Annotated in this window: 49 protein-coding genes (2 of these 49 cut by a window edge); 27 read left to right on the top strand and 22 right to left on the bottom strand. The window is 34.8% G+C overall.

The window, feature by feature from the left end:
- Nucleotides 1–768 carry the 5' portion of a formyltetrahydrofolate deformylase gene (gene purU, locus NO995_RS00505; RefSeq protein WP_258225836.1) on the bottom strand. The gene continues 87 nt to the left of window position 1, outside the view, so only the first 768 of its 855 coding nucleotides appear in the window; its start codon is at nt 766–768; its stop codon lies beyond the left edge, outside the window.
- 153 nt (nt 769–921) lie between these two features.
- On the opposite strand from purU, the gene NO995_RS00500 reads away from it, so the two are divergent.
- A complete protein-coding gene (locus NO995_RS00500; RefSeq protein ID WP_258225835.1) occupies nt 922–4,344 on the top strand; it encodes a methylmalonyl-CoA mutase family protein in 3,423 nt (1,140 codons plus the stop codon).
- 226 nt (nt 4,345–4,570) lie between these two features.
- Nucleotides 4,571–4,702 (top strand): hypothetical protein, encoded by a 132-nt coding sequence (locus NO995_RS00495; RefSeq protein WP_258225834.1) that lies wholly within the window; start codon nt 4,571–4,573, stop codon nt 4,700–4,702.
- Between the two features lie 246 nt (nt 4,703–4,948).
- On the opposite strand, the gene NO995_RS00490 is transcribed toward NO995_RS00495, so the two are convergent.
- Nucleotides 4,949–5,344: a hypothetical protein gene (locus tag NO995_RS00490; protein WP_240571178.1), complete on the bottom strand. Its 396-nt coding sequence runs from the start codon at nt 5,342–5,344 to the stop codon at nt 4,949–4,951.
- Nucleotides 5,345–5,468: 124 nt separating this feature from the next.
- Between NO995_RS00490 and NO995_RS00485 the strand changes: the two genes are divergently transcribed.
- The gene (locus NO995_RS00485; protein ID WP_240571175.1) at nt 5,469–5,912 is read left to right on the top strand and encodes an Lrp/AsnC family transcriptional regulator; all 444 of its coding nucleotides are present in this window, start codon (nt 5,469–5,471) and stop codon (nt 5,910–5,912) included.
- A 4-nt stretch (nt 5,913–5,916) separates the two neighbouring features.
- Here NO995_RS00485 and NO995_RS00480 read toward each other — a convergent pair whose 3' ends face one another.
- From NO995_RS00480 to NO995_RS00470, 3 genes are all read right to left on the bottom strand, one after another.
- The gene (locus tag NO995_RS00480) at nt 5,917–6,294 is read right to left on the bottom strand and encodes a VOC family protein (RefSeq protein WP_258225833.1); all 378 of its coding nucleotides are present in this window, start codon (nt 6,292–6,294) and stop codon (nt 5,917–5,919) included.
- Nucleotides 6,294–7,274 (bottom strand): YpdA family putative bacillithiol disulfide reductase, encoded by a 981-nt coding sequence (locus NO995_RS00475; protein WP_258225832.1) that lies wholly within the window; start codon nt 7,272–7,274, stop codon nt 6,294–6,296. Before NO995_RS00475 ends, NO995_RS00480 begins: the two co-directional genes overlap by 1 nt.
- A gap of 62 nt (nt 7,275–7,336) precedes the next feature.
- Nucleotides 7,337–8,557, bottom strand: coding sequence for an MFS transporter (locus tag NO995_RS00470; protein ID WP_258225831.1), 1,221 nt, complete (start codon nt 8,555–8,557; stop codon nt 7,337–7,339).
- A 241-nt stretch (nt 8,558–8,798) separates the two neighbouring features.
- On the opposite strand from NO995_RS00470, the gene NO995_RS00465 reads away from it, so the two are divergent.
- A complete protein-coding gene (locus NO995_RS00465) occupies nt 8,799–9,404 on the top strand; it encodes a DUF1684 domain-containing protein (RefSeq protein ID WP_258225830.1) in 606 nt (201 codons plus the stop codon).
- On the opposite strand, the gene NO995_RS00460 is transcribed toward NO995_RS00465, so the two are convergent.
- The gene (locus NO995_RS00460; protein ID WP_258225829.1) at nt 9,391–10,431 is read right to left on the bottom strand and encodes a GyrI-like domain-containing protein; all 1,041 of its coding nucleotides are present in this window, start codon (nt 10,429–10,431) and stop codon (nt 9,391–9,393) included. The genes NO995_RS00465 and NO995_RS00460 overlap by 14 nt on opposite strands.
- A 167-nt stretch (nt 10,432–10,598) precedes the next feature.
- On the opposite strand from NO995_RS00460, the gene NO995_RS00455 reads away from it, so the two are divergent.
- Together NO995_RS00455 and NO995_RS00445 are read left to right on the top strand one after the other, a co-directional pair.
- Entirely contained in the window at nt 10,599–12,644 is a 2,046-nt protein-coding gene (locus NO995_RS00455) for a dipeptidyl peptidase 3 (RefSeq protein WP_258225828.1), read from the top strand.
- Nucleotides 12,645–13,117: 473 nt separating this feature from the next.
- The gene (locus tag NO995_RS00445) at nt 13,118–13,504 is read left to right on the top strand and encodes a nucleoside triphosphate pyrophosphohydrolase family protein (RefSeq protein ID WP_258225826.1); all 387 of its coding nucleotides are present in this window, start codon (nt 13,118–13,120) and stop codon (nt 13,502–13,504) included.
- A 56-nt stretch (nt 13,505–13,560) separates the two neighbouring features.
- Here NO995_RS00445 and NO995_RS00440 read toward each other — a convergent pair whose 3' ends face one another.
- Nucleotides 13,561–14,628 carry a branched-chain amino acid aminotransferase gene (locus tag NO995_RS00440; RefSeq protein WP_258225825.1) on the bottom strand — a complete coding sequence of 356 codons (1,068 nt, stop codon included), beginning with the start codon at nt 14,626–14,628 and terminating at the stop codon, nt 13,561–13,563.
- A gap of 94 nt (nt 14,629–14,722) precedes the next feature.
- On the opposite strand from NO995_RS00440, the gene NO995_RS00435 reads away from it, so the two are divergent.
- From NO995_RS00435 to NO995_RS00395, 9 genes are all read left to right on the top strand, one after another.
- A complete protein-coding gene (locus NO995_RS00435) occupies nt 14,723–15,187 on the top strand; it encodes a DUF4920 domain-containing protein (RefSeq protein ID WP_258225824.1) in 465 nt (154 codons plus the stop codon).
- A gap of 1 nt (nt 15,188) precedes the next feature.
- Nucleotides 15,189–15,869 carry a tRNA (5-methylaminomethyl-2-thiouridine)(34)-methyltransferase MnmD gene (gene mnmD, locus NO995_RS00430; protein WP_258225823.1) on the top strand — a complete coding sequence of 227 codons (681 nt, stop codon included), beginning with the start codon at nt 15,189–15,191 and terminating at the stop codon, nt 15,867–15,869.
- A gap of 262 nt (nt 15,870–16,131) precedes the next feature.
- Nucleotides 16,132–17,037 carry a TIGR01777 family oxidoreductase gene (locus tag NO995_RS00425; RefSeq protein WP_258225822.1) on the top strand — a complete coding sequence of 302 codons (906 nt, stop codon included), beginning with the start codon at nt 16,132–16,134 and terminating at the stop codon, nt 17,035–17,037.
- A 138-nt stretch (nt 17,038–17,175) separates the two neighbouring features.
- Nucleotides 17,176–17,715: a nucleotide exchange factor GrpE gene (locus tag NO995_RS00420; RefSeq protein WP_258225821.1), complete on the top strand. Its 540-nt coding sequence runs from the start codon at nt 17,176–17,178 to the stop codon at nt 17,713–17,715.
- Nucleotides 17,716–17,724: 9 nt separating this feature from the next.
- Nucleotides 17,725–18,840, top strand: a complete 1,116-nt coding sequence (dnaJ, locus tag NO995_RS00415; RefSeq protein ID WP_240571126.1) for a molecular chaperone DnaJ — start codon at nt 17,725–17,727, stop codon at nt 18,838–18,840.
- A gap of 319 nt (nt 18,841–19,159) precedes the next feature.
- On the top strand, nt 19,160–20,089 hold the full coding sequence (locus NO995_RS00410) for an ABC transporter ATP-binding protein (protein WP_240571124.1): 930 nt from the start codon (nt 19,160–19,162) through the stop codon (nt 20,087–20,089).
- A gap of 5 nt (nt 20,090–20,094) precedes the next feature.
- Nucleotides 20,095–21,402, top strand: coding sequence for an ABC transporter permease (locus NO995_RS00405; protein WP_258225820.1), 1,308 nt, complete (start codon nt 20,095–20,097; stop codon nt 21,400–21,402).
- Nucleotide 21,403: 1 nt separating this feature from the next.
- Nucleotides 21,404–22,297: a mechanosensitive ion channel family protein gene (locus tag NO995_RS00400; protein WP_240571119.1), complete on the top strand. Its 894-nt coding sequence runs from the start codon at nt 21,404–21,406 to the stop codon at nt 22,295–22,297.
- 24 nt (nt 22,298–22,321) lie between these two features.
- Entirely contained in the window at nt 22,322–23,485 is a 1,164-nt protein-coding gene (locus tag NO995_RS00395; RefSeq protein ID WP_240571117.1) for a sigma-54 dependent transcriptional regulator, read from the top strand.
- Nucleotides 23,486–23,505: 20 nt separating this feature from the next.
- On the opposite strand, the gene NO995_RS00390 is transcribed toward NO995_RS00395, so the two are convergent.
- The gene (locus tag NO995_RS00390; RefSeq protein WP_258225819.1) at nt 23,506–24,270 is read right to left on the bottom strand and encodes a hypothetical protein; all 765 of its coding nucleotides are present in this window, start codon (nt 24,268–24,270) and stop codon (nt 23,506–23,508) included.
- A 148-nt stretch (nt 24,271–24,418) separates the two neighbouring features.
- On the opposite strand from NO995_RS00390, the gene NO995_RS00385 reads away from it, so the two are divergent.
- The 3 genes from NO995_RS00385 (at nt 24,419) to NO995_RS00375 (ending at nt 27,277) form a co-directional block, all read left to right on the top strand.
- Nucleotides 24,419–25,270, top strand: a complete 852-nt coding sequence (locus NO995_RS00385; protein WP_258225818.1) for a PPK2 family polyphosphate kinase — start codon at nt 24,419–24,421, stop codon at nt 25,268–25,270.
- A gap of 68 nt (nt 25,271–25,338) precedes the next feature.
- Entirely contained in the window at nt 25,339–26,721 is a 1,383-nt protein-coding gene (locus tag NO995_RS00380; protein ID WP_258225817.1) for a M20/M25/M40 family metallo-hydrolase, read from the top strand.
- Between the two features lie 4 nt (nt 26,722–26,725).
- Complete coding sequence (locus NO995_RS00375; protein ID WP_240571108.1) at nt 26,726–27,277, top strand: hypothetical protein; 552 nt, start codon at nt 26,726–26,728, stop codon at nt 27,275–27,277.
- On the opposite strand, the gene NO995_RS00370 is transcribed toward NO995_RS00375, so the two are convergent.
- The 4 genes from NO995_RS00370 to NO995_RS00355 are packed head-to-tail and all read right to left on the bottom strand — an operon-like array spanning nt 27,274 to nt 31,630.
- Nucleotides 27,274–28,221, bottom strand: coding sequence for a hypothetical protein (locus NO995_RS00370; RefSeq protein WP_258225816.1), 948 nt, complete (start codon nt 28,219–28,221; stop codon nt 27,274–27,276). The two genes, NO995_RS00375 and NO995_RS00370, sit on opposite strands and share 4 nt — an antisense overlap.
- 52 nt (nt 28,222–28,273) lie before the next feature.
- Nucleotides 28,274–29,695, bottom strand: coding sequence for an amidohydrolase family protein (locus tag NO995_RS00365; protein WP_258225815.1), 1,422 nt, complete (start codon nt 29,693–29,695; stop codon nt 28,274–28,276).
- Nucleotides 29,696–29,740: 45 nt separating this feature from the next.
- A complete protein-coding gene (locus NO995_RS00360) occupies nt 29,741–30,481 on the bottom strand; it encodes a LytTR family DNA-binding domain-containing protein (protein WP_258225814.1) in 741 nt (246 codons plus the stop codon).
- 27 nt (nt 30,482–30,508) lie between these two features.
- A complete protein-coding gene (locus NO995_RS00355) occupies nt 30,509–31,630 on the bottom strand; it encodes a sensor histidine kinase (RefSeq protein ID WP_258225813.1) in 1,122 nt (373 codons plus the stop codon).
- Between the two features lie 426 nt (nt 31,631–32,056).
- On the opposite strand from NO995_RS00355, the gene NO995_RS00350 reads away from it, so the two are divergent.
- From NO995_RS00350 to NO995_RS00325, 6 genes are all read left to right on the top strand, one after another.
- On the top strand, nt 32,057–33,589 hold the full coding sequence (locus NO995_RS00350) for a hypothetical protein (protein ID WP_258225812.1): 1,533 nt from the start codon (nt 32,057–32,059) through the stop codon (nt 33,587–33,589).
- A gap of 331 nt (nt 33,590–33,920) precedes the next feature.
- On the top strand, nt 33,921–34,718 hold the full coding sequence (locus NO995_RS00345) for a T9SS type A sorting domain-containing protein (RefSeq protein ID WP_258225811.1): 798 nt from the start codon (nt 33,921–33,923) through the stop codon (nt 34,716–34,718).
- Nucleotides 34,719–34,858: 140 nt separating this feature from the next.
- Nucleotides 34,859–36,274: a kelch repeat-containing protein gene (locus tag NO995_RS00340; RefSeq protein WP_258225810.1), complete on the top strand. Its 1,416-nt coding sequence runs from the start codon at nt 34,859–34,861 to the stop codon at nt 36,272–36,274.
- A 43-nt stretch (nt 36,275–36,317) separates the two neighbouring features.
- Entirely contained in the window at nt 36,318–37,397 is a 1,080-nt protein-coding gene (locus NO995_RS00335; protein ID WP_258225809.1) for a hypothetical protein, read from the top strand.
- Between the two features lie 27 nt (nt 37,398–37,424).
- On the top strand, nt 37,425–38,822 hold the full coding sequence (locus tag NO995_RS00330) for a vanadium-dependent haloperoxidase (protein ID WP_258225808.1): 1,398 nt from the start codon (nt 37,425–37,427) through the stop codon (nt 38,820–38,822).
- A 360-nt stretch (nt 38,823–39,182) separates the two neighbouring features.
- A complete protein-coding gene (locus tag NO995_RS00325) occupies nt 39,183–41,414 on the top strand; it encodes a TonB-dependent siderophore receptor (RefSeq protein WP_258225807.1) in 2,232 nt (743 codons plus the stop codon).
- Nucleotides 41,415–41,436: 22 nt separating this feature from the next.
- Here the strand turns inward: NO995_RS00325 and NO995_RS00320 are convergent, their stop codons facing one another.
- From NO995_RS00320 to lysA, 6 genes are all read right to left on the bottom strand, one after another.
- Nucleotides 41,437–42,744: an APC family permease gene (locus tag NO995_RS00320; RefSeq protein WP_258225806.1), complete on the bottom strand. Its 1,308-nt coding sequence runs from the start codon at nt 42,742–42,744 to the stop codon at nt 41,437–41,439.
- Between the two features lie 13 nt (nt 42,745–42,757).
- Nucleotides 42,758–43,933, bottom strand: coding sequence for a DUF1624 domain-containing protein (locus NO995_RS00315; RefSeq protein ID WP_258225805.1), 1,176 nt, complete (start codon nt 43,931–43,933; stop codon nt 42,758–42,760).
- Nucleotides 43,934–44,010: 77 nt separating this feature from the next.
- Complete coding sequence (locus NO995_RS00310; protein ID WP_258225804.1) at nt 44,011–44,868, bottom strand: ester cyclase; 858 nt, start codon at nt 44,866–44,868, stop codon at nt 44,011–44,013.
- 22 nt (nt 44,869–44,890) lie between these two features.
- On the bottom strand, nt 44,891–46,225 hold the full coding sequence (locus tag NO995_RS00305) for an MFS transporter (RefSeq protein WP_258225803.1): 1,335 nt from the start codon (nt 46,223–46,225) through the stop codon (nt 44,891–44,893).
- A gap of 142 nt (nt 46,226–46,367) precedes the next feature.
- Nucleotides 46,368–47,099 carry a hypothetical protein gene (locus NO995_RS00300; protein WP_258225802.1) on the bottom strand — a complete coding sequence of 244 codons (732 nt, stop codon included), beginning with the start codon at nt 47,097–47,099 and terminating at the stop codon, nt 46,368–46,370.
- Between the two features lie 300 nt (nt 47,100–47,399).
- Nucleotides 47,400–48,635 (bottom strand): diaminopimelate decarboxylase, encoded by a 1,236-nt coding sequence (lysA, locus tag NO995_RS00295; RefSeq protein ID WP_240571070.1) that lies wholly within the window; start codon nt 48,633–48,635, stop codon nt 47,400–47,402.
- 198 nt (nt 48,636–48,833) lie between these two features.
- Between lysA and sucC the strand changes: the two genes are divergently transcribed.
- Both sucC and NO995_RS00285 read left to right on the top strand, forming a co-directional pair.
- Nucleotides 48,834–50,024, top strand: coding sequence for an ADP-forming succinate--CoA ligase subunit beta (sucC, locus tag NO995_RS00290; protein WP_240571068.1), 1,191 nt, complete (start codon nt 48,834–48,836; stop codon nt 50,022–50,024).
- Between the two features lie 139 nt (nt 50,025–50,163).
- A complete protein-coding gene (locus NO995_RS00285; protein ID WP_240571065.1) occupies nt 50,164–50,508 on the top strand; it encodes a hypothetical protein in 345 nt (114 codons plus the stop codon).
- A 38-nt stretch (nt 50,509–50,546) separates the two neighbouring features.
- On the opposite strand, the gene NO995_RS00280 is transcribed toward NO995_RS00285, so the two are convergent.
- On the bottom strand, nt 50,547–50,798 hold the full coding sequence (locus NO995_RS00280; RefSeq protein WP_258225801.1) for a DUF1456 family protein: 252 nt from the start codon (nt 50,796–50,798) through the stop codon (nt 50,547–50,549).
- 375 nt (nt 50,799–51,173) lie between these two features.
- Between NO995_RS00280 and NO995_RS00275 the strand changes: the two genes are divergently transcribed.
- The gene (locus tag NO995_RS00275) at nt 51,174–51,578 is read left to right on the top strand and encodes a TerB family tellurite resistance protein (RefSeq protein WP_240571061.1); all 405 of its coding nucleotides are present in this window, start codon (nt 51,174–51,176) and stop codon (nt 51,576–51,578) included.
- Nucleotides 51,579–51,619: 41 nt separating this feature from the next.
- On the opposite strand, the gene uvrB is transcribed toward NO995_RS00275, so the two are convergent.
- The 3 genes in view from uvrB to NO995_RS00260 are tightly spaced (at most 34 nt apart) and all read right to left on the bottom strand, a layout consistent with a single transcriptional unit that may run on beyond the window.
- Nucleotides 51,620–53,623: an excinuclease ABC subunit UvrB gene (gene uvrB / locus NO995_RS00270; protein WP_258225800.1), complete on the bottom strand. Its 2,004-nt coding sequence runs from the start codon at nt 53,621–53,623 to the stop codon at nt 51,620–51,622.
- A gap of 27 nt (nt 53,624–53,650) precedes the next feature.
- Nucleotides 53,651–57,232 carry a T9SS type B sorting domain-containing protein gene (locus NO995_RS00265; protein WP_258225799.1) on the bottom strand — a complete coding sequence of 1,194 codons (3,582 nt, stop codon included), beginning with the start codon at nt 57,230–57,232 and terminating at the stop codon, nt 53,651–53,653.
- Nucleotides 57,233–57,266: 34 nt separating this feature from the next.
- On the bottom strand, nt 57,267–57,671 hold the 3' end of the coding sequence (locus NO995_RS00260) for a T9SS type B sorting domain-containing protein (protein ID WP_258225798.1). 1,920 nt of this gene lie beyond the right edge of the window; the window shows 405 of its 2,325 coding nt (coding positions 1,921–2,325); its start codon lies off the right edge, out of view — the gene reads right to left on this strand; it ends in the stop codon at nt 57,267–57,269.

Below are 57,671 nucleotides of genomic sequence, written 5' to 3'. Positions count from 1 at the left end.
CAAATCACGTCCTTTAGCAATTAAATCGGGAATGGAATGTGCATGAGTTACGCGCGTTACATCTTGTTCTATAATTGGTCCGCCATCTAATTCTTCCGTAACATAATGACTCGTAGCCCCAATAATTTTAACGCCGCGCTTAAAGGCCGAATGGTAAGGTTTAGCCCCAATAAATGCTGGTAAGAACGAGTGATGGATGTTAATGATTTTATTAGGGTATTTATCAATCATGGATTTTGGTATTATTTGCATATACCTCGCCAATACTATAAAATTAATACCATGTTCCTCAAGAAGTTCTAATTGTTTTTTGGCAGCGTCTTCTTTATTGTCTTTGGTGACAGGAATGTGATAAAACGGAATTTTAAAACTATCGGCAATGGGTTTTAAATCCTTGTGATTACTAATAATGAAAGGAATTTCTAAATTTAGCTCTCCCGAATTATATCGACCTAATAAATCGTAAAGACAATGGTCATATTTAGAAATGAACAAAGCCATTTTCGGTTTGCTTTCCGATGAGTAAATACGCCATTTCATTTTAAAGATATCAGCCAAAGTTGTTTTGAAAGATTCTTTAAAGGCTTCTGTACAAAAAGATTCATCAGAGAATTCACTTTCCAGTCGCATAAAAAATTCATTTTGCTCACGATCAACAAATTGGTCTATATAAACAATATTTCCTTCATTTTTCGCAATAAAATTGGTTACTGAAGCAATAATGTTAGGGCGGTCTTTACAATGTATAAGGATGGTAATTTTATTCATAATCATATATAAGTATCTCAAATTAACCTAAAAATCAGATAACTAGAAAGTGAGATTGTGAAATTTAGATAATCACCTGTAAATAGTTGGTTTTTTTGAATATTTCGTAAATTTGACACATATATAATAGTTTTATTTAATTATACTGAAAAGATGCATACAGCTCCTTATAAGCCAAAACATAAAGTAAGAATTGTTACCGCTGCCTCGTTATTCGATGGTCATGATGCAGCTATTAATATTATGCGCCGTATCATACAATCTACCGGTGTAGAAGTGATTCATCTTGGACACGATAGAAGTGTTGAAGAAGTAGTAAATACAGCCATTCAGGAAGATGCCAACGCCATCGCTATGACCTCATATCAAGGAGGACACAACGAGTATTTTAAATACATGTACGATTTGTTAAAGGAAAAAGGAGCATCGCATATCAAGATATTTGGTGGCGGTGGAGGCGTTATTCTTCCGGAAGAAATTAAAGAGTTGATGGATTATGGTATTACTCGTATTTATTCACCTGACGATGGTAGGGAGTTAGGATTACAGGGTATGATTAATGATTTGGTTGAACAATCTGATTTTGCGGTTGGCGATTCATTAAATGGTGAAGTTAATGATTTGGAAACTAAGAATCCAAAATCGATTGCTCGTGTTATTTCTTCGGCAGAAAACTTTCCGGAAGTAGCAAAAGAAACTTTGGAAACAATTCACGATAAAAATAAAACTTTAAATATTCCAGTTCTTGGAATTACAGGAACAGGAGGCGCAGGAAAGTCGTCGTTGGTTGATGAATTGGTTCGCAGATTTTTAATCGATTTTCCGGAAAAAACCATTGGAATCATTTCAGTAGATCCTTCTAAACGTAAAACGGGAGGTGCACTTTTGGGTGATCGTATTCGAATGAATGCCATTAATAATCCGAGAGTTTATATGCGTAGTTTGGCAACCCGTCAATCGAATCTAGCATTATCGAAACATGTAAATGAAGCGATTGAAGTTTTAAAGGCAGCTCACTACGATTTAATTATTTTAGAAACTTCAGGAATCGGGCAATCTGATACCGAAATTATAGAGCATAGTAATGTGTCTTTGTATGTGATGACTCCTGAATTTGGAGCCGCTACACAGCTGGAGAAAATAGATATGTTGGATTTCGCCGATTTGGTAGCCATCAATAAATTCGATAAACGCGGTGCTTTAGATGCTTTACGTGATGTGAAAAAACAATACATGCGTAACCACGAATTGTGGGAAGTGAATCAGGACGATTTACCGGTTTTCGGAACCATTGCTTCGCAGTTTAACGATCCGGGAATGAATTCGCTTTATAAAGCGGTGATGGATAAGATTGCTGAAAAATCCGGAGTCGATTTACAGTCTACTTTTGAAATTTCGAAAGAAATGAGCGAGAAGATTTTTGTCATTCCACCAAGTAGAACGCGTTATTTATCGGAGATTGCTGAAACCAATCGGGCTTATGATAAAACGGCTATTGAACAGGTTGAAGTGGCTCAAAAGTTATACGGTATTTATAAAACCATTGAATCTGTAGTTGAAGCAGTCCCGGAATTGGATAAAACAGGAATTAATTTTGAAGCTTTAACTATAACTGAAAATAATTCAGCTTTTGTAAAACTATTAATTGCTGAATTTGATAGAGTAAAAATGAATCTTGATCCTTACAACTGGGAAGTTATTACCGGCTGGGGCGAGAAAGTTGACAAATATAAAAACCCGATTTATTCATTTAAAGTTCGTGATAAGGAAATTAAAATAGAAACCCACACCGAATCTTTATCGCATACGCAAATACCAAAAGTAGCTCTGCCAAAATATCAGGCTTGGGGAGATATTCTTCGATGGACTTTACAGGAAAATGTGCCAGGAGAATTTCCGTATACTTCAGGATTGTATCCGTTTAAGCGCACAGGAGAAGATCCTACGCGTATGTTTGCCGGAGAAGGAGGTCCAGAGCGTACCAATCGTCGTTTCCATTACGTGAGTTTAGGTATGCCTGCAAAACGTTTGTCAACGGCTTTCGATAGTGTTACTTTGTATGGTAACGACCCTGATTATCGCCCGGATATTTATGGTAAAATTGGTAATGCCGGTGTGAGTATTTGTTGTTTAGACGATGCTAAAAAACTGTATTCCGGATTTAATTTAGCCGATGCCATGACTTCGGTGAGTATGACGATTAATGGTCCTGCACCTATGTTGTTAGGCTTTTTTATGAATGCCGCTATCGATCAGCAATGTGAGTTATATATTAAGGAGCAAGGTCTTGAAAAAGAGGTAGAAGATAAAATAGAAGCGATTTATAAAGAAAAAGGTGTCGAGCGTCCCATATATAATGGAGAATTACCTGAAGGAAACGACGGATTGGGGTTAATGCTTGTAGGCGTTACTGGAGATCAGGTGTTGCCAAAAGACGTATATGATAAAATTAAAACAGAAACCATTGCTCAGGTTAGAGGAACGGTACAAGCTGATATATTAAAAGAAGATCAGGCACAGAATACCTGTATTTTTTCAACGGAGTTTGCTCTGAGATTAATGGGCGATGTTCAGGAATATTTCATTGATAATAATGTGCGTAATTTTTATTCGGTGTCTATTTCCGGATACCATATTGCAGAGGCAGGAGCAAACCCAATTACGCAGTTGGCATTAACCTTATCCAACGGATTTACCTATGTAGAATATTACCTTTCAAGAGGTATGGATATTAATAAGTTCGGCCCAAACTTATCATTTTTCTTCTCGAATGGTATCGATCCGGAATATGCGGTTATTGGTCGTGTGGCTCGTAGAATCTGGGCTAAAGCTTTAAAACAAAAGTATGGTGCCAACTCAAGAGCACAAATGTTGAAATACCACATTCAAACTTCAGGAAGAAGTTTACATGCTCAGGAAATCGACTTTAACGATATTCGTACCACGCTTCAGGCGTTATATGCCATCTACGATAACTGTAACTCGTTACATACCAATGCGTACGATGAAGCGATTACAACGCCAACCGAAGAATCTGTACGTCGTGCTATGGCCATTCAGTTAATTATTAATAAAGAATTAGGATTGGCGAGAAATGAAAACCCGATTCAAGGTTCATTTATTATTGAAGAATTAACCGATTTAGTAGAAGAAGCTGTTTTAACTGAGTTCGATAGAATAACAGAACGTGGAGGCGTTTTGGGGGCTATGGAAACCATGTATCAAAGAAGTAAAATTCAAGAAGAAAGCTTGTATTACGAAACATTGAAGCATAATGGTGAATTCCCAATTATAGGTGTGAATACCTTCTTAAGTAGTAAAGGATCGCCAACCATTCAGCCAAAAGAGGTGATTCGAGCTACAGAGGAAGAAAAACAGTTCCAGATAAAAACTTTAGAAAATCTTCATAAAACCTATGAGGGTAGAATTGAAACTGTTTTAGCTAAGGTTCAGGAAGCGGCTATCCAAAATCGTAATGTTTTTGAAGTATTAATGGAAGCCACTAAAGTATGTTCTTTAGGTCAAATTACCGATGCGTTGTTTGAAGTTGGCGGACAGTATCGCAGAAACATGTAACCGATAGTTTTTCTAATAAATTAAAAATCCTGAACGTGAGTTCAGGATTTTTTTATGCTAATTAGTTGATAAATAAGGGTGTAATTTATCGGTGATTTTTGTAAAATGTTTCAAATCAAAGAATTAAATAAGCAGGTTAACTAGTAATTTATGTTTCAGTGGTTTTCTTGGGTATCTTAAATGTTCTCTAAAAGTCAATAATATGTTCAATTTAAAATACATTATTATGGAAGCAACTTTAAATTACAATTTTAACAGAAGGTCTGAGAATCACATCGACTGGCTATTAAACGTTATTAAATCGGAGAAATACTATGAAATTGATAGTTACATAGTGAATTTAGATAAAGCAAGTTAAATTTATTTAAAAAGAAGATTTATACGGAGAACATTACTTTTATTATTATGTAAGGGGAGGCAACATTCTAAAATGAAAATAGATAAAACATGCTATAACGCCCTCAAAGAAGAACTTTAAAGCAGTTTATAGAAACTGCTAGTAAGGCAGAATTAATATGAGCTATAAGAGCTCATATTAATTCTGCTTTTTATTTTTATGAATTGGGATGTATTAAATGAAAGAAAAGAGAAAAAACGTTTTAGGCTATAAAGTTAACAACCAGGTACGTTGAAGTTGTTTGAATTTTTTCAACTCACTACGTAAAATAGGTAAAAAGTCCTTTCCGTTGCTATTAGATTTCTCTAAACGGTAAGAGTTTCTATATAATTTGTTTGTTAAGCGTTTTAAAGTAGCAATGTGTTTATGTCTTTTGTCGGTGTAACGCTCTAATTCTACACAGGCAATTTCTGGAGCTAATGATATAGATTGCTGAACAATATCACCCGAAAAATAGATATTACTATCCTCAGATCCATCAGGTTTAAGCTCTGATAAATCGTGATTTAAGTACGATGATATGCTTTGCGATAGTGCGAAAATTTCTATCGCTTTTTTATAAATCGGTAATTCCGATAGGTTTTGTGGGGTATTGTACGACATGATCTTTTTCTCTTTAGCGTTTTTATCAAAATTACAGACAAGATTTCATATTCATCTTTAATATTTAAAGTAAAATCGTATATTTACTTTAATATTTAATTTTTTAATCTAATTTATCTTAAAAATGGTTTTAGATGCGCTTAACTGGAAGATTTTGAAGTGTTTACAGCAGAATGCAAGGCAGTCTAATGCCGAAATTGGGCGTCAGGTGGGAATAAGTTCACCAGCGGTTTCCGAGCGTATTAAGAAGATGGAAGATGCCGGAATTATTTTAGGTTATAAAACCGTAGTGTCTCCATTAGATATGGGATATCAATTAAAAGCCATAATAACCTTGCGTGCTTTTATAGGAAAGCTGAAACCTTTTTTAGAAAAAGTAAAAACTTACGATGAGGTTTTAAACTGTTACCGCATTACAGGAAACGAAAACATTGTAATGGAAGTGGTGCTTAAAAACCAGAAGCATTTGGAAACTTTTATAGATCAATTGATTATTTACGGAGAAACAAAAACCCAAATCGTGTTGTCACACGTTACACGATTTAAGGAAATAAAACCCCTAAAATAATGGGTTAAGAAATCCGCCACGGCGGATTTTTTCTGTTCTTACCTGCGTGATATATAATAATAGGATTACCGTCTAAATCATTTAAATGAGCTTCACGCCATAACCAGGGTTTATCTTCAGGAAGACTCTCGAAAACAATGCCCTTTTGCTGTAAGGTTAAAACCGTTTGATCCACATTATCAACTTCGAAATAGATAGTTGCTCCTAGTTCTTTTGGTAGAGCTTCAACCTGATGAATTGAGAATGTACTGTTTCCGTCAGGACATTCAAATCGAACATATCTTGGAATAGAATCTACAATAAGTTTGAGTCCTAATGTTTCATAGAATTTTGTAGCCTTTTCGACATCAATAGAAGGAATAGTAACTTGATTAAGGTTCATTATTTTGTACTTTCATTTAAACTTTCAATATGTTCAGCAATGAGTTTCGCATGAATTCGTGAATTTTCAATAAACCACTTATGCGTTTCATTACCACCGCAAATAACACCCGCTAAATACAAGCCTTCAATGTTTGATTCCATAGTTTCAGGGTTGTAGTTTGGAATGTTTCTGCCATCATCAGACAATGCAATATGACTTTGTTTTAAAAAATTAAAATCGGGTACATAACCTGTAAGCGCTACAACATAATCGTTTTCTAAAGTCAAATCGCCTTTAGGAGTTTTAATTTCTACGGTTTCGGAGTCTATTTTCGTGATTTCAGAATTAAAATAGGCTTTAATACTACCTTCATTAATACGATTTATAATATCGGGGCGCACCCAGTATTTTACACGTTCTCCAATGGTTTCACCTCGAACTACCATGGTTACATCTCCGCCTTTACGCCAAATTTCTAATGCCGCATCAACCGATGAATTACTGGCTCCAACAACAATTACCTTTTGTAAGGAATAGTTATGTGCTTCCTTGTAATAATGTGTCACTTTTGGTAAATCTTCACCAGGTACATTAATAAGTTTTGGGATGTCGTAAAACCCTGTTGAGATTATGACTTTTTTAGCTAAATATTCAGTTTTAGATGTCGTTACTTTAAATATTTCCTTTTCTTTTTCAATATGCTTTACAGTTTCATATAAATGAATGTTAAGTTTATTGGAAGTCACGACCCGTCGATAGTACTCTAAAGCTTCATCCCGATTAGGTTTCGGGTTGTTACTAATAAATGGAATCTCATCAATTTCTAATTTTTCAGATGTTGAGAAGAAGGTCATGTTTTTAGGATAGTTGAAAAGCGAATTGGTTAAAGCACCTTTTTCAATCACAACATAATTCCATCCTCTTTTTTTACATTCTAAGGCGCAGTTAATACCAATAGGTCCTGCGCCAATTATTAAAACATCAAAAGTATTTTTCATCTCATTTATTAAAATTATCAACCATATTGCTTATTTAAACAATTAGGTCTTAATAATTTGTTTCAATTTACGGTTTTATATCTTTTTAAATTATTTAATCTTCTGTTTAAACTAAATAATATCAAGGCACATATTAGGGCTAAACCTGCAATAATATACCATGTAATTTCAAATCCTAAACCTGCCGTTAACTGCAATCCGGCATTATGACCAAAAATATGCGCCACTGAAAATGATATGGAATATAACGCCATGTATTCACCCTGATTTCCTTTTTTTGCACGTTCTATGGCAAAGGCATTAGAAAACGGAAAGGCGATCATCTCGCCAAAAGTTACCAGTAACATACCAATAACCAGAATGCCTGTCCAGGAAGTGAAGTTTAAAATTAGAAAACTGATTCCTGTTAAAACAGCTCCGAAAAATACCAACCATAATTTTGTAAAAGCTGTATTTTCCAACCATTTGATTAAAGGCATTTCAAAGATAAAAATAACAAAACCATTTAAGCCTAAAATCAAACCGATTTCAAATTCACTTAACAGATGCACATCTTTATAGTAAATAGTAATAGATGAAAAGTATTGCAAGAATACAATGCCAAATAGAACCATTGCTATAAAAAACACCAAAAATGCATGGTCTTTATAAGCTGAAACCGGATTGTCGTTTTTAATCTCGTCAAGTACTTTGGCTTTTTTAGGATTTAAAACTTTAATCATAACAAGAGCAGCAATGGCACATGTTATGCCGTCTACCCAGAATAAACCGGAATACCCAAGACCTGTGATAATCATACCGCCAATAGCTGGTCCTGCCGAAAAACCAAGATTAATGGCCAAACGAATTAATGTTAATGAACGGATTTTATTTTCGGGTTTGCTATAGGCATTTAATGCCACAAATATAGCTGGACGAAAGGCATCGGCAACCATCATAACAATAAATATCCCAACACATATCGATACAAATGTATTTAGAAATTGTAATAGAACGAATAAAACCCCTGTAGCAAGTAAACTTCTAACCATAACTTTGTAGTAACCAATTTTGTCGGTTAGTTTACCCCCAATCCAAGAGCCAACAACCGAGCCCAAACCAAAGGCACTCATAATCCACCCTACCTGGCTTACCGAAAAGTGTAAATCTTCTTTTAAGTAAAGAGATAGAAACGGAATAACCATAGTACCGGCTCGGTTTATAAAAGTAATAAGTGCCAGCCACCATATTTCTTCCGAGAGTCCTCGAAAAGTATCTATGTAGTTTTTAAAAAGTGTTTTCATTATATGGTTGGTAATAGTTATAAAAATAAAAAAGTCCGACGGTTAAGTCGGACTTTTAATACATTGTAATATAATTTTATAATGATATCATCACAATATATAGCAAGCCCGACCTCGTTCTCTCACAGAGGTATATTGCTTTTTACAAATTGTGATCATATAGCGCATAGTCTAATTTTATGAATTACAAACTTATATAAAATTATTGTAAGTTGTATTTTTGAAATCAAAAATTGTTTAAATGAAGTATTTTTTAACATGGTCTTTACTTGCTTTAGGTATAGTAAGTTGCCAAAATAAAAAGCAGTATAATTTAGGTGAAACCGCCTTTCAGCAAGAGTTGAATGCCGAATATAAAGATGCTACAACATCGCCTTTAAAAGATGAAGATAGAAAGACTTTTGAAGGCTTGGAATTCTTTAAAAATGACTCAATATATGTGGTTAAGGCAATATTAGAGATGATGCCGGATTCGGAATTTGTGCCAATGAAAACCACAACAAGCCGTATTTCTGAAAAGCGAATTTATGGTATTTTAAATTTTGAATTAAAAGGAGAATCTTTCAAATTGAATATCTATCAGGATAAAGATTTAATGACAAAGGAAGGCTATGAAAATTATTTGTTTTTGCCATTTTTTGATGAAACCAGCGGCGAAGAAAGCTACGGAGGAGGTCGTTATATTGATGCTCGAATTCCAAAGGGAGATACCATCATAATAGATTTTAATAAAGCTTATAATCCGTATTGCGCATACAACGATAAATACTCATGCCCAATTGTGCCAAGAGAAAATTATTTGGCTACTCGTATTGAAGCCGGAGTAAAAGCCTTTAAAAAGCATTAACAGGATCTTCTTTAATGGCTATATAAATTTCGGTTACCCAATCGGCTGGATTTGGTGTAGTTTCAGGGTTTGTTAAGTAGACTTCTAACATAGGGCCGTTTTCGGTAAATTCTAATCCGGCATCAGGAATGTATTTTAAAGCGGTTTCCCAGGCTTCTTTCGAATTACTGTAATCGCCTTTTAAAGTTGTTTTTACAGCTCTAAAGGGATCTAATTTACCCATTAAAATATGACTGCTGGTCGTGGTAACTTCTTCGTTTATTGGTATGCAACAGGAAAATTCAGCTGTATTGCTAACGTCGTCCCATTTTGTGTAATTTACAAATGGTGCACCAGAAGACGAAATATTGTGTTCTTTAACATAAGCCTGAATTTCATTAAACATCTCCTGCATTTTTTCTTCAGACTCACTTATTTTACAGGTAACGGAGTTATAAAGAAAATGTTCACCAGCAAAACTGGTAATACCATTTACTTTTACGCTGTACACTTGCATGCTGGCTAAAACAATACTATCTAATTTTTCCAGACTACGTTCGTAATGTGGGCCGATTTGTTCTTCCATGCTTCCTGTAAAAGCCGTGTAAGCTTTGAAACCGAAAGGGAGGTCATTCCCTGAAATACTCCAGGTAACATTAGTAGAACCATCTTCATTAGGGGTAAATGTCCAGTTAATATTAGAGGCAGGAAATTCTGCGATTTGCATTTGTTGGTATATGGTAGCATTTGGAACTGTTTCAAGTGTTGTCAAACTTCCAAGTCCGCTTTCATCTTCCCAAGAATAGGAGCTGTTAATTCCTGATGTTTGCTCAGGGTAAATTAATTTCATGTCAGGGTCAGCTTCAACCCAAGACGACCAGTCTTTCCAGTTTTTAAAATCAATAACATTGTTATAAATCACAGACGCAGGAGCTTGAATGGTTCGTGTTCTGCTTACTTCGAAAGTATTTGGCTGAATAGCGACATAAATAGACGTACCAATAACGGCAATGAGTAGTAAGAATAGTATGTATTTGAAAGATTTCATGTCAATCTTTTTTTAGTGGAGTTGCTATATCAAAGATAATGAATTTATAATTCTTGTTGAGAAATTATTACATTTGTGGACTTTATAATAAAAATTCAATAACGAGAACGGGTTAATTGTTTTTAAATGCTAATTCAGCCTGTTCTCGAACTTAAAAATCCAAAAAAATGAATTTAAAACAAATACTTGGTGTTGCTTTTGTTTCAGCTACATTATTTTCCTGTGGAAATGATAAGGCGAAAACAGCAACCGAAGACGCTACAGATGCTAAGATTGTAGAAGCTCCGTTTAATTACAATGTAGAACAGTTTGCGGATATTAAGGTGTTGCGATACCAGATTCCGGGATGGGAGAATTTAACCCTGAAAGAGCAGAAATTAGTGTATTATTTAACACAGGCTGGACTTTCTGGTCGTGATATTATTTGGGATCAGAACTACAAGTATAATTTAACAATCCGTGAAGCTTTAGAGCAGGTTTATACTAATTATGAAGGCGATAAAACATCGGAAGATTGGAATGCTTTTGTGGTTTACTTAAAGCGTGTGTGGTTCAGTAATGGTATTCACCATCACTATTCAAACGACAAATTAAAACCTGAATTTTCATCAGAGTATTTAAAGATGCTTTTGGCTGAAACTGATACGGAATTGGAAGGCGAAGCGTTCGATGTTATTTTCAATGATAAGGATGCTAAAAAAGTAAATTTAGCTAAAGGAATTGATAATGTGTCTGCTTCAGCGGTTAACTTTTATGGTGAGGGTGTTACCAATTCAGATGTGGAAACTTTTTATAAAGCAATGCAGTCACCAGACCCAACAAAACCATTGTCGTATGGGTTGAATTCAAAATTGGTAAAAGAAAATGGTGTTTTAAAAGAACAAAAATATAAATCGGGAGGTTTATATGGAGAAGCCATTGATGAAATCATCAAATGGTTGGAATTAGCCAAAGGCGTTGCGGAAAATGAGGCTCAGGGAAATGCGTTAGGTTTATTGATTGAGTATTACAAAACTGGAGCTTTACAAAGCTGGGATGATTACAATGTAGCCTGGACTGCCGCTACCGAAGGTAATATAGATTACATTAACAGTTTTATTGAAGTATATAACGATCCGTTAGGGTATCGTGGTTCATACGAGAGTATTATCCAGATTAAAGATTTCGATATGTCTAAAAAAATGGCAGTATTATCGGATAACGCGCAATGGTTTGAAGATAACTCACCATTAATGGAAGAACATAAAAAGAAAAATGTTGTTGGAGTAACGTATAAGGTGGTTAATGTAGCAGGAGAAGCTGGCGATGCTTCACCAAGTACACCAATCGGGGTTAATTTACCAAACGCCAACTGGATTCGTGCCGCAGTTGGAAGTAAGTCGGTTTCTTTGGGAAATATTGTTGCTTCTTACAACAATGCAGGTGGTTCAGAGCGTTTAAAAGAGTTTGTTAACGATGCCGAAGAATTAGAATTAGAAGAAACTTACGGTCAGTTAGCAGATAAACTACATACAGCGTTACATGAGGTTGTAGGTCATGCTTCAGGGCAGTTAAATCCTGGTGTAGGCGAAACTAAAGAAACGCTTAAAAATTATGCTTCAACCTTAGAGGAGGGGCGTGCAGACTTGGTAGCGCTTTATTATTTGTACGATTCTAAATTACAGGAATTAGGTCTGGTTGAAGATTGGCAAAAGGTAGGTAAAGCTGCTTACGATGAATACATTAGAAATGGTTTAATGACGCAATTAATCCGGTTAAATTTGGGAGATGATGTTGAAGAAGCTCACATGCGTAATCGCCAGTGGGTATCTGCTTGGGTATTTGAAAAAGGTTTAGCCGAAAATGTTATTGAAAAAGTAACACGTGACGGAAAAACGTATTTAAATATTACCGATTACGAGAAGCTTCATAAGTTGTTTGGAGATTTATTAAGAGAAACACAACGTATAAAATCTGAAGGAGATTTTGCAGCTGTAGAGGCTTTAGTTGAAGGTTATGGTGTAAAAGTAGATCAAAAACTTCATGCAGAGATATTAGAACGTAATGCTCAGTTTAAATCAGCACCTTATAGTGGATTTGTAAATCCTGTGTTGGTTCCTTTAACAGATGAAAATGGTGAAATTACGGCAATAGAAGTAACTCAACCGGAAACATTTGAAGAGCAAATGTTAGACTACAGTAATCGTTACAACTTCTTACCAGAAGTTAACTAGAACGATTTTAGAAATTACATTATAAAAAACAGAATTCTTTAATTAAGACGAGACCGAAAAAACAAGTAGGTTAAGTTTATGGAAAATTTTAGGGTTCTGTTTTTTTATTAACACTAAAAATAAGTAGAAAAGCATTAATTAAAAGCAGACAACCAATTATAATTAGTACATCCATAAGTGTTTGGTGTTTGTGTTAGTCATTCTTATGATGCATAAAACACAAAAAGGTTGCGTCTTATTTTAAGAAAAATTTTATTGCAACAATAAAAAGGATGAATCCGATGAAAGCTATTAGCATCCAAATACTGCCTTTATAGAATTTTCGGTGTAGTTTTAAATCTTTTCGGTACATGAATCCTATAATGATAGAGAATACAATAAAAAATATAATTCCGAAAATGATTTGACCTTTACTAAACATATAATTAATTTTAGGCAAAAATAGTAAAACAGATTTCAGAAATAATAGATAAATGAAGAATAAAATTGAAGCTGTAAAGGCATTTCATACAGCGTTTAAAATAGGACATAAGGAAACACCAACGGCCGATTTGGGTTTAGAAAAAAATACTTTGCGTTTTAATTTAATGAAAGAGGAAAACGAAGAGTATTTGGAAGCTGCAAATAATAACGACTTGGTCGAGGTTGCCGATGCTTTAGGTGATATGCTTTATATTTTGTGTGGAACGATTATAGAACACGGAATGCAATATAAAATTGAAGAGGTTTTCGAAGAAATTCAGCGAAGCAATATGAGTAAGTTAGGAGAAAATGGCCAGCCAATTTATAGAGAAGACGGTAAAGTACTTAAGGGACCAAATTATTTTAAACCAGATATCGCATCCATTTTAGATAAATAAAAAAAGAGAAGCTATTTAGCTTCTCTTTTTTTAATATCAATATTTTTAAGTAGTGATTAGTCTAATTTGTATCTCCATCCGTAAGGATCTTCCACTTTATTCGTTTGAATATCGGTAATACGTTTCTTTAAGAAGCTTGCAAAAGTGTCTTCTAATTCAGGTAATTCAAAATCTTCATCTTTGTATCCAAATCCTGAAATAGGTGAAATAACTGCAGCAGTTCCGGCCCCAAACATTTCTTTTAAAGATCCGTTTTTAGCAGCTTCAACAACTTCATGAACCGAAAGTTTTCTTACTTCAACATCAATACCTTCAGCTTTAGCTAACTCAACAATACTTTTACGGGTAATACCATCTAAAATTCTGTCACTTGTAGGCGCAGTAATTAAAGTGTCGTTAATACGAACAAAAATATTCATAGCTCCTGCCTCTTCAATATATTCGTGGCTTGTATCGTCAGTCCAGATAACCTGTTGGTATCCTTTCTCAACAGCTAATTGTGTTGGGTAAAATTGTCCGGCATAGTTACCACCAGCTTTAGCAAAACCAACACCACCATTAGCAGAACGCGAATAGGTTTGCTCGATTAATACTTTTACTTTTCCAGAGAAATAAGATCCAGAAGGAGCAGTACAGATTAGGAATTTATATTCGTTAGCCGGTGAAGCATGGAACCCATTTCCTGAAGCAAAAATAAACGGACGAATATATAACGAACTACCATCTTGTTTAGGAATCCAGTCTTTATCAACTTCTAATAAAGCCTTTAAACCGTCCATAAAATAGTTTTCAGGTAATTCAGGCATCGCTAAACGCTTAGCCGAAATATTTAAACGCTTAAAGTTGTCTAACGGACGAAATAAATAAACGTCTTCATTAGCATCTTTATAAGCTTTCATACCTTCGAAAACCGATTGTCCGTAATGGAAAATCTTCGCAGAAGGGTCTAAACTTATTGATTGGTAAGGCACTACTTTTGGAGCTTGCCATTTTCCATCTTTATAGTTGCACTCCAGCATGTGGTCAGAAAAAACACTTCCAAAAGACAAGTTGTTAAAATCTACATCATTTATTTTTGTAGTTTCTGATTTTATAATCTCTATGTCGTTGATTATTGAGTTCATAAATAAGGTTGTTTTAATGCTACAAATTTAAGTAAAAACGTTTTTAAAAAAGCAGTATATTTACAACTAATCAATAAAAATTGAATTTTAACGGATGAAAAATATATTATTTTCATGGATTTGCGTTTTTCTCTTCTTTTCTTGCAAAGAAAAGGTGTCTTACGAATCGTTTGGGAAAGAAATTACTGCCATAAATGCGAACAATGTAAAATCGATGGCAAAAGCATATAATGACATGCATCTTGGAGATAGCACAAATTATAAATTAATAGCTGAGGTTAAGGACGTTTGCAAAGCTAAAGGTTGCTGGATGACTTTAAATTTGGAAGATGGTAATGAGGTGATGGTGAAATTTAAAGATTATGCCTTTTTTGTTCCGAAGGATATTGAAGGAAAAGAAGTGATTATTGAAGGGAAGGCTTTTGTAAATGAAGTTCCTGTTGATGAATTACAACATTATGCTCAGGATGCCGGGAAATCTGAACAGGAAATAGCAGCAATCACTCAACCTAAAAGAACGCTGTCTTTCGAGGCTGAAGGTGTTTTAATAAAACAATAAGTTGGAAAGAGAAGTAGTTATAACCGGAGACGGATCGTCTACCATACATTTACCACAGTGGAATGAGCAATATCATTCCAAACACGGTGCTATTCAGGAAGCATATCACGTATTTATAAAACACGGGCTGCATCATTATTTGGAAGTACAACCAGAAAGAGATGAGATTTCAATTTTAGAAATAGGTTTTGGTACAGGATTAAATGCTTTTATTACATTACTTGAGGCTGAAAAATTGAACTGTACAGTTAACTATTATGGAGTAGAAGGTTACCCAGTATTGAAAGATGAAATTACACAGTTAAATTACCCAAGTCAATTAAAGGCTTATGATAAGGCTCCTCTTTTTATAAGTTTACATGAGGTTTCTTGGGAAGAGAAGTATAATATTACTCCAGCCTTTATCCTCACAAAACAAAAGCGATTTTTCTCTGAAATAGAGGAAAAAGAACAATATAATCTTATTTATTTCGATGCTTTTGGTGCTCGGGTTCAGCCAGAATTATGGACCGAAAACATTTTTCAAAAAATGTACGATGCACTTCAAATAAATGGTGTTTTGGTCACCTATGCAGCAAAAGGAAGTGTACGTCGTGCCATGCAGGTAGTTGGTTTTAGTGTTGAAAAATTGCCTGGTCCTCCAGGAAAACGTGAAATGCTCAGGGCTACAAAAAAGTCTTGAGCATTAGGCGAAGCCAAATGTTGAGAGCAACAAAACATTCAGTGTAAGCTAAATGCTTAGAGCTGTTAAAAAGCTATAAGTATTCGGTAAAATATATTCTTGTTTTTTTATGGTTTTTAGCCTTGTATTTGTTAGTCTGATAATGTTAAACCTAACATAAATCTATAGTTTGTAGTATTTGCTTTTCGTAAATTTAATCAATGCTTAATGAGGCTTTCAAAATTTTAAATTGAAGTTTTAAGCTTATTTAAAAAGATTGATTATGAGGGTTTTAATTACCGGAGCGACAGGGTTAATAGGAAAGGAGATTGTAAAATGTTGCCTAAAGAAAGGTATTCAGGTAAATTATTTAACAACCAGTAATTCGAAAATAGAACAAAAGGACGATTACCAAGGATTTTATTGGAATCCAAAATCTCAGGATATCGATACCAATTGTTTTAAGGATGTCGATGCTATAATTCATCTTGCAGGTGCAACTGTGTCTAAGCGATGGACACCTTGCTACAAAAAAGAAATTTTATCCAGCAGAAGAGATTCTACCCGTTTACTGGTAAATAGTTTAAAAGGCGAAATGCACACCATAAAACAAGTGATTTCTGCTAGTGCTATCGGTATTTATCCAGACTCTTCAACTAATTATTACGAGGAAAATTATAAAATTAAAGATAGCTCATTCTTAAGTAAAGTCACCTATATTTGGGAATCTGAAGTTGATGCTTTTTCAACGTTAGGTATTATAGTTTCTAAAATCCGTATCGGTTTGGTCCTGTCAAATAAAGGCGGCGCTTTAAAAGAAATGCTTAAACCTATAAAAATGGGCGTAGGCTCTGCTTTTGGTGATGGAAAACAATGGCAATCCTGGATTCACATAAGTGATTTGGCCGAGTTGTTTTTGTATGTTTTAAAACATCAGTTACCGGGAGTGTATAATGCCGTAGCACCTAATCCTGTTACTAATGCCGAATTAATAAAAACTATTGCTAATAAATTGGAAGCGCCTTTGTTTATGCCTAATATTCCAAAGATTGTTATGAAGATGGTTTTGGGTGAAATGCATACTCTTTTATTCGATAGTCAGCGTGTAAGCAGTAAAAAAATAGAAGACAAGGGATTCTATTTTAAGCATCATCATTTACAACCAGCGTTGACTGATTTATTAAGTTAAATTTTATAGTCTTTCTGCAAATTCTTCAGTTTTATAAATTTCTACTAAAATTATTTCGTGACATTATGACATTTTTACAATAATGGCAGTACTTTTGCCAATCAGTTTTAGTATTTGTTTAAAAATTTAGATACAGCGATGAGTAAAAAAGAACACGATATAGAAAAGGAGCAAGTAGAAGCCGTAGAAAACGAAACAGTTGAGGTTGAAGAACAAGTAGAAGAAAAAACTGTTGAAGAAAAGCTTCAAGACGAATTAAAGCAAGAAAAAGATAAGTTTTTACGCTTATTTGCTGAGTTTGAAAACTATAAAAAAAGAACTTCTAAAGAGCGTATCGATTTGTTTAAAACAGCAAGTCAGGATGTTATGGTGTCTCTATTACCAGTTTTAGATGACTTCGATAGAGCTTACGTTGAAATTTCTAAAACCGAAGAAAAAGAATTATTGAAGGGTGTTGAGCTTATCAGCAATAAGTTAAAAACGACACTTCAACAAAAAGGTTTAGAAGTTATTGAAGCGGCTCAAGGTGATGCTTTTAATGCAGACAATCATGAGGCGATTACACAAATACCAGCACCTTCAGAAGATTTAAAAGGAAAAATTATCGATGTTATCGAAAAAGGATATAAGCTTGGCGATAAGGTAATTCGTTTCCCTAAAGTAGTAATTGGACAATAAAAAAGAAACATGGCTAAAAGAGATTATTACGAAATATTAGGTGTAAGCAAAGGTGCCAGTGCAGCCGAAATTAAAAAGGCGTACCGAAAGAAGGCTATTGAATTTCACCCTGATAAAAATCCGGATAATAAAGACGCAGAAGCGAAGTTTAAAGAAGCAGCAGAAGCTTACGAGATATTAAGCGACGCCGATAAAAAAGCACGTTACGATCAGTTTGGTCATCAGGCATTCGAAAATGGAGGCGGCTTTGGAGGCGGTGGTATGAATATGGATGACATATTTAGCCAGTTTGGTGATATCTTCGGCGGTGGCTTTGGTGGCGGCTTCGGAGGTTTCGGCGGTGGCGGTGGTCCACGTCGTGCTAAAGGAAGCAACCTGCGAATTCGTGTTAAGCTAACTTTAGAAGAAGTTGCTAACGGCGTTGATAAAAAAATTAAAGTAAAACGTAAAGTTCAGGCGCCAGGTACAACATATAAAACCTGTACAACATGTAATGGTTCTGGGCAGGTAACACGTATAGCAAATACAATTTTAGGAAGAATGCAAACTTCTGCACCTTGTAATGCGTGTGGCGGTTCTGGTCAAACTATCGATCAAAAACCAGCTGATGCCGATGCACAAGGTTTAAAAATTTCGGAAGAAACTGTTTCAATAAAAATTCCAGCTGGGGTTGTAGATGGTATGCAACTTAAAGTTTCAGGAAAAGGAAACGAAGCGCCGGGTAATGGTATTCCAGGAGATATTATCGTAGTTATTGAAGAAGAGCAACACGAAAAATTACAACGTGAAGGCGATAATCTTCACTACGACTTATATGTGAGTTTTCCAGATGCGGTTTTAGGAACATCGAAAGAAATAGATACTGTAACCGGGAAAGTGCGTATTAAAATTGAGCCAGGTGTACAATCTGGTAAAATTTTACGCTTACGCGGAAAAGGTATTCCAAGTATTAACGGTTACGGAAAAGGTGATTTACTGGTACATGTAAATGTATGGACACCTAAAACATTAAATAAACAACAACGTGAATTTTTCGAGTCGATGCAGGAAGATGAACATTTTGCACCGAAACCGGAAAGTTCAGATAAATCATTTTTTGAAAAAGTAAAAGATATGTTTTCTTAAAAAGTAATAGTTTTTAGTTTAATGAAACTAACCTGCTGTTTTTTAAAAAGTTCTTAATTCATTTTATTTGGAATTAAGAATAAAAAAACTATATTTGATTCATCACTAAATTAATTTTAGTGATAATTTTTCTTTTTCATAGCAATTTTTTCCCATCCTTAATCCTTTTTAAGGGTGGGTTTTGTTTTTATAAAAACATCAAAAAGCTATTTGATTTATAATTAATAAATTAGGCTTTTAGTATTAAATTCTAGAAACCATTTAGAGGTCTCTTAACATTTAATATCTTTACCAATCATTAGTCAATTTAAATTACACAATGAGCAACTTATTAGAAGTTAATCAGGTTTCTAAACATTTTGGAGACTTCAGGGCATTAAATAACGTGTCTATATCTATTCCAAAAGGCAGTATATTCGGATTATTAGGCCCGAATGGCGCCGGAAAAACCACATTAATTCGAATCATAAATCAAATTACCATGCCAGATACAGGTACGGTAAGAATAGATAACGAGTTACTTAACGCAAATCATATTAAAGATATCGGGTATTTGCCAGAAGAGCGCGGTTTATATAAATCGATGAAAGTTGGTGATCAGGCTTTATACTTAGCGCAATTAAAAGGTTTAAGCAAAGCTGAAGCTAAAGAGCGCTTAAAATACTGGTTCGATCGTTTGGAAATTGGCGACTGGTGGAACAAAAAAATTCAGGAACTTTCAAAAGGAATGGCGCAAAAAATTCAGTTTGTGGTTACTGTGTTACATCAACCTAAACTTTTAATTTTCGATGAACCTTTTTCAGGATTCGATCCTATTAATGCCAATTTAATTAAAGACGAAATTTTAAGGTTACGTGAAGATGGTGCTACGGTTATTTTTTCAACGCATCGTATGGAGTCGGTTGAAGAGTTATGCGACGATATTGCCTTAATTAATAAATCGAATAAACTACTAGACGGAAAGCTGATTGATATTAAACGTCAGTATAAAATTAACACCTTCGAAGTGGGTATTAAAACTGCTGATCATCTCATTTTACAGAATGAATTATCTGATAAGTTTACTGTATCTCCGGCAAATTTTAAAACCTTAGATGATGAACTGAAATTAAACATCAAATTATCGAACGGAGAAAGCCCAAACGATTTATTAAACTACTTAACATCTAAAGGCGAGGTGTCACATTTCGTGGAATTGATACCAAGTGTTAACGATATTTTTATTCAAACTGTAAAGAATAATCAATAAAAAAAATGAACCATTTACCACTTATCATAAAGCGAGAGTATTTAACAAAAGTTAGAAACAAATCGTTTATAGTCATGACGTTTTTGAGTCCGTTGGTTATGATTATTCTTGTTTCGGTTGTTGCTTATTTAACACAATTAAATAACGAAAAAGTCAGAACAATTTCAATATTGGACGAATCTGGTTTGGTACAGGATGTTTTTAAGAGCAACGAAAAGACGACTTATAATGTATTAAACGATATGTCGCTTAGTGAAGCTAAAATCTTTGCTAAGGAGACCGAAGCTTATGGCTTGCTTTACATTGGCGATTTTAAGGATGCCAACAATGCTTCAAAGCATATTCAATTTTATTCGGAAGAATCACCATCACTAACACTTATTTCAGATTTAGAAGGTCAGTTAGAAAAAAAGCTAACCAATTTAAAATTGTTAGATAATGGCGTGGATGTCGATATGATTAATGCCTCAAAAATCAATATTAATATCGCTCAGGAAAGTTTTGAAGGAGAAAAGACTTCAAAAACCGATAGTGTTGTAAAACTTATTTTTGGTGGCGCTGCCGGTTATTTGCTATTCATGTTTATCATTATTTATGGAAACATGATTATGCGTAGTGTTATTGAAGAAAAAACCAGTAGAATTATTGAGGTTATTATTTCTTCGGTAAAACCAGTGCAGTTAATGTTTGGTAAAATTGTTGGAACTTCTTTAGCAGGGATAACACAGTTTATTATTTGGTTGATTATCGGAAGTATTCTGCTAACCATTATTTCTGTTGTTTTCGGAATTAATGTCATGGAAAGTCAGCAGAAGGAAATGATGAATCAGGCTATGACGAATCCAGAAATTAACGAACAGGTTCAAAATTTTGTCACCTCGTTTTATAATTTACCATTAACTAATTTAATTTTTGCGTTTATCTTATTCTTCATCGGTGGATACTTGTTATATAGTTCGTTGTATGCGGCTATTGGTGCTGCTGTAGATAATGAAACGGACACGCAACAATTCATGTTACCTATTATTACACCTTTAATGCTGGCAGTTTATATAGGTCTATTTACGGTAATAGAAGATCCGCACGGAACGGTATCAACAGTATTTTCATTTATTCCGTTAACATCACCTGTGGTTATGCTTATGCGTATACCTTTTGGTGTACCGCTTTGGCAACAATTAGTATCTTTTGTACTTTTAATAGGTACTTTTGTGTTTACTGTATGGTTTGCTGCTAAAATTTACAGAGTAGGTATTTTAATGTACGGAAAGAAGCCAAGTTATAAAGAACTGATTAAATGGATTAAGTATTAATATGATTCAGGAGTTAGAAAAATTGGAGAAAATAGAAAACGCTGTAAGTAACAGTTCGTGGGGACATAAAATTAAGGATTTTCTAAACTTGCATGTTGAAATAACCGATAAGATTCACATTTCGGTACTGGATGTTATAGCTATAATTACAGCCATTTTTATAACAACTTTAGTGCTTCGAGTTCTTTTAAAATTGATTACTAAAAAGTTGCCGGATGAAGAAAAAGGGAAATTTAATGTAGTTTTCGGTTACTTCAGATGGCTTGTTTATCTCATCATCCTTTTAATTACTCTTAATGCAGTAGGCGTTAATGTTACCGCGGTTTTTGCAGCATCTGCAGCTTTAATGATCGGTATTGGTTTGGCACTTCAAACCTTATTTCAGGATATAATTTCCGGAATTTTTATTTTGGTTGATCAAACCGTGCATGTTGGCGATATTATAGAATTAGAGGGGAAAGTAGGTCGCGTTGAAGAAATAAAATTACGAACCACCAGAGCAGTTACCATTGATAATAAAGTGCTTATTATTCCCAATCATTTGTATTTAGAAAACAGTTTGTATAACTGGACTCAAAACGGAACCACAACGCGAGAAAGTGTGGCTGTTGGTGTCGCTTACGGGAGTGATGTGCAGTTGGTAAAAAAACTTTTAATACAAGCGGCGAATTCACATCCAGATGTTATGGCAACTTCAGAAACCGTGGTGCGTTTCGATAATTTTGGAGATAGTTCTTTAGATTTCCGTGTAGTTTTTACGCTTGCAGATAGTTTTAATGCTGGATTACCAAAAAGTGATATTCGTTTCGAGATTGACCGTTTGTTTAGAGAACACAATGTTAGTATCCCGTTCCCACAACGCGATATTCATATTATTCAAAACCCAAATCAATAAATAGAATTTTAAAAGGAAAATATTATGCCCAAAATTTTAATTATAGAAGACGAAGCAGCTATTCGTCGCGTACTTGTTAAAATTCTTTCAGAAGAAAATGATACTTATGTTGTGGAAGAAGCCGAAGACGGTTTAGTTGGTATCGATAAAATTAAAAATGACGATTACGACTTAGTACTTTGTGATATTAAGATGCCTAAAATGGATGGTGTTGAAGTATTGGAAGCAACTAAAAAAATAAAGCCTGAAATTCCAATGGTTATGATTTCTGGTCATGGCGATTTAGACACAGCTGTGAATACCATGCGTCTTGGCGCTTTCGATTATATCTCAAAACCACCAGATTTAAACCGTTTATTAAATACGGTTAGAAATGCTTTAGACCGAAAGGAACTTGTTGTTGAGAATAAGTTATTGAAGAAGAAAGTCGGGAAGAATTTTCAAATGGTAGGTGAGAGTGAAGCGATTTCACATATTAAAGATATGATTGAAAAAGTTGCACCAACCGATGCTCGTGTTCTGGTTACAGGACCCAATGGAACAGGTAAGGAATTGGTAGCCCATTGGTTACACCAAAAAAGTGATCGTAACAAAGGACCGATGATTGAGGTAAACTGTGCAGCCATACCAAGTGAATTGATAGAAAGTGAATTGTTTGGTCATGTTAAAGGAGCCTTTACAAGTGCCGTTAAAGACCGCGCAGGAAAATTTGAAGCCGCTAATGGCGGAACCATTTTTCTTGATGAAATTGGCGATATGAGCTTGCCAGCACAGGCAAAAGTTTTGAGAGCCTTACAGGAAAGTCGTATTCAGCGCGTGGGTAGCGATAAGGATATTAAGGTAAATGTTCGTGTGGTTGCGGCTACCAACAAAGACTTGAAAAAGGAAATCGCCGATGGGAAATTCCGTGAGGATTTATATCATCGCTTGGCAGTGATTTTAATTCAGGTTCCGCCGTTAAATGATAGGCGTGATGATATTCCGTTATTGGTGAATCACTTTTCTGAAAAAATTGCGAGTGAACATGGTACGGCTAAAAAGGAGTTTTCAGCGAAAGCTTTAAATTTACTTAAAGATTACGACTGGACGGGAAATATTCGTGAGCTTCGTAATGTGGTTGAACGCTTGATTATTTTAGGCGGAAAAGAGGTGAGTGAAGAAGACGTCAAGTTATTTGCAAGTAAATAACCTGACGTTTCAAAATAGGTTTATAGTTTACACGAGTCTAATTCAGCTAAATAAGCCGAAGCTAATGTTTTTAGTTGATTCGTGTAATAAACTTTTAATGCTTCAGAAGTCATTTCAGAAGTATTTCTTGAACTTGATTTTGAGATGTTTTGATGCCCGCAATTACAGCTTTTTAAAGTTTCGTTGTAGGTTTTAATATTTAAGTCAATCATCTTTTCATAAGACACAATGAGCTGTTGCTTTTTAAGTAGCAGCTCTTTTTCTTTTTGTGCGGCTAATTGCTTTTTAATCTCAGCTTCCTTACGTTTAAGTACTTCCTGCTGTGCAAGTAAAGCGGCCTGCTCATTTTTTAGGCTGGCTAAATCATTACTATCTGAGGCATCGGCTACATCTTCTTCTACAACTTCAGGCATGCTGTATGAAGATGTTGCGCATTTATCCATTTCAATAACACTTTGCTGGCAGAATTCTTTTGCTCGTTTTACAAAGTATCTACCGTCTTCATAAGTAGGCTGGTCGTCAACTTTGGCTAAAACTTCTAAAGCTTTATTGGCTTGTTCTAAAGCTTTGGTGCAATTGCAGTCTGCCAAGGTCTTTTTAGCAAGATTTATAGATTCTAACGATCGGTGTGCAGAGTATTTTAAGTGACTTATATTATTAGCTTCGTAAGACGATTTAACATGGGAATAAGCACTTACAAGATAAGCATTGGCATTGTCACATTTGCTTTGAGCATGTATGCTTAAGGTGCTAATCAAACAAAAGAGGTAGTAAAAATTTTTCATATAATTTGGGGTTATAACATAAATAGGTAAGACGAAAATACCAAAAACATTGTACTTTTCGGTGTTTTTCATCGAAATTGTAGAATTTACTATATTTAAAACTTTAATTAAAAACCTCAGAATTTAACAATTACTTACTTCTTTGACTATGGAAAAATACAAAGTAACTTCAAATATTACCCTAAAGGAATTAGAAACCAAAGTGGTAATTAACGACGCCAAGAAGGAATTAAAGCAGGTAAGAAAGAAGCTGGGGAAAATACAGGATACCATGTATGCTCATGGTAAATATGCTGTTCTTGTGTGTTTGCAGGGTATGGATACGGCCGGTAAAGACAGTTTAATACGCGAGGTGTTTAGAGATTTTAATACACGTGGTATTATTGTTCATAGTTTTAAAGTACCAACCGATTTGGAATTGAAACACGATTATTTATGGCGACATTATATAGCATTACCGGCACGTGGCAAATTCGGTATTTTTAATCGCACACATTACGAGAATGTACTGGTAACACGCGTGCATCCGGAATATATTTTAGGAGAAAATCTACCAACGGTGACCAAAGTGGAAGATGTTAATGATGCGTTTTGGGATAAAAGGTTTCAGCAAATCAATGAATTTGAACAGCACATTTCTGAAAACGGCACCATCATTTTTAAATTCTTTTTAAACCTTTCTAAAAAAGAACAGAAAAGCCGATTGTTAAGACGCCTGGAAAAACAGGAAAAAAACTGGAAGTTCTCGCCCGGAGATTTAAAAGAGCGTGAGGAGTGGGATCTTTATCAGGAATGTTACGAAGATGCCATAAACAGAACATCGAAACCCCATGCTCCCTGGTATGCTATTCCGGCTGATGATAAGGAGTCAGCGCGTTATCTCGTTGCTAAAATTATGTATGATACCTTAAAAGAATATAAAGATATCGAAGAACCGGAGTTGGATGATGAAATAAAGAAACATCTGGAGAAATATAAAGAGCAACTCAATAACGAGTAGTTTTATTTATATAGGCATTTACATTATAATAGAATTGAATTATTTTTCAAATAAATAAAAACGAATATATGAAGAACCTAACCCTTTTGTGTTTATTAATTATTGCATCAATAGTTTTTAAATCTCATGCCCAAACTGATGATGAAGTTTTAAAAACCATTTATACAAGTTCATTAACCGAGGGAGAAAGTTACAATTGGTTAAATTATTTATCCAATCAGATTGGAAGTCGTTTATCAGGATCATTAGGAGCTGAACGAGCGGTTCAGTACACCAAAGAAGAGTTAGAGCAGTTAGGGTTAAGCAAGGTTTGGTTACAGCCTGTTATGGTCCCAAAATGGATAAGAGGAGCCAAAGAATATGCATACATTGAAACAGTTCCGGGAAAGACCAGCACCGTTAATATTTGTGCTCTAGGAGGATCAGTAGCAACATCACCTTTAGGGATTAAAGCTCAGCTTGTTGAAGTTCATAATTTTGAAGAATTAGAAGCTTTAGGAAAAGAGCAAATAGAAGGAAAGATAGTGTTTTATAATCGTCCAATGCAGGCCGATTTAATTAATACATTTCAGGCTTATGGTGGTTGTGTTAATCAGCGGTACAAAGGGGCAGTTGAAGCAGCAAAATATGGAGCGGTAGGTGTTGTGGTTCGGTCTATGAATTTAAGATTAGATGATTTACCACATACCGGCAGCATGACTTATGACGATTTACCTGTAGCGCAACGTATTCCTTCGGTAGCTATCAGTACCAACGATGCTGAAACGCTTAGCACGATGTTAAAATTAAGTAAGGATGTAAAACTATATTTTAAAACCAGCTGTAAACAGTTAAACGATGTACAATCTTATAATGTTATTGGGGAAATTACCGGTAGTGAATTTCCAAATGAATATATGGTTGTAGGTGGGCATTTGGATTCGTGGGATTTAGGAGATGGTTCTCATGATGATGGAGCAGGAGTCGTACAATCTATGGAGGTTTTAAGATTACTGAAAAAAACAGGAATAAAGCCTAAACACAGCATTCGCGTGGTTTTATTTATGAACGAAGAAAATGGTTTACGCGGAGCTAATAAATATGCCGATGTGGCAAAACAAAAAGGAGAAAATCATGTGTTTGCTTTAGAAAGTGACTCTGGAGGTTTTACACCTCGAGGCTTTAGGTTTGATTGTGATGAAGCTAATTTTAATCAGGTGTTAAGTTGGAAAGAGCTGTTTAAACCGTATTTAATTCACTATTTTGAAAAGGAAGGCAGCGGAGCCGATGTCGGGCCGTTAAAAACAGATAAAAATGTGTTGGCTGGTTTGCATCCGGATTCACAACGTTATTTCGATCACCACCATGCCAGTAATGATACTTTTGATGCGATTAATAAACGCGAACTGGAATTAGGTGCTGCAACTATGACAGCTTTAGTATATTTGTTCGATAAATATGGAATAAAATAAAATTATGAGATATATAATTATCATGCTTTTTTCAATGGTTTGTTTTGCTCAAACTCAAAACGATTTACCGTATTATGAAATACCTGAAGCTCCTGAAGTGTATACGCCAGCAACGGCTGCAGCAAGAATGATTGATGGTTTAGGTTTTAGATATTACTGGGCAACCGAAGGATTAAGATTGGAAGATTTAGCCTATAAAATAGGCCCTGATTCCAGGACTTCGGGTGAAACGATTGAGCATATTTATGGCTTATCGAAGTTTATTAGAAATAGTGTTCTTGCTGAAAATAAAGATGACAATAAAAACGAGTTGTCTTTCGAATTGAAGCGTAAACAAACGCTAATGAATTTAAAATTAGTTTCCGATGCTCTAAAAAATAATCAAGGAACTTTCGATTTGGCTAATACTGAAGTGCCATTTTGGAACATTATTAACGGTCCCATTGAAGACGCGGTTTGGCATTGCGGACAAGTGGTGATGTTACGACGTGCATCAGGGAATCCATTTACTTCAAATGTGAATTTGTTTTCAGGAAAAGTGAAAACAAAGAATTAATCCAAAGGTTTTTGGTCGGGGTTTAAAGGTTCTTTTAAAAGGACCTTACAAATTTGGTAGTTTCCTTGTCTGAAGCCTGAAATCAATAAATTAATATCGTTTGGAGACCAGCAAGGTTGCATGTCTTCCACATCATTATACGTGATTTGTATTTTGTGGGTTCCGTCGTCTCTCATGATAAAAATTTCGGAGTGTTTCATGTCGTCAACTTTTGCAGAATAGACAATACGGCGACTCCCATTGGTGTTAGACCAGTCGGGGTATGTGCTTTCGTCTTTTAAATAAGTTAAACGGTTTTTGTCCTTGGTAAACAAATGCTGGCTGTAAATAACATTACTTTCACCTTGTGTGTTTTTGTTAGAAAAGTAGATGAGTACATCGCCTCGTGATGTTAAGTTAGGATACACATTTTTGAATTTATTGCTCACCACTTTCTTTAATCGTTTGCCTTTTGTAGAGCAGGCGTAAATATCGAAAATATCGGCTCTTTCGGAATATGAAAACATGAGCTCCATGCCATTAGGTGCAAAATTAGCGAAGTATTTATTGCCGCTTAGGTTTATAGGGAATTGGTTGACTTTACCAGAGTTAAAATCATAACTGTAAATTTCACTGGTTCCGGTTCGGTCTGATTCAAATAGAATCATGTTTTTTGAAGGATGCCATTTTGGTCGTCGGTCGTTGGATTGTGTCGTCATAACCCGTTTTTGAGCCCCTCCATCAATATTCATAGAATATATTTGCCAGATGCCGTCACGATTCGATTCGAAGATAATTTTAGTACCTTCTTTGTTGTAACTGGCGTATCTACTATCGCCATTGGAAAAGGTTAATTGTTCCTCTTTAAACCCTTCCTTTATTTCTTCTTCCTGAGCAAAACTATTTGAGATACATAAAATTGTTAAAAGTAAAACAGCAGGTTTAAAAATGAGAGATAGACGCATAGTAAAGGATTAGTGTTCAGCTAATTTAAAAAAATATAACTAAGCACGAAACCTAGTTGCGGCCAACTTGCCCATCAACGGATTCGAAAAGTTTTTTTGAATTAAAACCGATACCATCTTTGAAGACAATTTCCGTGTTTCTAATCTGTTTGATATCACTTTCTAAATCTCCATTAATTAAAATGAGGTCGGCTGTTTTTCCTTTTTCAATTGTACCAATAATCTCATCCTGGTTTAAATATTTAGCACCGTTGAGCGTGCAAATTTTTATTACATCAACTAAAGGAAATCCGCCTTCTACCAATAATTCAAGTGTATGCTGATTGGCGTAACCGGCTACTGTTCTTCCTGCACCGGTGGGGTCGGTTCCGGCGACTAATTTTCCGCCCAAATCGTAAAATCGTTTTAACCAGGTCATGTTTTTATGATAGGAGTCGATTTGCACATAATCTTTATTTACTCTTCGGTCGTAAATAGCCTTAACATCTTTTAAAACTTCCGGAGTTACCGCTCGTTCGCCGCCACCAGGAATAAGTTCGCGGTTGGTGTAAGGTTCAAAAACATTTGGTGTGGTTGTAATGGTTGTACCGTTTTTAATAAGCACCTCAATAAGGTGGTTTATTTTAGGACTGTCAATAGGTTCGCTGTCAAAGGCCTGTCTGGATTCAAAAGGATCGCAAATGTTTTCCTCTTTGTTAACTTCAAAATCTGTGGCCACTCGAAAGCCGTGTTCCAAATTATCAATACCAAGGTTCGAAGCTTCTTCATAGGTTACTGAACATAAATGTCCGGTAACTTTTAATCCGCGTTTGTGGGCTTCGGTCACGCAAACTTTCATATCTTCTTTTGTAATGTTATTATAAAGTTTGAATGAGGTGACACCGCGTTTTGACCAGAAGTCTACAATTTCTGAAACTTCTTTGGTGTTTTTTATATAGCCTAATTCGGCAATAGGAACACCTTCGCGTTCTATAAACGGGCTGGTAACATCCATTTTTGGCCCCGTCATTTTACCTTCTAAAATCCATTGTTTTACGTTGAGGTCGCTTTGTGGTTGAATGCTTCCGGCCGTTCGCATGGTAGTTACCCCTCCGGCAAGATATAGACGCGGAAAAGTAAAAGTGGATTGCCCAACGCTAAACCAGTTTTCGAAGAATTTAGTATAGAATAAATGTTCGTGTAACATAACCAAACCAGGTATTACTGTTTTTCCTGTGCCGTCAATTATCAATGCGTTTTTAGGAATTTTTAAAGTATTTGAATTACCAACACGTTCTATTTTATCGTCTTTAATAATAATGGTCTGATTATTTTTAATATCGCCTCCCGTTCCATCAATAAGTTTAACGTTGGTTATAGCTACTAAGCTTGTGTCTACCGAGATGAAGGCTTTTACTTCTTTTGTGAATTTTTGAGCATGAATTTGAATGGAAGTAAAAAGTAAAAATACGAGTGTTTTTAATAGATATTTCATATTGAGAAGCTTACAAGAACCCAAATTATGAAAATTATAGCAATATTAGTGAGATTCTGAATTGACTATTTTTAAAAAATGATTTAAGTAAAATTTTCCAATGGGCAATTCCTTTTTATTAATTTCAACCAATTCGTGAGTATATGACTTTATTTTGTTTACTGGAACAATGAAGGATCTGTGAATGCGAACAAATTCATTTTTGTCAATCATAGCCTCGATAGCCGATATGGTTTGCCGGCACAAATGCATTTTATCAGGTGTAAATATTTTTATATAATCTTTGTCACTTTCAATGTAGAGAATATCATCTAAAACTATTCGAACCTGTTTTCTGTCGATGCGAAGGTAAATAGAATCTATGCCAGATTTTCGTTCTAATTCCTGTGGTTCATTAGGGTTCAAAACATTTTCGTAATCGGGTAAAGCTTTGTTAACTGCTTTTAAAAATCGATCAAATTTTATGGGTTTCAATAAATAATCAACAGCATCCAGTTCAAATCCATCTAAAGCATATTCTTTGTAGGCTGTTGTAAAGATGATTTTTGGAGTGTTTTTTATAGAACGCACCAACTCGGTGCCTAATAATTCTGGCATTCTAATATCTAAAAATAGAATATCGATCTCGTTCGATTGAAGAAACATAAAAGCATCGATTGCATTATTACATTCGCCAACCAAATCTAACACAGGTAATTTTGCAAAATACCGACGTAAAACATCTCTGGCGAGAGGTTCGTCGTCTACTATGAGGCATCTTGGTTTTTTAAATTCAGACTGTTTCATTTTGCTTCATGTCGTTATGTGAATGTTTTAATCTTCTGAAATTTGATGGTCTAATACAATCTGGAGATTAACAATAAAAGTTTCATCATCATCTTTAATCTCAAATATGTGCTTGTGAGGATAGATTAGGTTTAGCCGTCTCCTAATATTTTCAATGCCTGTTCCTTTTCTTGACTTTTCATGAGTGTTTTCATTTATTTTTCCATTCATTAATTTAATACTGAATTTGTTGTCGGTAAGTTCAGATTTTATATTAATCCACGGATTATTAATCATTTTGCTGGCTCCGTGTTTGAAGCAGTTTTCAACTAAAGGCAATAAAATAAGTGGAGCAATTGTAATATCGTCGGTGTTCGAGGGAAACACAAAATGTAAATCAAGTTTGTTGTCGTACCTTATTTTTTCCAGATTCAGGTAATCAACAATCATTTCCAGTTCATTTTCCAACGGTACTCTTTTTTTCTTGCCTTCATCTAAAACGTAACGCAGAATATGAGATAACTCTAAAATCATTTTGGCACTTTTTGGTGATTCTTCCTGCGCCTGAGAATAAATGTTATTTAAGGTGTTAAACATAAAATGCGGCTGGACCTGTGCCAGAAGAAGGCGTAATTGGGCATCCGAATTTTCCTTTTGTAATTGTTCGTTTCGAATGGATTTTAAATAATAATGTTTAAACAATTTAAAACTGGAAGAAATAGAAAGAGCCGTAATCGAACCTAGTATACTTCCTAAATACGCATAAAATAATTTTTCTGTAAATGTGGTAGTGGTTAGGAATAATTCTGCGTTTGGAATCCAAATCATTTTGGACCAGGGAACATAAATGAGATAGGCAGCGTTAACCGTCATGGCTACAAAATAGAACACAACAAACCAGAAAAAGGCCAGAATATACCTTTGGGTAAATACAAATTTAGGAAGTATAAAATATAAGGCAGGATAGACCAAAAACATTTGAGGGAAAAGAAAAAAGAAGGTTTCAATGGAAGTCTTCCAAAAATTAGGAAAATGACCAGTAATTTGGTATGCAATAGGATTCAGGTAGCGGGTCATTGTGAAATAACCACCCCATAAAAACCAAAAGAACAGATGTCGCCCCAAACGATGCCATTTGTTGTCTGATAATATGAATTCCTTTATTGACATGGTTATTCGTATTTATATTCAAATGTATAACTATAAGAAATAGCTGAAATTTTACCGCTACATAAACATCATTTACGTAGACAGATACAAGTTAAGCAGCTACCAAACAAATTTGTCGCTACTAATAAAGTTTCTATCGGCATATTTTATCTCTCTGTCGCAGTTGTTGTTTTTAAGTTAATGTATATCCTAAATTTAATATTATTTTCTGAATGTAACTTATTGAAATTTAGTGTCTAAATAAATGGTTGTTAAGGTAAGATGTTCAAGGTTTTTATAGCCTTTTATTAGATAGCAAAGAACCATTAGTTAATAGCGCAAAAATCAGACTTAAATTATAATGTATTCTTCCTCTCTAAAACACATTATAATGTTAAAGAAAAGCTGGTTTTAAAAAGATATAATTAACCTCTAAAGTTTAAAATTATGAAAGCGCTAAACACATTTTTAAAAAGAAATTTTCTTTTTGGAGCCTCCTTTTTATTTGCAGCCTTACTTTGTTTTCAAGCTTGTGATAAATACGAATTACCTGAACTAATCATTTTACAGGAACAGAAGGACGAATCAGAAGAGCAAGAACAAGAGCAAGAACAAGAACAAGAACAAGAACAAGAACAAGAGCAAGAACAACCTTTACCAATTATTGAAGGTCAGTTTCCAACAGTATTTGCTGGGGATAGTATTGTTTTGTATTATCCTAATAATCATCTTATTCTGGATGGATTGAAGTCATTCGATTCATTAGGAGTATTTGATTATACTTGGAGAAAGATTGCCGGGCCACCATATTACACAATAATGTCTGAAAATTCATCCAAAACAGATATTTATCATTTAGTAATGGGAACTTATCTGTTTGAAATAACTGTTCAAGATACTTCTTTTAAGATTTATAAAGACACTATCAAGGTGGTGATAAAAGAGCCTGAGTATTGTGGTGACATAAAAAGGGTACCGATAGATATAAAATTGCTTGAAATTGGAGAGCTGGGTAAGGCAAGAGAATATGTGGCCATTACTACGTTAGGTAGTAAGATTTTTATTGCTGGTGGTAGACATCCGGATTCTAAAAAAGTAGATATATATGATGTTTTAACAGAAACGTCATCAATCATAGAATTGGGAACTGCTCGATCAAATATAACTGCTATAGCTGCAGGAAATAAAGTGTTTTTTGCTGGTGGTCTTGTTTCTGTTTTTGATGGTTGGGCGTATTCGGCAGTAGATGACATAGACATTTATGATATTAACACAGATACTGTCAGTTCAGGGCATTTAAATACGGAAGGTTCGGGCATGGCTGCTGCGGCTGTTGGAGATAAGGTTCTATTTGTAGGGGGAATAGATAATTCTAGTACAGCTAACGAAAGAAAGGGAACTGCTGAAATGTATAGCCTACTTACAAATGAATGGACAACAGCTAAATTAAGTCAGGGGAAATCAGATGGGCATATTGCGTTAGTTTATGGTGATAAGGCTTATTTTGCAGGTGGTTATGAGAATCGCGATAAGATTTTGATTTATGACAATAGTACCGGTGTTTGGTCTGTTGAAGAGATGTATGAGAATAAATCACAATTATCAGGAATTGCGGTTAATGGGAAAATGTATTTGGCGGGAGGTTATACTGAAAATCCGGATTTATTTTATTTAAGCAATTTAGTAGAAATAAAAGATCTTAATTCAGGTATCTCCTCATATACCTGCCTGAGTCAGCCAAGTATTAATGGACAAGCAATAGTATACGACAATAAGATTATATTTATAGCTAAGCATAAGTCAGAAGGACAGCACCAAGGTAACCAATCAACTATAGAAATCTATGATCCCTCTGGGGACATATGGTATAATGCTACCATAGATGTTCACATAGAATATATTTTTAATTACAATGAAACATTGTATACGATTTCAACAAAAACAGGAAAAATAATCATAAGCAAATTGGAGATTCGTTAACCCATTATACAATAGGGAGTAGACTGTCTTATAACCACATTCGGACCCAGATAAGTCCGTTATTCCAATTAAGGATATAAATTCTTTCATCGACTCAGATATTTATCTTTCCTTTCAAATGTATTGATATTAATGAAGGTTAATTTTTATCACTTCAGCTGATCTTTTTATGTTACAGATACAAGTTAAGCAGCTACCAAACAAATTTGTCGATACTATTTAAGTTTCTGTCTACCTAAAGTCGCTTTATATCGCTAATACAGATTTTCCTTTCAAGTATATCCTAAATTTAATAATATTTTTTGAGTGTAAATGATTAAAAATCAACATCATGAAAAGTGTTTTGAAAGTCGTTAAGTTGGTTGTTTTGGTTTGTGTTTGGCTAAAATTTAATGCTGTGCAGTCCCAAATAATATATACTGATGTTGATCCTGATAAATGGTCATATAATTTACCCATTGATTTAAATAATGATAGTAAAGTTGATTTTACAGTGAATATTGATAATGCTTGGTATTATTTTGCCTATATCATATGTCAATCTAACGATCAGGAAGTACTGAGTGATTATAGAATTTCAAAGGCCTTAGCTTTAAATGAAGGAGTGGTTATAGGACCAAATCAAAATTCATGGATACAGTTAGCTACACCAGAAAATTATTCTGATGGAAATTTAGTAGGGGTATTTAATGATGGATCTGTAATCGGTTATTGGCAAAATGTTCAGGATAAATATTTGGGGCTTCGTTTTAAAATTAACGGAAAAACACATTATGGTTGGGCAAGATTAAGTATGCCTTTGCATTCTCAAGGGTTTTTAAAAGATTACGCCTATAATGCAACAGCAGATGAATCTATAATTGCAGGCCAGAAGGTTTTAAATGTAGAAGACACAGATTTCTATAAGATAAAATTTTTAGTATCCCAAAAGATAATCACAGTTCTAAACCTTGTTCAAGAGACCAGGTTTAAAATATATAATGTAAGTGGGCAGATGCAACTCATGGGGCATTTGAACCAAGTTGATAATCTCATTAACGCTCAGTATTTATCTTCAGGATTGTATTTTATTGAGTTGGTTACTGAATACCCTTTGAAAGTAAGCAAAATGAAGTGTATGGTTTTTTAATCACAATTAATGATTAGATAAACCAGAGTAGGTAAAAGGACATTAAAATAGGTTGCAGGTATTACCTAACTATTTATTGTTTAATCCTCTTTTGTAAGTTAATAGCAATTGAAAATCGTATGTATTTAAATTGATTTATTATGAAAACTTCGACTATTTTTTTAATTGAAATTTATACTTCAAGGATGATAATTGTCTTTTTAGGAGTGTTTTTTTTATTCACATGTGAAACTGAAGAGGAGATAGAACTACAGTCACTTCCTCTCCCTGAAACAAAGAAAGGTCCACCTCCAACAGCTAATGCAGGTGTAGATCAGGAAATAAATTACCCAGAAAATAGCGTTCGGCTAGATGGTAGTAATTCTTTTGATTCCATTGGGATAATTAGCTATAACTGGAAAGGTATAGATGAGTCTGATGTAAATTTAACTATTTATAACGGAGATAATTCTTTTGCACTGGCTACAGGTTTAGATCAAGGCACTCATTTATTTGAATTATCGGTAATGAACAGATCTAAACTCATAGATAAAGATACAGTTCAGGTTGTTGTTCATGGACCAGAGTTTTGTGAGGGGATTGAGCGCACGGCAATTTCGGCCGAGTTGATAAAAATAGGTACTCTTTCAGAAGTTCGAGATGGAATTTCCATTGCTACAGCAGGGGGTAAGCTATTTTTTGCAGGGGGATGGTCAAATCTAAAAAATAACTTTTCAAATGAAATTAATGTTTTTGATATATCTGGACAATCCTGGGAATTAGCTAAGTTAAGAATTGCACGGGGTGGTATAACATCAGTTGTCAACGGAAATAAAGTGTTTTTTGCAGGAGGCGCCATATCTGATGGATGGGATGCCAGTTTTTTTGATGATATTGATATCTATGACCTTGAATCTAAAAGTATGTCATTTGCACGATTGAGTACAGATGGGGCTGGTATGGCTGGTGCTGCAATAGGAGATAAGGTGTTATTCGCTGGGGGCTACAATTATGCGTCAAATATTGATAGAAATAGAAGAGTTGATATTTTTAATTTAACCTCAGGAGAATGGACACAAGCTTCGCTGAAAAATCCTAAATCAGGTGGGCATGTGGCCGTATCAGTTGGAAGTAAAGCATATTTTGCGGGTGGCTCAGAGTCTTCAGACAACATAGATGTTTATGATAATACCACAGATATTTGGTCTTCGGAAACCATGTATGAAAGCAAAACGAATTTGACAGGAATTTTGTTGGATAGTAAAATTTACTGGGCTTCAGGATCAACTAAAAACTGGACTAAAAGTCCTGTAGTTGAAATATATGATACAAATTCCTCAGAGTCTACTGTAACATGTCTTAGTCAGGCAACAGGATGGCATAAAGCTGTTTTACATGAGGGGAAAATCGTATTTATTTCATCGGGTATTTTGGATATCTATAATCCAGAGAATGGTGCCTGGTATTACAGCCAGTTGCCAGCGAATATTACAGAGGCTATTTCTGTAAATGATACGGCATATATAATAACCTCCGAAAATGGGCAAATGCTGATAAATAAGTTAAAGCTAGATTAATTAAGCATTTGTTATAATGATTGAATAACTAAAATTTACAATTATGAATTTAGATTGGGAGGCATTCCGTAATAATGCTAGAACTTCTTGTAATATTCAGGATTTAATAAAGAAACCAGAAGTAATATGTTTGATTGTTTTTTTATTGTTCTTATTCTCATGTTCAACAGAACAAGATTTAGATTTACCCATTATACAAGAGGAGAATTCATCAAAAACTTTTTTAGAAAACCATGCTAATACTAAATGGTTTACTAGTAATGATGAAGGGTATAATTATAAACGTATTTTGAATAACAAGCTAATATTGGTGGAGGATTGGTATTATCACGCGGAAGGTTGTTATACGTATGTTGAATCCGACTTGTCAAATAAAGATTCAGGCAATACGGTTATAATTACAAAAAACTTAAATAATGTCTTTGAATACAAGGTTTTTTATACCAGTCAATACAATAACGATTCTTTTAGCATAAATACATTCAGTGTAAGTGAAGAGACCATGCAAGTCGAAACCAAGTATTATTTTGATGGATTTTTGGTATCAGCAGAGAAAACAACATGGAAGCAATCTACCGATAATTTTGAAGAACTAACTATTTGTGATGAATCATTTATTGATGATGAATCTGGTATAATTTACACAGATATAGTTCCGGATTTCTCCAGTGTAAAAGCGGATGATTATTATAATCTGGATATTAATAATGATGGTTTTATTGATTTTAGTTTTACATCTATCCGTGATTCTTGGTGTTTTTTAGCAGAACCCTTTGAAAGACTTAAAAATAATGCATTTGTATCGGTATCCGGTCCTTTTGAATCTTACATAATACCTTTAGATCAAGGTAAAGTCATTTCTAAAGTTCTTGAATTCCCTACGTTTTTCGATTCCTATGGAGGTTACGTCGGAATGAATTTTTGTGATACGTTTTCGACTTATTGTAAATACAGTTGGGAAAATACAGAAGACAAATACGTAGGGTTACAGTTTTCGGTAAATAGTAAAATATATTTTGGTTGGGCTAGATTCGATGTCAAAAACAGTAACGAATGGACCATTAAAGATTACGCCTATAATTCAAAACCTAATGCTCCAATTCTGGCAGGACAAACTGAATAACATAATTAACACTTAAAATAATGAATCATGAAAACAACTTGGGTGGCAACCCGAAATGCAAGGCAAATAAAAACTGGATACATTCTTCTAATAGCCATACTGTTATTAGACTTCTCCTGTTCTAAGAACAACGATTTAGAGCTAATTGAAGAAGAAAATGTGATGATGTCGAAATCGGCAAATACCTCACCAAACACTGTATTGGCCTGGAATCAGGTAATGGAAGATCTTTATACTTTTTCTTTAAACGGACCCGGAACACCACCTCCATCAGCCTCCTATACCTGGGCATTGGTTCATCTGGCAATGCATGATGCACTTAATTGTATCGTGCCTCGTTACGAAACCTACGCGGGAGTGCCAAGAGATAAAGATGCAAATCCCGATGCCGCTGTATCTCAAGCCGCATACGATGTGCTTATGGCAATTAATCAACTTCCTTTTGCACCAGCGTATCTTCCCCAAAATTTTCAAAGTATCAATGCATTGTTGGCAGAGACATTAGATGGTATTCCCGATGGTGAAGCTAAAAATAAAGGTATCGCTTTGGGGCATGCTGTCGCGGAAGCAATTATGGCAAAAAGGGCAGGCGATACACCTAATCTGGCTCCGGGGGTTCCAAACCAACCTGCAGAAGGGACACAGCCTGGAGAATATAGGTATCTTCCATATCCTTTAGCTCCCAATGGTATGGGATATGCCTTGGCGAATTTTCATAAGCTAAAACCATTTTTTATGGTAACAAACGACATGTTCAGATCAGAACCACCTTATGAAACGAGTTCTCCTGAGTATGCAGCAGATTTAAATGAAACTAAAGATTTTGGCGCTTTAAACAGTCAGGTGCGTTCGGCAGACCAAACTGAGTTAGGGGTGTTCTGGGCGGAGAATTCCAGTCGAGGTTGGAATGTTGTTGCTAGAATTGTGAGAGATAGTTATAATGAAAAATCACAAAATGCATGGAAAACTGCCAGATACCTGGCTTTAGTACATAGTGCAATAGCCGATTCATACATATCAATTTTCGAAAGTAAAATGTATCATTATTTCTGGAGACCAATAACAGCAATACAACTAGCAGATAATGATGGAAATGATTCAACCACAGCAGATCCGTCATGGGTACCACTACTTAACACACCACCATTAGGAGAATATCCATCTGCACACGCCATTTCTGGTTCTGTCGCCGGACAAGTAATAATTCGATTTTTTGATGACAGAGATAATTATGAGCTTAACCTTGATAGTGGTTATATGCCAGGTGTTATTCGTTCTTTTTCTTCGGTTTCAGATGCTGTAAGAGAAAATTCTTTATCACGTATTTATATCGGTTATCACTTTAGACTGGCTGTAGATGTCGGTGAAGCTTTAGGTAAAGAATTGGGTGATTATGTTTATGAAAACGCTCTTAAAGAGAAGTAATAAAATTGAAATAAGTATTCATTTAATTCATGCTCTCCATTTTTGTAGAAATATCATGAATGAAGTTTGTGTAACTTGTTGATTTTTAATGCAAAAATGTTTTGTTCTGTATTTCGTATGGAAAAAATAATTATCTTTAGTAATCCTTAAAATAAAGGATGAGGATTAACCCCAAATTGAATATTATTTTGAATAAATTTCATCGAATGTTCAGTTTGGGGTTTATTTTTTATCATATAAATCTCATATAAAATTTTAGACAATATTAGTATATAAATAATATGCGATAGTAGCAAATCGCGGAAAGCAAAGAATCCCTAAGTAGTTGATGTCATTTAAGTTTTACTAAAATCATGTGCTATGAAACATGCAACTATTTTATGGCTTTCGCTATTCTTTTTAATACAGGGTATTTTTGCACAAAACGAAGGTCAGAATAAGCAAATACTTATCGATACCCTATCAGAAGTGGTTGTAACATCACTTCTGCGTCCTGAAAAAATAACACGAGCTGCAGCTTCCATCCAGGTGTTGGCAACCAAGGATATTGAACGATTTGCAGGTTCGAATATTGGTGAACTTATTGGTACGCTTCAAGGGGTGGAATTCACCCGTTATGGGGTTGATGGGACAACCTTTAACGCCAGAGGTTTGAACAGTGCGTTTAACAATAAGGTCCTACAAATTGTTGATGGTCGTATAAGCACTTCACCATTAAGTGGTGGGTTATCTGTTTTTAATAATGGGTCTACCATTATAGACGATATCCAGCAGATGGAAGTTGTGCTGGGTCCGCAAACAGCTTTGTATGGTCCGAATGCTCATAACGGAGTCTTTAATAGTGTCACTAAAGATCCTCGCAAAACTCCAGGAACATCAGTCTCTCTCAGTGCAGGAACACAATATCAGTTTAGTGGAAGATTCAGGCATGCCCAAAAAATTGATAATAACTGGGCCTGGAAAGTTACAGGCGAATATGCTACCGGACAGGAATTTAATTTCACAGATAGTGTTTATGTTCAAGGGCAAACAAAAGCTATTCCTGAGCGTAATGTAGATTATAATTTCAGGCATATCAGAGGGGAAGCTCATGTGTATTATAATCTTAATCCTAAAACAGAAATTGTTGTTTCCGGAGGTACCAGTAAAAATAATTTTTTGCAGGTTGTTACGTCCGGACGAAATCAAATGAGAGGTGTAACATACAGCTTTTTGCAGGCCAGATTACGAAGTCGTCATTTTTACGCTAATGTTTATAATACATGGGGTAGTTTAGGACGCAGTTACAGTATTACCAGTTACACACAAACGTTTTGGACGAGAACACAGCAGGGAAGTCTTTACTTGCCTCCCGATGAAGCTGAAAGGTTGGCATTAACTGGAGCCAGTTTTAGAGAAAGGAGCAGGAGGTTTAATGCCGATTTTCAATATAATACAAGCTTTCCTGAAATCGGCTTGTTTTTAGTTGGAGGGTTGGATTATGAGAATATTAGTCCTAATACAGATAACGGAACAACGGTGGTAGGTAAGTCGGGTGATATTTCGGTTTCTCAGGTTGGTGCTGTGATACAGCTCGAAAAAAGTTTAATCTCTAAATTAAGAGTAATTGGAGCTTTCAGATATGATAACAACGATAATTTTAAAGATTTGTTTGCTCCAAAATTTACTTTAGTGAAGGATTTTACTAATGGAAGTGTAAGGCTGGGATGGGCTAAGGCGTATGTGTTACCTTCCATTCAAAATCAATATGCCAATATTAGAAGCTTCTTTTTTGGGAATGGAGGAAAGGGAATTTTGTATATCCCGAACAATGCTAATGTTAACGATCCGGAAGCGATAACATCTACAGAAGCTTTAAAGACGGAAGAAGTTGGAACCTGGGAAATCGGATTTAAAGGGCAAGCTTCTAAAAAACTTTGGGTTGATGCTAATGCCTATTATGGTATTAGCAAAAATTTTATAACTCCATCGTTGCCAGTTGGGGGAAGAGCATTGGAAGTGAATACAATTAAAGTTAATCACAACCCTATTTTCGCTGGTACTGTTAGCAATGACACCCTGCAAGGTGCTTCCTTTTTAACTTTTTTTAATTACGGACGAGCCAAAATATATGGTCTGGATGCAGGGATAAACTTCAGTTTCATACCTTCAATTCAGTTGGCTTTAAAATATTCATGGATTAATGCAGATTTTGAGGAAAACGATGCAAATAAAGATGGGGTTATTAGTCCTGACGAAAAAAGTCTGAATGCGCCAAATCACAGAGGAATGGCACAGCTGACGATTAAAGACCTCTGGAAACAGCGTCTTAATTTATATTTGGGAGCCAGAATGGTTCAGAAATATGATTTTTTTAGCGGGAATCAGATAGGTACAGAGGCTGGAGAGGGAACCCGGGTACCACCGAAAAATTTTAATTATGGTGCGCTTGGTGGGTTTACAACTTTCGATTTAAATGCTACTTATCAAATAAATAAGAAAGTTTCCTTTAACTTTAATATATCAAATTTATTCAATACTAAACAACTTGAATTTGTAGGAGCACCATCTATCGGGCGACTGGCAATGGCAAGTATTAAAGTAACGGATTAAAAGTTTTTAGAGCAAAACACTATTAGTGTCTTGACTTTTTATTCTTAAAATATTTAATAATTACGTACAGGATACTCAGAAAAATTATAACTACAATGGTTCCAATAATTTCATTTGATGCCAGATTGGACAGAAAATAAAAGATAATAAGTATAGATAAAATAGGAACCGTTAAACCTCCAGGAATTTTAAACTCTTCGGTTTGGGGTTTTTGCGTTTGTCTTAATTTAATAACAGACAAAGCAACCCCTAAATAAAGTAAAAGCATCGAGCTTGTAGCAATAATAACAGCCTGCTTAAAGCTGCCAAAAACGGTTAATGTATAACCAATAGATACGTAAACTAAAATTGCTATATAAGGCGTTGCATAGGTTTTATGAATTTTTGAAAGTACTTTAATCGGAAATACGTTGTCTCGCGAAAGAGCATAGAATATTCGTGGACTATTAAGGATAGAACCAGTCATATTTCCGAACATGGAAATTACAGCTCCAACAGTTAAGAGCAGGAATCCGAATGAACCTAAAACAACTTTAGCAGTTTCAGCCAAAGGTGCTCTTTCATAATTTTGAAATGAGTCTCCAAGAATGCCTTGCCCCACAGTTTGTAGCAAAACATAAACAACAAGAACTGTACTAATACTTACTAAAACAGCTTTAGGTATAGTGCGTTTAGGATTTAGAACTTCACCACCAACAATAATTCCGGTTTCACACCCTTGAAATGCAAAAAATAGAATTAATGAGGCTTGTCCTAAAGTATTTAAGTCAGGTAAAGTCTCAATGGTTAAATTGCTGAAATTGATATTCGGTAACCCAAAAATAATTAGAATTGATAGCGGTAAAAGTTTTAAAACCGTGTTTAGTTTTACAAGACCAATACCTTGTTTCAGACCTATAACGTTAATGAAAGCCAGTCCCCAGAACAATACAGTTAAAAAAATCAATCTAAACCATGTGCCTTCTAAAACAGGGTAAGCTCCCATAATGATATTAACCAAAGCATTAGAAACAGCGGCATCAGCAAAAAGGTTACTGCTTACGGCAAAACATCCGGCAATAAACCCGGCATAATCACCAAAGGCAGTTTCAATATATGTATATGGACCTCCTGTATTATTTACTTTACTACCCGCTTCGGCAAAACATAGCATCACTAATGCCATCAATAGTCCGCAAAACAAATAAGCAATGATGCTTGCTGGTCCCATTAGAGCGGCAATTGTTGCAGGTAAGACAAATATACCGGAACCAATTATAATGTTTACTATATTGGCAGAAAGCCCTAAAACACCAACTTCACGTTTTAAATGTTCATTATTTTTTTCCATAAGCTTTAAGGTTTTACAGATAGCTTAGCCACCATTTATCTTTGTTTTTTACTTTGTAAATCATATAAGTTTTACAGGGGAAATAGAGAAGGATGATTATGCTTATCCAAACGAGATAAACCGTTAATAAAGAATATCCATAATCTTTTAATGTGGGGTTATTAAATCCGGCCTGAGTTATAATCATGTTTTTCCAGTCACCACCGAAAATTAGTATACCGACTATTGCTAAAACATGGATAACAAAAATGTGAAGGAAATAATAGAAGAGAGGTACCCGACCAAAAACAATCATAAAATCGGTGAGTTTGTTTTTAACTGATTCAATAGCATATAAAAATAATAATGCAGGCCCTAAAGTGATTAAAAGATACGATAAGGAAGGTGGATATTTGGTGACTTTAAAGAAAGATAAAATGGTTTTAGTTGTTGTGTCTTGAATGGACCACGGCACTAAATCGCCATAAATATTTATTCCTCGAATGATAAAAAATAGAACGGTAGCAGATAAACCAATTTTCAATAACCATTGTTTTCTTTTTTCAGTATCGAAATCAGGAAGGTAAAGTTGCCCTAAACAAAACCCAAGAATCATAACACCAAGCCAAGGTAAAATGGGATAGGCAAAAACAACTACTTGCCCTCCAATAGCAGTGCCATTCTGTTGATGTAAAGCGTACCAAAGTACAGATGAAAAACTATTGCCTTGCATAACGATGTTGTCTAACGCATTATGTCCGGCAATGATAAGACTTCCAATAAGTAATAATAGTTTAGTGTTCAGAAATATTAAGAATGATAATATTAGCATTGTTAAACCAATGGCCCAGATAACCTGGAGGATGATAACCGAATAAGTGATATCGAATTTCCAGAGGAGATTGTTTAAAAATATTTCCAGAAAAATAAGCCAGATGCCTCGTGTAAAAAGAAATTTAAAGAGTTCTGGCTTTGTTTTTTTACTACCGAATAAAAAGGCTGAAGTCCCCGCTAAGAGGATAAAAACAGGGGCGCAATAATGCGTTATAAATCGAGTAAAAAATAATATAGGGTTGGTAGTTTCTAAATTGGTTGGATCACTAAAAAAAGCTCCGTAATGGAAGTAGTCTCTGGTATGATCTAAAGCCATGATAATCATGACTAATCCTCTTAAGATATCTATAGATTCAATTCGATTGGATTTTATCATACGCTATGTCTAACTTATATGGTATTAATTTAGTGATAATATTTTTAAGTTTTTGATTTTGTGATTTTTATAGTTAATTATTGGTTGCCTAAACCAAGATATTGTTGAAATGCTGTTATTTTTTCATTTTTTAATGTCCACAAATGGACTACAGTAGTTTTATAAGTTTCGCCGGTTTTCTTCAATTTTCCATCGTAATTAAGGGTAGCTAACACTTGATCGTTTCCTAAAGGGGATAGCTTAATATTTTCTAATTTGAAATAGTCGTTGTCTTCACCAAGTCGTTTGAAAACACCATTTAACACGGCATCAGGTCCGGTATAAGGATTTCCATCTGAATAAGAGCTGGAACTTGATTCATTCCAAACAATATTTTCATCCATCATATTCAAAACTGCTGGAATATCGCCTTTACCAAAAGCTTGGTAAATACCATCGACAATAATTGTGTTTTCCTGGTTAGGTAAAAGTCCTAATTGTTGCATAAACACCATGTTGTCCATGAAGTCTTCTTCCTGAGCAATTTTATCGTCTTTCATTTTGACTAAGGTAACGCCATCAATATCTACTGAATTTCCAGTAGCAGGTATACCAAAAAAATCACCAGTATGGTTTCCTTTAAAATTCCAATGCTTTACTATATTGTCTCCCTGACCGAAAACTTGAACGACGGTAAATTTTATATCTGAAAATCCGGTTATAAAATTTTGGTAATAGTCTTTAAAACCATCGATGCCTACAATGTTTTGAGGACTCATGACTAAAGTAATGTCTTCAGTGAAATTAGAGTTATTGATGAGATCTATATTTCCATCATTAACGATATGGTCCCAGGTGTCGGCGTACATGGTCATGTTTTTTTTGAGTTTTGCATCGTTACAGGAAATCAAACTTATAGCTGTTAATAAAAGAAATAATGTTGTTGAAGTTTTCATAGGTTTTATGTTTAGTTGGTTATTAGTTAGTTAAATTTTCTAATGTGGTTAAGTGTTTTTTTATGTTAATGGTTTTATAAATGAAAAAAGCGAAAAACGGAATGGCTGCACCGCAAAAAAAGACTTGATTCCATTGTAATTTTTCTTGAATCAAACCAAACAGCCATGGGCCTATTATAATTCCCAGATTATTACAGGTCATATATAGAGTGAATTGAGAAGCTGATATTTTGTGCCATGAGATTTTCATCGCCATGGCTAAAAGTGCTACGGTAAGTAGTGTGTTTAATAAATTAAAAAGTATGATAAATCCATAAACAGCAGAGATGTTTTGCCAACTGTTTGAAATCAAGCCGAATGAGAAAATAACAAGAGCTAATAAGGATATGAGAATAAGTGACATTTTCTTTGTGCCAATTAAATCTATTATAACCCCACCGGCAACCATACTAAAGCCTCCACCAACAACGGAAGCTATGGAGTAAACTTGAGAATAATCCGTATTGGTCCAGTTTAATTCCTGAACCGTAAAAATGGGAAATAAGACTTCAATAAATCCAGTTGAAGCACCGGTAAAAATCATGCCCAGACTCAGAATAAGACTGGTTGGCAGTATTAGGACTTTTCCAAGGTTTTTAAACAAGCTTTTCCAGTCTGTAAGCTGTGCCTTTTTTGAAACTTCAGAGGCTTTACCTTTTGTCCAGGGCATTAGTTTTTCACCTCGATGTTCTCTAAAGAAAATTGGAACAAGGATTAGTATAGCAACCACAAGTGATAAGGAACCAATAGCATTGGTGAAGCCTACAATATTAATAAGGGTAGTTCCTAAAAGTAGGGATAACGATTGACCGATAATTCTGGAACCCCACATAATACCATTGGCTCGTGCTTGTTGGTGTTCTGGAATAAGATCTACAGCCATACCATCAATGGCGATATCTTGTGTAGATCCAAACAAGCTAATTAAAAAACCGCAAATCATTAGTCCTTTAATATTAGTTAAAGGTTCGTTTACAAAGCCGAAAGAGAGAAAACTTATAATTAATCCAACTTGGGCAAAAATAATCCAGGGTCGTTTTCTACCCATAGCTATAGGAGTATAGCGGTCAATAATTGGAGCAATAAAGAATTTAAAACTCCATGGAATAGAAATGACTGAAACATAAGCTGCAATAGTAGTCGCAGAAATTTCATTCATTGCTAACCAAGCAGGGATGGCGTAAAAGGTTATGCCAATAGGAATACCTTCGCAGACATATAAAGCAGCAAAGACAAGATAGCGTAAGGTTGCATTTTCAGATAGATAGATTTTTTGCTTTAAATCGGCCAATTCATAGAGTAATGCTTTTTGATTCATTTTTGGTTGGTTTAAGATTAAAACTAAATGCTATTAGTTAAATAGGCAATACTCTTATGCGAAGGGAGATAGAAGGATAAGCACAATTTTCATTGTGCTTATCCTGGATGCTATTGTTTATTAAATTAATATTTAGAATTATCTAATACGATAAATCATCCATTAAACTGTACATATACGACCAATCTTTAGAAACGGCACTTCTAAATTTTTCTTTAATAGCGTCGGCTTTAGATTTTCCTTTCTCTTTTTCATAAACCTTCCAAACACCGTCGCGGTCTTCATCTAAAGCTGCAAAATTTTTAAAAGGAACGGTTACAAAGTAATCAGATACATGTGGGCCGCCACCTATTACGCTATACCAGGTTCCTCTAGTATCGCCCTCAGCTTTTTTAATGGTAGACTCTACTTCTTTAACGGTTTCCATAAAGCTATCATAATTGTCAACTTTTACGTTATAAACCCATACCAGTTTGGTATCATTAGAAAGGTTTGAATTGGATTTGCTTACATCTGGCATGCGTCGTGCAATATTGTATTCTACACTTTCAACGTGTGGTATAATTAAATCGACCACTTTCATTCTGCATTTTTTCCCGGCTTCATCATTGCTTTCATCCATTTCAGCCCAATTAGCCATTCGGCTGGTCATGGTGTATACCGTTCCTTTACCCTGAACGCGTTTCCACATACTCCATTTAAATTCCCCTTCGTTATCTTTATAGCATTTTTTCCATGACATGACACCCTCTATAAATTGTGAATTTTGTCCGGGTTTCACCGTGATTTCAGACATGTTTAATAAGTAATTGTCGTTTTCCTGAGCTACTCCCAATAATGGAAGAACAAGTAATAGATACAGTAATGTTCTCATAATTTTGATTTTGGTTAGAATTATTAATGGTTATATAGTTGGTAGCGTTAAATGTTACTTTAACACAATAGGTATTCTAAATAAAATCAACTTGGGACTCTAAAATCAGAGGTTAATTATGAGAGATATGGGTAGGTAATTTGTTTGTTTTATTGATAATAGCGTACTTAAAGATAGAAAATTTTGTTGAGGTAACAACCTTGTGTTTTAATTATAGGTAGGATTTTTAGTTTCTAAAATAAAAAAGCCCAACCAAAAGGTTGAGCTTTTATAACTAAGATGTATAATTATTGGAATTGGTTATTTGGCCAACTCTTTTTCTTTTTTCTCTGAAAAATCGACTTCAATTTGATTTTTAATGATGTCATCAAACGTTTCTCTTTTTCTGATTAAGTGTGCTTCGTTGTTGTACCATAAAACTTCAGCAGGTTTGAATCTAGAGTTGTAGTTACTCGCCATAGAGAAACAGTAAGCGCCTGCATTTTTAAAGCATAACACATCACCTTCAGAAATTTCTTTAATTCGTCTGTTGCTACCAAAAGTATCGGTTTCACATATGTAACCAACAACAGTGTAGAAACGTTCGTTACCGTTAGGGTTAGAAATGTTGATGATGTCGTGGTGCGAACCGTAGAACATAGGACGGATTAAGTGGTTGAAACCAGAATCTACCTGAGCAAAAACAGTTGAAGTGGTTTGCTTAACAGCATTTACTTTAGTTAAGAAATATCCTGACTCACTTACTAAAAACTTACCAGGCTCGAAAGCTAAGGTTAAGTCTTTACCATATTCTTTACAGAAAGCGTTAAACTTAGCTGTTAATTTTTTACCTAATTCTTCAATGTTAGTTTCAATATCACCTTCTTTATAAGGTACTTTAAATCCTGAACCAAAATCGATGAATTCTAAGTTTTTGAATTGCTTAGCAGTATCGAATAAAATTTCGCTGGCATATAAGAACACTTCAATATCTAAAATATCACTACCGGTATGCATGTGAATACCGTTGATAGTCATTTTAGTATTTTCAACAATTCGTAAAATATGAGGAATCTGGTGAATAGAAATTCCGAATTTAGAATCGATGTGTCCTACAGAAATATTGGCATTTCCTCCGGCCATAATGTGCGGATTAATACGAATACATACTGGAATGTTTGGATGTTTTGTTCCAAATTGCTCTAAAATAGACAGGTTGTCGATGTTAATTTCAACACCAAGTTTAGCAGCCTCTTCAATTTCAGCTAAAGATACACCGTTAGGCGTAAATATAATTTGCTGAGGTTTAAAACCAGCTCTTAATCCTAATTCAATTTCTTGTAAAGACACGGTGTCAATACCAGAACCAAGTTTGTTGAATAATTTTAGTATCGATATATTTGATAAGGCTTTTACAGCATAATTAAGTTTTAATTTTTTTACACCGCTAAAGGCGTTAGTCAGTCTGTTATACTGTGCCTCAATTCTTTCAGCATCGTAAACATAAACAGGGCTTCCAAAATCTTCTGCAATTTTAAGCAATTGATTCTCCAACATAATTTGTAAATTTTTGGCAAAGATATTTCTTTAGGCACAATAAAAAATAAATAAATAAAAAATTATACAAGTTAAACAGAATGTTAATTATTTAACACAAGGTTATTAGTTTATTATTTATAAAGTTTTCACATTGAAATATTAGGGTAAGTAATTGCGATTATTTACATTTGTGCCTCTTAAACTATTTAGCGAATTATGAATTTACACGAATATCAAGGTAAAGAAATATTAAGCAGTTTTGGTGTACGTATCCAACGTGGTATTGTAGCGCAAAATGCAAAGGAAGCTGTTGCAGCAGCAAAACAATTAACTGAAGAAACAGGAACCGGTTGGCATGTTATTAAAGCACAAGTACATGCAGGTGGTCGTGGTAAAGGTGGTGGAGTAAAACTTGCTAAAAACTTAGAGCAGGTTGAAGAGATTGCTGGACAAATCATTGGCATGAACTTAGTAACACCTCAAACATCGGCTGAAGGTAAAAAAGTACACCAAGTATTAGTTGCAGAAGATGTTTACTATCCAGGTGATAGTGAAACTGAAGAGTTCTATATGTCTGTTTTATTAAACAGAGGTACTGGTCGTAACATGGTTATGTATTCTACTGAAGGAGGTATGGATATCGAAACTGTTGCTGAAGAAACTCCTCATTTAATTTTTACGGAAGAAATCGACCCTGCTGTTGGTTTAACACCATTCCAGGCAAGACGTATTGCTTTTAACTTAGGATTATCTGGTAACGCATTTAAAGAAATGACTAAGTTCGTTACTAACCTTTATACAGCTTACGTAAAATCTGATTCTTCTTTATTTGAAATCAACCCTGTATTAAAAACAAGTGATGATAAAATTTTAGCTGTTGATGCTAAAGTAACTATCGATGATAACGCGCTTTACAGACATAAAGATTACGTAAACCTACGTGATTTACGTGAAGAAAACCCAATTGAAGTAGAAGCTAAAGAAGTAGGATTAAACTATGTTGACCTTGATGGTAACGTAGGATGTATGGTAAACGGAGCTGGTTTAGCAATGGCTACTATGGATTTAATTAAGCAAGCAGGTGGTGAGCCAGCTAACTTCTTAGACGTTGGTGGTACTGCTGATGCTGCTCGTGTAGAGGCTGCTTTTAAAATCATCTTAAAAGATCCTAACGTAAAAGCAATTTTAATTAACATCTTTGGAGGTATTGTTCGTTGTGACCGTGTTGCTCAAGGGGTAATCGACGCTTACAAAAACATGGGTAATATCAACGTGCCAATTATTGTGCGTTTACAAGGTACCAATGCAGACATCGCTAAAGAATTAATCGACAACTCAGGTTTAGCAGTATTAAGTGCAACTGAATTCCAGGAAGCTGCAGATAAAGTACAGGAAGTATTAGCATAGGCTTAACATAGCCATAGTATTTGTTAATATTACCGTATAGTTTTAATAAGAGTAGTGTAAATCACTACTCTTTTTTTATGTCTAATTTTGACTCGTAAAACAAAAACAGTCAATATTAAAAGCTGTAAAAACTAAAACTATGAAAACAATTAAAGTATTATTAGTATTAGCAATTTTATTATGTTCAAAAACCATTTTTGCTAATGATAGCAAAATGAATGACCTTCCTAAAACGGAAACCATCACTGTAGAAATACAGAAGATCCTTAAGAACTCTAATTTAGAATTTAATGAAGAGGTTTCTGCTAATGTTTATTTTACTATTAACAATAAAAGTGAAATTGTCGTATTGTCTATTGATTCTGATTCTGATGAATTAGAACAATTTTTGAAGTACAAGCTTAATTATTGCAAAATTCAGGCTGAAGGCATGGCACCGGGTAGAAAATATTTAATACCGGTTAAGTTGGTTGCATCTATTTAATGAAATTTTGAAACACATAAAAAAGCTCTTAATGAAAATTAAGAGCTTTTTTTGTTTTCTTCTTTTTTAGGAGGCATGGGGCCACGCATATGAATCACCAGACCATTTAAAAAATTTCTTAATATCTGGTCACCACATTCCATATATTTAGGATGGTCTTCTTTTCTAAAAAAAGCACCAAGTTCACTTTTAGAAATTCTAAAGTCTACCAGGTCTAAAATCTTTACAATATCGTCGTCTCTAAGTTTTAAGGCAACTCTAAGTTTTTTTAAAATATCGTTGTTTGTCATATCTGTTATTTGAGTGTCAAAAGTACTATTCCTTTTTGTGAATCAGGCAGGATTAAGATGTGTTTTCTAGCGTTTTTGTAATTTTTGTAAAGATACTTCAAAAAAAGGTTATAAAATTTTTACCATTATTTGATTTTAATATGTGTCTAAGTTATTGTTAATCAATGGGTTGATTTTTGGTTTTTATTGTGCTTAGTTGTTTTAATTTGCTGAAAATCAACTAGGTAATGATGTTGTTTTTAATGTGTTTGAGATGAAATAATTAAAATTAACGACCAAATGCACGCCTGTTTTCGATAAGCGACAAATTATACAGGATTATAAAATTAAGGTAGTTCGTATCTTTATAGGGTAATTAATTAATCCCTTAACTATATGATTAATAGAGTCGAAAAATTAAGTCTCTTATCTGAAATGATTGCTTTTGCTAAGCATGATAAAGATATTAAAGCCATTGAATATAATTTTTTGCTAGGTGTTGCAAAACAGCTTGAAATTTCTCGAGAGGATTTCGACTATCTCATAGAACACCCTATTAATTATATTCATTTAAAATCGCACAGCGAGCGCATTGTACAATTTCATCGTTTAGTACTATTAATGAATATTGATAATGATCAAAATGATTCTAAGAAAATTGTAAAGCTACATAACTTTGGATTACGCATGGGCTTGAGTCATGAATCCATTTCTAAGGTACTTTATTTAATGGAAAGTTTTCCAAATAAAATTGTACCACCCGATGTACTTATTGATATTTTTAAAACGCAATATAACTAGAAAACAAACTAGATATTTTTGGGATGGAAAAGCTAAAGGTATTATACTTTTAGCTTTTCTAATTTTTCCTGATACCCTTTTATTTCATCACGAAGTTTGGCGGCCACAATAAAGTCTAAAGCCTTAGCGGCTTCTTCCATGAGTTTACGCTTATCTTTAATTTTCTTTTCTAATTCCGGTTTTGATAAATATAGGCTTTCTGGTTCAGCAGCCTTGGCAGCTTCTAATTCGTAGCTATAGGTGCTCACCGAATTTTTAGCCAGCGCATTATTTAAGTTTTTATTTAATGCTTTAGGCGTGATATTGAATTTAGTATTGTAATTGATTTGTTTCTCTCGTCGGTAGTTCGTTTCATCAATAGTCTGCTGCATGCTATTGGTAATTTTATCGGCATACATAATCGCTTTACCATTAAGGTTTCTGGCGGCTCTACCAACCGTTTGGGTTAGTGAACGTGCCGAACGTAAGAACCCTTCTTTATCGGCATCTAAAATGGCTACTAGCGATACTTCAGGTAAATCTAATCCTTCACGAAGTAAATTTACCCCAACAAGTACATCAAATAAACCTTTACGTAAATCCTGCATGATTTCCACGCGCTCTAACGTGTCTACATCACTATGAATATAACGACAACGTATTTGAATACGATCAAGGTATTTGGTTAACTCTTCGGCCATACGTTTGGTTAAAGTCGTTACCAAAGTACGTTCATCTTTTTCAACACGCTGCTGAATTTCTTCAATTAAATCATCAATCTGATTTAAACTCGGGCGCACTTCAATAATCGGATCTAATAATCCCGTAGGTCTGATGATTTGCTCCACGTAAACCCCGTCCGATTTTTTTAATTCGTAATCAGCAGGCGTCGCACTCACATAAATCACCTGATTTTGTATCGCCTCGAATTCTTCAAATTTTAAAGGACGGTTATCCATAGCTGCTGGCAAACGGAAACCGTATTCGACTAAGTTTTCTTTCCTACTACGGTCGCCACCATACATGGCATGCACCTGCGAAATGGTCACGTGACTTTCATCAACAACCATTAAATAATCATCCGGGAAATAATCCAGTAAACAGAAAGGTCTCGTGCCCGGCTGTCTGCCATCCAGATAACGTGAGTAATTCTCAATGCCTGAGCAGTAACCTAATTCGCGAATCATTTCTAAATCGAATTCGGTTCGTTCTTTAAGTCGTTTGGCTTCTAAATGTTTTCCGATGTCTTTAAAATAATCATGTTGTTTTACCAAATCGTCCTGAATGTCTTTAATAGCATTTTGAAGGACGTCTGGTGAGGTTACGAACATATTCGCTGGATAAATATTCAGTCGGTCGTATTTTTCAATCACCTGATTGGTTTGAATATCAAACGCCTCAATGTCTTCAATTTCATCACCAAAAAAGTGAATTCTAAAGGCATAATCAGCATAACTAGGAAACACATCTACCGTATCGCCTTTTATTCTGAAGTTTCCATGATTAAATTCGGCTTCGGTTCTGGAATATAAACTTTGAACCAGACGGTGAAGCAATTTAGTACGGGAAATTTCCTGATCGCGTTCTAATGAAATCACATTCTTTTGAAATTCCACAGGGTTTCCAATACCGTATAAACAAGACACGGAAGCCACAACAAGCACATCTCGTCGTCCTGAAAGGAGGGAAGAAGTCGCACTTAAACGCATCTTCTCGATTTCATCGTTAATCGATAAATCCTTTTCTATATAAACCCCGGAAACTGGAATATAAGCCTCAGGCTGATAGTAGTCGTAATACGAAACAAAATACTCTACTGCATTATTAGGGAAAAACTGCTTAAACTCAGAATATAATTGAGCTGCCAGTGTTTTATTGTGTGCTAATACTAAAGTAGGGCGCTGCACTTCCTGTATTACATTGGCAACGGTAAAGGTTTTCCCCGAACCGGTTACACCAAGTAGAGTTTGATATTTTTCATCAGCATTAATGCCGGCTACTAATTGTTTAATAGCTTGTGGCTGATCGCCTGTAGGTCCGAATTCAGATTCAATTTTAAAACGCATGCTACAAAATTACGTAAAATATAACTCTTATCGCTTTAAAGTAAAGTGCCCTGTAAAAGATCTTCCGTCGGTAAGTTCTACTGTAAACCAATAATCATCAGTAGCAAGTAATTCCCCATTAAATGTGCCATCCCAACCATTACCTAACGGATTAAGTTGCTTAATTAATTTACCATAACGGTTATATATGTAGACCAAACTTGAAGCTTGCGAACTGTTTAATCCTTGAATTTTCCATAAATCATTTTGACCATCGCCATTTGGGGTGAAAAATTTTCTATAGCCAATAACGAAGACATCTATTTCGGCTGTTCCGCAAATATCATCTTTTACATAAAGTGTATAATCTCCGGCGCGAACATTGTTAAACACCGGACTGTCCTGATAAGGAAAAATAACAGAGCTATCTTTTGATTCCAATGCAAATTGATAGGTGCCAGAACCTAAACTTTCAGGATTATTTATGGTAACACTATTGTTTTCTGAGATATCTATTACTGTAATATTGTCTTGAGTAATGGTTGCCAGTTCTGAGGCTTTTACAGAGACGGTTTTGGTTGTTGAACAAAGTGTTGTTGGATTCGTTAAAGTCACCGAGTAATTTCCGGGATTAGAAACATCTAAGGTGGTATTGTTAGATATTTCAGAACCTTCAAATGTCCAGGAATAGTCGAAAACTTCGGAAGAGTTACTTTGAACCGGAGTTAAAGTTACTATAAATGTAGGGTCTGATGTGCAAACAATTTCTTCTTCATTTATGGTAAAATCAGGAATCGGGTTTACAATTAAGTCGATAATTGTTGAAGCTATACAATTTGAGTTTTCAGGATTTATAACATTTGCAGTTATGGTTTGGGTTCCAGAAACCAAAGGGTTTGGTAATTCTGTTGCATCGGTTATGGTTACTCCATTTTCGTTTATGTATGAAAAATAGATTTCCATATTTGTTTGATTGCCAAGTACGGTATTTGAAAACGAGGAGGTGTCAAAAAAGTGTAATCCGTCGTTAATGTTTGTTCCATCCTGACCGTCATCACAAAAAGTTTGTGATGCAAAAGGATTAGCAATAGGTTGCTCGTCAATAATAAATTCAAGAGTGGTTTCATCAAAGCAAGCCCCGTCAGGATCTTGTGTAATGTTATTGGTAACTCTTATGGTTATAGTCTGGTTTTCGGTTAAAAACGGATTAGGTAACGGACTAGGTAAAGTATTTCCTTGTTCGTCAAAATATGTGATAGTTACTTCGGCAGGATTTTGATTTCCTAAAACAGTGGTTTCAATTTGTGAGGTGTCAAAAGGAAAACTTAAAATAGTGTCAGCCGTATCGTAGTCACATTCAGCATTCAGCCTAACAGGATTTGCTGTTGGTAGGCTTTCAACAATCAGCAGGTTTTGAAATTCTTTTAATCCTAAACAATCATTACCTAAGTTGCTTTTTATACGCACCCAGATATTTTGACTGTTTGGCGAATTGGTATTTTGATGTGTATCAATATTTAAAACTTCATTGATTTCTAATTCGGCATTGATTTGGCTTTCGTAAAAATGAGCAGTCACAGAGATGGAAGAAAATAAAGTGTTTTCTATATGGGTTTTTATGCTCGACATATCGAAAGTTGAAATGCCATCCCTATCATCTAAACCATCATCGCATTGATGTAAAGGTAGAGGGTTATATGTGTCTAAAGCACTACCGGAAGGGTTTACTTGTAATTCTATCGAAACTATTCGGTGGCATCCACTAGGGTTTTCAACGCGGATATAAACAATTTCGTTCGTGAAAGGGACTTTGTTTTGATAGTTCTCCGGTGTAGTGATATTAATGCCTCTGTTTTCAGCTTCATTTTGATCGTTGTAATAGAGGAATATTAAACCTTCAGCTAGATAATCTGGGTTTATTTCTTCTTTAATATGGTTTAAAGTTAAATTAAAAGGAGCTATACCGTCGTTAGAAGCATCGTCACATTGTGAATATTTATCCGGCATATTAACCACAGGCAATGCGTTAATTTCTATTTGAAAACTGGTGTCTGAATAACAGTCAATAAAATTATTGTTCGTCATTCTAACATAAATGGTTTGTCCGCCAGAAATTGTATTTGTAAACGTTGTTGGATTTAGAATTTTATTTACATATAAAGCATCCGTAAAATAAGTAAGTGTAAACTCGAAAGCAGACTGACCATTGAGAATTTCGGTATCTCTTTGCGTTATATCTATAATGTTAAAACCATCGGTATCTGTTCCAACAGAGCTGTCATCGCATTCCTGAATCGGGGGAATGCTTAAGGCATCTAAAGGGAAAGCAGAATTATAGACTTCTAAATTAAAGTTTGAAATGGCATAGCAATCTGGGTTGTAGTTGTTTTCTACTCTAGTGAAAATTGTACGATTACCGCTTTCATATGTTTCAGGTGCTGTAATTAGAGGAGTGCTTGTTTGAGCATCGGTTAAACTTTCATGATAAGTAATGGTAAACTCAGGAGAGTCGTTGATAAGATTGTTTTGTTGAGTCAAATCGAAAGTTGCGGTTCCATTATTATCGTCATCACATAATTTTAAATTTGGAGCGGTTTGAGCATCAGTAAAGTAATAATATATAGGGTCGGTAAAAAAATTACAACTACTGTTTAATAGATTACCAGCATTATGTGCAAATTTTAACCTGAAATGGTGAAAGCTATTTGAATTTGCAGGAATGGTATAATTTAAAGCACTGGCTGTTTCGTAAGGCAGATCAGTCCAAACATCAGGTGAGGTCGATTCCTGCCATATCATAACAAAGTTACTAGGTATATTAGCAGATAAATTTATGGTCGTATCTGTTGTTCCGCTAAGACAATATGCATCATTATTTATAACATTATTTGTGGCATCGCTAATTTCAATTTGAGGTCCACAAGGGCGCACTTCAATATCATCTATAACTAAGTCGTTTCCTTGTTGTCCAGACACATTGTTTTTAAGCATAAAATAAATGTTCTCTGTGCCAGAAGGAACGGTAAAAACTAATGTTTTTTGGTGCCATCGGTTGGCACCTATTCCTGTAATTGAACCAGTGTCAGTGTCAATTATATTACCTAACGGGATATCATTAGCATCAGTAAAACCAACAATTAACTTAATATTAGGATCTATAAAGTAACCAGGTTCGTTAGATTTTGCGAACCAGGCCGATAGTTCGTATTCAATATCATTACAAAGGCCATCTATTTTTTGGGCATAAAATACGTTTAAATCTGTTCCCGCATCGCAATAATAAAGATAACCGTTTGTGTTTCCAGTGTGGTCTGTAAAACTATTATTCCACCATGCACCACCGGGAGCTGCATCAACAGGATTCTTCATTAAGCCATATTGGTCGTACCCAACGGTGCCATTTCCGCCAACATAGGTATATAATTGAGCAGGTCTGAAATCAGGATGTACATCTGTATTTGGGTCTTGATTTAAAGATGGTCCTAGTCGAGCTGTTCCAGATCCGAAATCTTCGATAAACACCGGATTACCTAATGAGCAGGTTTGAGACATACCTTTTATAAAAAAGCTTAAAAAGCAGAATAGAAAAAGGGTGAATAATTTAGTTTGGTTAGTTGGAGTTTTTGTCATAACTAACAAATATATAAATATTTAGAATTGATTTTTAACGCTTTAAAGAAAAGTGTCCGGTATATTTTGAGCCGTCTTTTAAAACTACACGATACCAGTAGTCGTCATTAGCTAAAGGTTGTCCTTGAAGTGTACCGTTCCATCCAGATTGAGACGGGTTAATTTGTTTAATGAGTTTGCCGTAACGGTCAAAGATTTTAATATCTATATCATTATAAAATTCAGAGGTTACACCAAAAGGTTTCCAATAATCATTAACTCCATCATTGTTGGGAGTAAAGTATTTAGGAAAACCTAAAACAGAAACACGTTTTTGTATCATTCCACAACCATTAATGTCATTTACATACACAGTGTGAATACCTGCTTTAACATTTGTAAAAGTATTACTGTTTTGAAAAGAATTGTTATCTAAAGCAAATTCGTAAATACCTTCACC

The organism is Aestuariibaculum sp. M13 (assembly GCF_024723255.1).
In the GTDB taxonomy this organism is placed as follows: Bacteria; Bacteroidota; Bacteroidia; order Flavobacteriales; family Flavobacteriaceae; genus Aestuariibaculum; species Aestuariibaculum lutulentum.
This window is presented reverse-complemented; position numbering and strand designations above follow the sequence as displayed.

Excerpts from the sequence above, each read along its gene's own strand:
- NO995_RS00500 (WP_258225835.1), top strand. The coding sequence starts at position 922 with ATGCATACAGCTCCTTATAAGCCAAAACATAAAGTAAGAATTGTTACC.
- NO995_RS00495 (WP_258225834.1), top strand. The coding sequence starts at position 4,571 with ATGGAAGCAACTTTAAATTACAATTTTAACAGAAGGTCTGAGAATCAC.
- NO995_RS00490 (WP_240571178.1), bottom strand. The coding sequence starts at position 5,344 with ATGTCGTACAATACCCCACAAAACCTATCGGAATTACCGATTTATAAA.
- NO995_RS00485 (WP_240571175.1), top strand. The coding sequence starts at position 5,469 with ATGGTTTTAGATGCGCTTAACTGGAAGATTTTGAAGTGTTTACAGCAG.
- NO995_RS00480 (WP_258225833.1), bottom strand. The coding sequence starts at position 6,294 with ATGAACCTTAATCAAGTTACTATTCCTTCTATTGATGTCGAAAAGGCT.
- NO995_RS00475 (WP_258225832.1), bottom strand. The coding sequence starts at position 7,274 with ATGAAAAATACTTTTGATGTTTTAATAATTGGCGCAGGACCTATTGGT.
- NO995_RS00470 (WP_258225831.1), bottom strand. The coding sequence starts at position 8,557 with ATGAAAACACTTTTTAAAAACTACATAGATACTTTTCGAGGACTCTCG.
- NO995_RS00465 (WP_258225830.1), top strand. The coding sequence starts at position 8,799 with ATGAAGTATTTTTTAACATGGTCTTTACTTGCTTTAGGTATAGTAAGT.
- NO995_RS00460 (WP_258225829.1), bottom strand. The coding sequence starts at position 10,431 with ATGAAATCTTTCAAATACATACTATTCTTACTACTCATTGCCGTTATT.
- NO995_RS00455 (WP_258225828.1), top strand. The coding sequence starts at position 10,599 with ATGAATTTAAAACAAATACTTGGTGTTGCTTTTGTTTCAGCTACATTA.
- NO995_RS00445 (WP_258225826.1), top strand. The coding sequence starts at position 13,118 with ATGAAGAATAAAATTGAAGCTGTAAAGGCATTTCATACAGCGTTTAAA.
- NO995_RS00440 (WP_258225825.1), bottom strand. The coding sequence starts at position 14,628 with ATGAACTCAATAATCAACGACATAGAGATTATAAAATCAGAAACTACA.
- NO995_RS00435 (WP_258225824.1), top strand. The coding sequence starts at position 14,723 with ATGAAAAATATATTATTTTCATGGATTTGCGTTTTTCTCTTCTTTTCT.
- NO995_RS00425 (WP_258225822.1), top strand. The coding sequence starts at position 16,132 with ATGAGGGTTTTAATTACCGGAGCGACAGGGTTAATAGGAAAGGAGATT.
- NO995_RS00420 (WP_258225821.1), top strand. The coding sequence starts at position 17,176 with ATGAGTAAAAAAGAACACGATATAGAAAAGGAGCAAGTAGAAGCCGTA.
- dnaJ (WP_240571126.1), top strand. The coding sequence starts at position 17,725 with ATGGCTAAAAGAGATTATTACGAAATATTAGGTGTAAGCAAAGGTGCC.
- NO995_RS00410 (WP_240571124.1), top strand. The coding sequence starts at position 19,160 with ATGAGCAACTTATTAGAAGTTAATCAGGTTTCTAAACATTTTGGAGAC.
- NO995_RS00405 (WP_258225820.1), top strand. The coding sequence starts at position 20,095 with ATGAACCATTTACCACTTATCATAAAGCGAGAGTATTTAACAAAAGTT.
- NO995_RS00400 (WP_240571119.1), top strand. The coding sequence starts at position 21,404 with ATGATTCAGGAGTTAGAAAAATTGGAGAAAATAGAAAACGCTGTAAGT.
- NO995_RS00395 (WP_240571117.1), top strand. The coding sequence starts at position 22,322 with ATGCCCAAAATTTTAATTATAGAAGACGAAGCAGCTATTCGTCGCGTA.
- NO995_RS00390 (WP_258225819.1), bottom strand. The coding sequence starts at position 24,270 with ATGAAAAATTTTTACTACCTCTTTTGTTTGATTAGCACCTTAAGCATA.
- NO995_RS00385 (WP_258225818.1), top strand. The coding sequence starts at position 24,419 with ATGGAAAAATACAAAGTAACTTCAAATATTACCCTAAAGGAATTAGAA.
- NO995_RS00380 (WP_258225817.1), top strand. The coding sequence starts at position 25,339 with ATGAAGAACCTAACCCTTTTGTGTTTATTAATTATTGCATCAATAGTT.
- NO995_RS00375 (WP_240571108.1), top strand. The coding sequence starts at position 26,726 with ATGAGATATATAATTATCATGCTTTTTTCAATGGTTTGTTTTGCTCAA.
- NO995_RS00370 (WP_258225816.1), bottom strand. The coding sequence starts at position 28,221 with ATGCGTCTATCTCTCATTTTTAAACCTGCTGTTTTACTTTTAACAATT.
- NO995_RS00365 (WP_258225815.1), bottom strand. The coding sequence starts at position 29,695 with ATGAAATATCTATTAAAAACACTCGTATTTTTACTTTTTACTTCCATT.
- NO995_RS00360 (WP_258225814.1), bottom strand. The coding sequence starts at position 30,481 with ATGAAACAGTCTGAATTTAAAAAACCAAGATGCCTCATAGTAGACGAC.
- NO995_RS00355 (WP_258225813.1), bottom strand. The coding sequence starts at position 31,630 with ATGTCAATAAAGGAATTCATATTATCAGACAACAAATGGCATCGTTTG.
- NO995_RS00350 (WP_258225812.1), top strand. The coding sequence starts at position 32,057 with ATGAAAGCGCTAAACACATTTTTAAAAAGAAATTTTCTTTTTGGAGCC.
- NO995_RS00345 (WP_258225811.1), top strand. The coding sequence starts at position 33,921 with ATGAAAAGTGTTTTGAAAGTCGTTAAGTTGGTTGTTTTGGTTTGTGTT.
- NO995_RS00340 (WP_258225810.1), top strand. The coding sequence starts at position 34,859 with ATGAAAACTTCGACTATTTTTTTAATTGAAATTTATACTTCAAGGATG.
- NO995_RS00335 (WP_258225809.1), top strand. The coding sequence starts at position 36,318 with ATGAATTTAGATTGGGAGGCATTCCGTAATAATGCTAGAACTTCTTGT.
- NO995_RS00330 (WP_258225808.1), top strand. The coding sequence starts at position 37,425 with ATGAAAACAACTTGGGTGGCAACCCGAAATGCAAGGCAAATAAAAACT.
- NO995_RS00325 (WP_258225807.1), top strand. The coding sequence starts at position 39,183 with ATGAAACATGCAACTATTTTATGGCTTTCGCTATTCTTTTTAATACAG.
- NO995_RS00320 (WP_258225806.1), bottom strand. The coding sequence starts at position 42,744 with ATGGAAAAAAATAATGAACATTTAAAACGTGAAGTTGGTGTTTTAGGG.
- NO995_RS00315 (WP_258225805.1), bottom strand. The coding sequence starts at position 43,933 with ATGATAAAATCCAATCGAATTGAATCTATAGATATCTTAAGAGGATTA.
- NO995_RS00310 (WP_258225804.1), bottom strand. The coding sequence starts at position 44,868 with ATGAAAACTTCAACAACATTATTTCTTTTATTAACAGCTATAAGTTTG.
- NO995_RS00305 (WP_258225803.1), bottom strand. The coding sequence starts at position 46,225 with ATGAATCAAAAAGCATTACTCTATGAATTGGCCGATTTAAAGCAAAAA.
- NO995_RS00300 (WP_258225802.1), bottom strand. The coding sequence starts at position 47,099 with ATGAGAACATTACTGTATCTATTACTTGTTCTTCCATTATTGGGAGTA.
- lysA (WP_240571070.1), bottom strand. The coding sequence starts at position 48,635 with ATGTTGGAGAATCAATTGCTTAAAATTGCAGAAGATTTTGGAAGCCCT.
- sucC (WP_240571068.1), top strand. The coding sequence starts at position 48,834 with ATGAATTTACACGAATATCAAGGTAAAGAAATATTAAGCAGTTTTGGT.
- NO995_RS00285 (WP_240571065.1), top strand. The coding sequence starts at position 50,164 with ATGAAAACAATTAAAGTATTATTAGTATTAGCAATTTTATTATGTTCA.
- NO995_RS00280 (WP_258225801.1), bottom strand. The coding sequence starts at position 50,798 with ATGACAAACAACGATATTTTAAAAAAACTTAGAGTTGCCTTAAAACTT.
- NO995_RS00275 (WP_240571061.1), top strand. The coding sequence starts at position 51,174 with ATGATTAATAGAGTCGAAAAATTAAGTCTCTTATCTGAAATGATTGCT.
- uvrB (WP_258225800.1), bottom strand. The coding sequence starts at position 53,623 with ATGCGTTTTAAAATTGAATCTGAATTCGGACCTACAGGCGATCAGCCA.
- NO995_RS00265 (WP_258225799.1), bottom strand. The coding sequence starts at position 57,232 with ATGACAAAAACTCCAACTAACCAAACTAAATTATTCACCCTTTTTCTA.